Annotated in this window: 65 protein-coding genes (1 of these 65 only partly in view); 48 read left to right on the forward strand and 17 right to left on the reverse strand. The window is 38.1% G+C overall.

Annotation, left to right across the window (positions count from 1 at the left end; translation table 11 throughout):
• Nucleotides 1-153: 153 nt before the first annotated feature.
• Nucleotides 154-1,830 carry an ABC transporter ATP-binding protein gene (locus tag VB740_RS20375; RefSeq protein ID WP_323201734.1) on the forward strand — a complete coding sequence of 559 codons (1,677 nt, stop codon included), beginning with the start codon at nt 154-156 and terminating at the stop codon, nt 1,828-1,830.
• Between the two features lie 84 nt (nt 1,831-1,914).
• Here VB740_RS20375 and VB740_RS20380 read toward each other — a convergent pair whose 3' ends face one another.
• The gene (locus VB740_RS20380) at nt 1,915-2,856 is read right to left on the reverse strand and encodes a hypothetical protein (protein ID WP_323201735.1); all 942 of its coding nucleotides are present in this window, start codon (nt 2,854-2,856) and stop codon (nt 1,915-1,917) included.
• A 710-nt stretch (nt 2,857-3,566) separates the two neighbouring features.
• Here VB740_RS20380 and VB740_RS20385 point away from each other — a divergent pair.
• The 3 genes from VB740_RS20385 (at nt 3,567) to VB740_RS20395 (ending at nt 5,930) form a co-directional block, all read left to right on the forward strand.
• The gene (locus VB740_RS20385) at nt 3,567-5,396 is read left to right on the forward strand and encodes an FAD-dependent oxidoreductase (protein WP_323201736.1); all 1,830 of its coding nucleotides are present in this window, start codon (nt 3,567-3,569) and stop codon (nt 5,394-5,396) included.
• A gap of 107 nt (nt 5,397-5,503) precedes the next feature.
• Nucleotides 5,504-5,701 (forward strand): heterocyst-inhibiting protein PatX, encoded by a 198-nt coding sequence (patX, locus tag VB740_RS20390; protein WP_416290262.1) that lies wholly within the window; start codon nt 5,504-5,506, stop codon nt 5,699-5,701.
• A gap of 43 nt (nt 5,702-5,744) precedes the next feature.
• A complete protein-coding gene (locus VB740_RS20395) occupies nt 5,745-5,930 on the forward strand; it encodes a hypothetical protein (protein WP_323201738.1) in 186 nt (61 codons plus the stop codon).
• A gap of 578 nt (nt 5,931-6,508) precedes the next feature.
• On the opposite strand, the gene VB740_RS20400 is transcribed toward VB740_RS20395, so the two are convergent.
• A complete protein-coding gene (locus VB740_RS20400; RefSeq protein ID WP_323201739.1) occupies nt 6,509-7,567 on the reverse strand; it encodes a class I SAM-dependent methyltransferase in 1,059 nt (352 codons plus the stop codon).
• A gap of 291 nt (nt 7,568-7,858) precedes the next feature.
• On the opposite strand from VB740_RS20400, the gene VB740_RS20405 reads away from it, so the two are divergent.
• A complete protein-coding gene (locus tag VB740_RS20405) occupies nt 7,859-8,059 on the forward strand; it encodes a hypothetical protein (RefSeq protein ID WP_109008028.1) in 201 nt (66 codons plus the stop codon).
• 119 nt (nt 8,060-8,178) lie between these two features.
• Here the strand turns inward: VB740_RS20405 and glnA are convergent, their stop codons facing one another.
• Nucleotides 8,179-9,600: a type I glutamate--ammonia ligase gene (gene glnA, locus VB740_RS20410; protein ID WP_323201740.1), complete on the reverse strand. Its 1,422-nt coding sequence runs from the start codon at nt 9,598-9,600 to the stop codon at nt 8,179-8,181.
• A 358-nt stretch (nt 9,601-9,958) separates the two neighbouring features.
• Between glnA and apcB the strand changes: the two genes are divergently transcribed.
• Both apcB and VB740_RS20420 read left to right on the forward strand, forming a co-directional pair.
• Nucleotides 9,959-10,468: an allophycocyanin subunit beta gene (gene apcB, locus VB740_RS20415; RefSeq protein ID WP_323201741.1), complete on the forward strand. Its 510-nt coding sequence runs from the start codon at nt 9,959-9,961 to the stop codon at nt 10,466-10,468.
• A 16-nt stretch (nt 10,469-10,484) separates the two neighbouring features.
• Complete coding sequence (locus VB740_RS20420; protein WP_323201742.1) at nt 10,485-10,625, forward strand: hypothetical protein; 141 nt, start codon at nt 10,485-10,487, stop codon at nt 10,623-10,625.
• Here VB740_RS20420 and VB740_RS20425 read toward each other — a convergent pair.
• Nucleotides 10,620-10,988, reverse strand: a complete 369-nt coding sequence (locus VB740_RS20425; protein ID WP_323201743.1) for a clan AA aspartic protease — start codon at nt 10,986-10,988, stop codon at nt 10,620-10,622. The genes VB740_RS20420 and VB740_RS20425 overlap by 6 nt on opposite strands.
• Nucleotides 10,985-11,260, reverse strand: coding sequence for a hypothetical protein (locus VB740_RS20430; protein WP_229488609.1), 276 nt, complete (start codon nt 11,258-11,260; stop codon nt 10,985-10,987). Before VB740_RS20430 ends, VB740_RS20425 begins: the two co-directional genes overlap by 4 nt.
• A gap of 190 nt (nt 11,261-11,450) precedes the next feature.
• Between VB740_RS20430 and VB740_RS20435 the strand changes: the two genes are divergently transcribed.
• Both VB740_RS20435 and VB740_RS20440 read left to right on the forward strand, forming a co-directional pair.
• Nucleotides 11,451-11,612 (forward strand): hypothetical protein, encoded by a 162-nt coding sequence (locus tag VB740_RS20435; protein ID WP_323201744.1) that lies wholly within the window; start codon nt 11,451-11,453, stop codon nt 11,610-11,612.
• Nucleotides 11,613-12,431, forward strand: coding sequence for a TlyA family RNA methyltransferase (locus VB740_RS20440; protein ID WP_323201745.1), 819 nt, complete (start codon nt 11,613-11,615; stop codon nt 12,429-12,431). It abuts the gene before it with no gap.
• Here the strand turns inward: VB740_RS20440 and VB740_RS20445 are convergent.
• A complete protein-coding gene (locus VB740_RS20445; RefSeq protein ID WP_323201746.1) occupies nt 12,428-12,688 on the reverse strand; it encodes a Calvin cycle protein CP12 in 261 nt (86 codons plus the stop codon). The genes VB740_RS20440 and VB740_RS20445 overlap by 4 nt on opposite strands.
• Before the next feature lie 368 nt (nt 12,689-13,056).
• Entirely contained in the window at nt 13,057-14,448 is a 1,392-nt protein-coding gene (locus VB740_RS20450; protein WP_323201747.1) for a GTP-binding protein, read from the reverse strand.
• 264 nt (nt 14,449-14,712) lie between these two features.
• Between VB740_RS20450 and VB740_RS20455 the strand changes: the two genes are divergently transcribed.
• Together VB740_RS20455 and VB740_RS20460 are read left to right on the forward strand one after the other, a co-directional pair.
• Nucleotides 14,713-14,898 (forward strand): hypothetical protein, encoded by a 186-nt coding sequence (locus VB740_RS20455; protein WP_323201748.1) that lies wholly within the window; start codon nt 14,713-14,715, stop codon nt 14,896-14,898.
• A 48-nt stretch (nt 14,899-14,946) separates the two neighbouring features.
• The gene (locus tag VB740_RS20460; RefSeq protein ID WP_323201749.1) at nt 14,947-15,564 is read left to right on the forward strand and encodes a hypothetical protein; all 618 of its coding nucleotides are present in this window, start codon (nt 14,947-14,949) and stop codon (nt 15,562-15,564) included.
• Nucleotides 15,565-15,950: 386 nt separating this feature from the next.
• Here the strand turns inward: VB740_RS20460 and VB740_RS20465 are convergent, their stop codons facing one another.
• A complete protein-coding gene (locus tag VB740_RS20465) occupies nt 15,951-16,472 on the reverse strand; it encodes a hypothetical protein (protein WP_323201750.1) in 522 nt (173 codons plus the stop codon).
• 914 nt (nt 16,473-17,386) lie between these two features.
• On the opposite strand from VB740_RS20465, the gene VB740_RS20470 reads away from it, so the two are divergent.
• Both VB740_RS20470 and VB740_RS20475 read left to right on the forward strand, forming a co-directional pair.
• Complete coding sequence (locus VB740_RS20470; RefSeq protein ID WP_323201751.1) at nt 17,387-17,572, forward strand: hypothetical protein; 186 nt, start codon at nt 17,387-17,389, stop codon at nt 17,570-17,572.
• A 510-nt stretch (nt 17,573-18,082) separates the two neighbouring features.
• On the forward strand, nt 18,083-18,337 hold the full coding sequence (locus VB740_RS20475) for a hypothetical protein (protein WP_323201752.1): 255 nt from the start codon (nt 18,083-18,085) through the stop codon (nt 18,335-18,337).
• Nucleotides 18,338-19,025: 688 nt separating this feature from the next.
• Here VB740_RS20475 and VB740_RS20480 read toward each other — a convergent pair.
• The 3 genes from VB740_RS20480 to VB740_RS20490 form a co-directional block, all read right to left on the reverse strand.
• Nucleotides 19,026-20,648, reverse strand: a complete 1,623-nt coding sequence (locus VB740_RS20480; RefSeq protein ID WP_323201753.1) for a hypothetical protein — start codon at nt 20,646-20,648, stop codon at nt 19,026-19,028.
• A gap of 169 nt (nt 20,649-20,817) precedes the next feature.
• Nucleotides 20,818-21,573, reverse strand: coding sequence for a phage antirepressor KilAC domain-containing protein (locus tag VB740_RS20485; protein ID WP_323201754.1), 756 nt, complete (start codon nt 21,571-21,573; stop codon nt 20,818-20,820).
• Nucleotides 21,574-21,924: 351 nt separating this feature from the next.
• On the reverse strand, nt 21,925-22,158 hold the full coding sequence (locus tag VB740_RS20490; protein ID WP_323201755.1) for a hypothetical protein: 234 nt from the start codon (nt 22,156-22,158) through the stop codon (nt 21,925-21,927).
• Between the two features lie 624 nt (nt 22,159-22,782).
• Between VB740_RS20490 and VB740_RS20495 the strand changes: the two genes are divergently transcribed.
• The 30 genes from VB740_RS20495 to VB740_RS20640 all read left to right on the forward strand — a co-directional run bounded on the left by VB740_RS20495 (nt 22,783) and on the right by VB740_RS20640 (nt 48,637).
• Complete coding sequence (locus VB740_RS20495) at nt 22,783-22,938, forward strand: hypothetical protein (protein WP_323201756.1); 156 nt, start codon at nt 22,783-22,785, stop codon at nt 22,936-22,938.
• 63 nt (nt 22,939-23,001) lie between these two features.
• Entirely contained in the window at nt 23,002-23,211 is a 210-nt protein-coding gene (locus tag VB740_RS20500; RefSeq protein ID WP_323201757.1) for a hypothetical protein, read from the forward strand.
• Nucleotides 23,212-23,363: 152 nt separating this feature from the next.
• Nucleotides 23,364-24,458, forward strand: a complete 1,095-nt coding sequence (locus VB740_RS20505; RefSeq protein WP_323201758.1) for a hypothetical protein — start codon at nt 23,364-23,366, stop codon at nt 24,456-24,458.
• Nucleotides 24,459-25,107: 649 nt separating this feature from the next.
• Nucleotides 25,108-25,479, forward strand: a complete 372-nt coding sequence (locus VB740_RS20510; protein WP_323201759.1) for a hypothetical protein — start codon at nt 25,108-25,110, stop codon at nt 25,477-25,479.
• 59 nt (nt 25,480-25,538) lie between these two features.
• Nucleotides 25,539-26,039, forward strand: coding sequence for a hypothetical protein (locus VB740_RS20515; protein ID WP_323201760.1), 501 nt, complete (start codon nt 25,539-25,541; stop codon nt 26,037-26,039).
• Nucleotides 26,040-27,302, forward strand: a complete 1,263-nt coding sequence (locus tag VB740_RS20520) for a terminase large subunit domain-containing protein (protein ID WP_323201761.1) — start codon at nt 26,040-26,042, stop codon at nt 27,300-27,302.
• 7 nt (nt 27,303-27,309) lie between these two features.
• The gene (locus VB740_RS20525) at nt 27,310-28,803 is read left to right on the forward strand and encodes a hypothetical protein (protein ID WP_323201762.1); all 1,494 of its coding nucleotides are present in this window, start codon (nt 27,310-27,312) and stop codon (nt 28,801-28,803) included.
• A gap of 223 nt (nt 28,804-29,026) precedes the next feature.
• Nucleotides 29,027-29,596: a hypothetical protein gene (locus tag VB740_RS20530; protein ID WP_323201763.1), complete on the forward strand. Its 570-nt coding sequence runs from the start codon at nt 29,027-29,029 to the stop codon at nt 29,594-29,596.
• A gap of 32 nt (nt 29,597-29,628) precedes the next feature.
• A complete protein-coding gene (locus tag VB740_RS20535; protein ID WP_323201764.1) occupies nt 29,629-30,588 on the forward strand; it encodes a phage major capsid protein in 960 nt (319 codons plus the stop codon).
• Nucleotides 30,589-30,590: 2 nt separating this feature from the next.
• Entirely contained in the window at nt 30,591-30,941 is a 351-nt protein-coding gene (locus VB740_RS20540; protein ID WP_323201765.1) for a hypothetical protein, read from the forward strand.
• A 5-nt stretch (nt 30,942-30,946) separates the two neighbouring features.
• Complete coding sequence (locus tag VB740_RS20545; RefSeq protein WP_323201766.1) at nt 30,947-31,261, forward strand: HK97 gp10 family phage protein; 315 nt, start codon at nt 30,947-30,949, stop codon at nt 31,259-31,261.
• On the forward strand, nt 31,261-31,731 hold the full coding sequence (locus VB740_RS20550) for a hypothetical protein (protein WP_323201767.1): 471 nt from the start codon (nt 31,261-31,263) through the stop codon (nt 31,729-31,731). Before VB740_RS20545 ends, VB740_RS20550 begins: the two co-directional genes overlap by 1 nt.
• Complete coding sequence (locus VB740_RS20555) at nt 31,732-32,346, forward strand: hypothetical protein (protein ID WP_323201768.1); 615 nt, start codon at nt 31,732-31,734, stop codon at nt 32,344-32,346. It begins immediately after the preceding gene.
• A 9-nt stretch (nt 32,347-32,355) separates the two neighbouring features.
• Nucleotides 32,356-33,828, forward strand: a complete 1,473-nt coding sequence (locus VB740_RS20560; RefSeq protein ID WP_323201769.1) for a phage tail sheath subtilisin-like domain-containing protein — start codon at nt 32,356-32,358, stop codon at nt 33,826-33,828.
• Nucleotides 33,829-33,929: 101 nt separating this feature from the next.
• Nucleotides 33,930-34,436 carry a hypothetical protein gene (locus VB740_RS20565; RefSeq protein ID WP_323201770.1) on the forward strand — a complete coding sequence of 169 codons (507 nt, stop codon included), beginning with the start codon at nt 33,930-33,932 and terminating at the stop codon, nt 34,434-34,436.
• 25 nt (nt 34,437-34,461) lie between these two features.
• On the forward strand, nt 34,462-34,890 hold the full coding sequence (locus VB740_RS20570; RefSeq protein WP_323201771.1) for a hypothetical protein: 429 nt from the start codon (nt 34,462-34,464) through the stop codon (nt 34,888-34,890).
• Nucleotides 34,880-35,113 (forward strand): hypothetical protein, encoded by a 234-nt coding sequence (locus VB740_RS20575; RefSeq protein ID WP_323201772.1) that lies wholly within the window; start codon nt 34,880-34,882, stop codon nt 35,111-35,113. The genes VB740_RS20570 and VB740_RS20575 overlap by 11 nt, the downstream gene beginning before the upstream one ends.
• A 155-nt stretch (nt 35,114-35,268) precedes the next feature.
• Complete coding sequence (locus tag VB740_RS20580; RefSeq protein ID WP_323201773.1) at nt 35,269-37,179, forward strand: hypothetical protein; 1,911 nt, start codon at nt 35,269-35,271, stop codon at nt 37,177-37,179.
• Nucleotides 37,180-37,260: 81 nt separating this feature from the next.
• Nucleotides 37,261-38,058 carry a hypothetical protein gene (locus VB740_RS20585; RefSeq protein WP_323201774.1) on the forward strand — a complete coding sequence of 266 codons (798 nt, stop codon included), beginning with the start codon at nt 37,261-37,263 and terminating at the stop codon, nt 38,056-38,058.
• A complete protein-coding gene (locus VB740_RS20590; RefSeq protein ID WP_323201775.1) occupies nt 38,058-38,483 on the forward strand; it encodes a LysM peptidoglycan-binding domain-containing protein in 426 nt (141 codons plus the stop codon). The genes VB740_RS20585 and VB740_RS20590 overlap by 1 nt, the downstream gene beginning before the upstream one ends.
• Nucleotides 38,483-41,437, forward strand: coding sequence for a peptidoglycan DD-metalloendopeptidase family protein (locus VB740_RS20595; protein ID WP_323201776.1), 2,955 nt, complete (start codon nt 38,483-38,485; stop codon nt 41,435-41,437). The genes VB740_RS20590 and VB740_RS20595 overlap by 1 nt, the downstream gene beginning before the upstream one ends.
• Nucleotides 41,438-41,439: 2 nt before the next feature.
• Nucleotides 41,440-42,174: a hypothetical protein gene (locus VB740_RS20600; RefSeq protein ID WP_323201777.1), complete on the forward strand. Its 735-nt coding sequence runs from the start codon at nt 41,440-41,442 to the stop codon at nt 42,172-42,174.
• Nucleotides 42,175-42,219: 45 nt separating this feature from the next.
• A complete protein-coding gene (locus VB740_RS20605) occupies nt 42,220-42,552 on the forward strand; it encodes a hypothetical protein (RefSeq protein WP_323201778.1) in 333 nt (110 codons plus the stop codon).
• 3 nt (nt 42,553-42,555) lie between these two features.
• Complete coding sequence (locus VB740_RS20610) at nt 42,556-43,740, forward strand: baseplate J/gp47 family protein (RefSeq protein ID WP_323201779.1); 1,185 nt, start codon at nt 42,556-42,558, stop codon at nt 43,738-43,740.
• Nucleotides 43,740-44,297, forward strand: coding sequence for a phage tail protein (locus tag VB740_RS20615; RefSeq protein ID WP_323201780.1), 558 nt, complete (start codon nt 43,740-43,742; stop codon nt 44,295-44,297). The genes VB740_RS20610 and VB740_RS20615 overlap by 1 nt, the downstream gene beginning before the upstream one ends.
• Before the next feature lie 26 nt (nt 44,298-44,323).
• The gene (locus VB740_RS20620) at nt 44,324-45,658 is read left to right on the forward strand and encodes a hypothetical protein (RefSeq protein ID WP_323201781.1); all 1,335 of its coding nucleotides are present in this window, start codon (nt 44,324-44,326) and stop codon (nt 45,656-45,658) included.
• Between the two features lie 38 nt (nt 45,659-45,696).
• Entirely contained in the window at nt 45,697-46,890 is a 1,194-nt protein-coding gene (locus VB740_RS20625) for a tail fiber protein (RefSeq protein ID WP_323201782.1), read from the forward strand.
• A gap of 97 nt (nt 46,891-46,987) precedes the next feature.
• Nucleotides 46,988-47,656 carry a hypothetical protein gene (locus VB740_RS20630; protein ID WP_323201783.1) on the forward strand — a complete coding sequence of 223 codons (669 nt, stop codon included), beginning with the start codon at nt 46,988-46,990 and terminating at the stop codon, nt 47,654-47,656.
• Entirely contained in the window at nt 47,653-48,192 is a 540-nt protein-coding gene (locus VB740_RS20635) for a hypothetical protein (RefSeq protein ID WP_323201784.1), read from the forward strand. Before VB740_RS20630 ends, VB740_RS20635 begins: the two co-directional genes overlap by 4 nt.
• A gap of 67 nt (nt 48,193-48,259) precedes the next feature.
• Entirely contained in the window at nt 48,260-48,637 is a 378-nt protein-coding gene (locus tag VB740_RS20640; RefSeq protein ID WP_323201785.1) for a hypothetical protein, read from the forward strand.
• Nucleotides 48,638-48,718: 81 nt separating this feature from the next.
• On the opposite strand, the gene VB740_RS20645 is transcribed toward VB740_RS20640, so the two are convergent.
• Nucleotides 48,719-49,483: a hypothetical protein gene (locus VB740_RS20645; RefSeq protein WP_323201786.1), complete on the reverse strand. Its 765-nt coding sequence runs from the start codon at nt 49,481-49,483 to the stop codon at nt 48,719-48,721.
• Between the two features lie 198 nt (nt 49,484-49,681).
• On the opposite strand from VB740_RS20645, the gene VB740_RS20650 reads away from it, so the two are divergent.
• Complete coding sequence (locus VB740_RS20650) at nt 49,682-49,948, forward strand: hypothetical protein (RefSeq protein WP_323201787.1); 267 nt, start codon at nt 49,682-49,684, stop codon at nt 49,946-49,948.
• 288 nt (nt 49,949-50,236) lie between these two features.
• On the opposite strand, the gene VB740_RS20655 is transcribed toward VB740_RS20650, so the two are convergent.
• Nucleotides 50,237-51,667, reverse strand: coding sequence for a tyrosine-type recombinase/integrase (locus VB740_RS20655; protein ID WP_323201788.1), 1,431 nt, complete (start codon nt 51,665-51,667; stop codon nt 50,237-50,239).
• A gap of 73 nt (nt 51,668-51,740) precedes the next feature.
• Here VB740_RS20655 and VB740_RS20660 point away from each other — a divergent pair, with 73 nt between their 5' ends.
• Nucleotides 51,741-52,085 (forward strand): DUF1016 N-terminal domain-containing protein, encoded by a 345-nt coding sequence (locus tag VB740_RS20660; RefSeq protein ID WP_323201789.1) that lies wholly within the window; start codon nt 51,741-51,743, stop codon nt 52,083-52,085.
• A gap of 16 nt (nt 52,086-52,101) precedes the next feature.
• On the opposite strand, the gene VB740_RS20665 is transcribed toward VB740_RS20660, so the two are convergent.
• The 4 genes from VB740_RS20665 to VB740_RS20680 form a co-directional block, all read right to left on the reverse strand.
• On the reverse strand, nt 52,102-52,794 hold the full coding sequence (locus VB740_RS20665) for a prolyl oligopeptidase family serine peptidase (RefSeq protein ID WP_323201790.1): 693 nt from the start codon (nt 52,792-52,794) through the stop codon (nt 52,102-52,104).
• 22 nt (nt 52,795-52,816) lie between these two features.
• A complete protein-coding gene (locus tag VB740_RS20670) occupies nt 52,817-53,554 on the reverse strand; it encodes a hypothetical protein (protein ID WP_323201791.1) in 738 nt (245 codons plus the stop codon).
• A gap of 143 nt (nt 53,555-53,697) precedes the next feature.
• Entirely contained in the window at nt 53,698-54,033 is a 336-nt protein-coding gene (locus tag VB740_RS20675; RefSeq protein ID WP_323201792.1) for a hypothetical protein, read from the reverse strand.
• A gap of 130 nt (nt 54,034-54,163) precedes the next feature.
• Nucleotides 54,164-55,117: a metal ABC transporter substrate-binding protein gene (locus VB740_RS20680; RefSeq protein ID WP_323201799.1), complete on the reverse strand. Its 954-nt coding sequence runs from the start codon at nt 55,115-55,117 to the stop codon at nt 54,164-54,166.
• 206 nt (nt 55,118-55,323) lie between these two features.
• Between VB740_RS20680 and VB740_RS20685 the strand changes: the two genes are divergently transcribed.
• From VB740_RS20685 to VB740_RS20695, 3 genes are all read left to right on the forward strand, one after another.
• Entirely contained in the window at nt 55,324-56,094 is a 771-nt protein-coding gene (locus tag VB740_RS20685) for a metal ABC transporter ATP-binding protein (RefSeq protein WP_416290284.1), read from the forward strand.
• A 213-nt stretch (nt 56,095-56,307) separates the two neighbouring features.
• Nucleotides 56,308-57,159, forward strand: coding sequence for a metal ABC transporter permease (locus VB740_RS20690; protein WP_323201794.1), 852 nt, complete (start codon nt 56,308-56,310; stop codon nt 57,157-57,159).
• A 95-nt stretch (nt 57,160-57,254) separates the two neighbouring features.
• On the forward strand, nt 57,255-57,441 hold the start of the coding sequence (locus tag VB740_RS20695) for a DUF411 domain-containing protein (RefSeq protein ID WP_323201795.1). 431 nt of this gene lie beyond the right edge of the window; the window shows 187 of its 618 coding nt (coding positions 1-187); its start codon is at nt 57,255-57,257; its stop codon lies off the right edge, out of view.

Raw genomic sequence — 57,441 nt, forward strand, 5'->3', positions numbered from 1 at the left:
AGGCGGGCAAGATGCCCACCCCACAAGATTGGATAATTTATTTCTTGGAAGTCCCAATAAAGATGTTCATACAACGGAGGTTCACTACTAATCTGATAGACTATCTTAAATTTGAAATTATAAAAGCTGGTAGCTCAGGGCTGATAACTAATTATGAGTGAAGCCTTATTCTGTATCGAAAATCTGCGAGTTGCCTATCCTGCGCGGAGTGGAGAAGAAGCAACCTGGGCAGTTGATGATGTATCTTTCACCTTGCAACCAGGTGAAAGAATGGGATTGGTGGGAGAATCAGGTTGTGGTAAGTCAACTATAGGACGGGCAGTAATGCGTTTACTACCAGCCTCTAGTCGTATTGAAGGACGGGTGACATTTCAAGGACAGTCGGTGTTTGACTTGATGCCTAACCAATTGCAGAAATTTCGGGGAGAAACGATCGCCTTAATTTTTCAAGATCCCATGACACGCCTCGATCCGCTGATGACGATTGGTAAGCATTGTATCGAAACCCTTCAGGCGCACTCACCAGAATTATCAACGCGGGAAGCCAAAAAAAAAGCACTTGCTACCTTAGCAAAAGTAAATATTCCAGCTAGTCGCTGGAATCAATATCCTCATGAGTTTAGTGGTGGAATGCGCCAACGGGTAGCGATCGCTTTAGCTTTACTCCTCAACCCCAAGTTGATTGTTGCCGATGAACCCACCACCAGTTTAGATGTCACCGTCTCCGCGCAGATATTGCAAGAATTAACTCGCCTGTGCGGTGAAGAAAACATGGGATTGTTGCTGATTTCTCACGATTTAGCAATGGTGGCTGAGTATTGCGATCGCATTGGCGTTATGTACAACGGCAAAATGGTGGAAATGGGTTCTACAGAAACCGTATTTAGACACCCTCAGCATGAATATACGCGATCGCTCTTAAAAGCAGCTTTACATATTCAAGCAGTAAATGAAATAGGGAGTGGGGAATGGGGAGTGGGGAGTGGGGAAGAAAAGCAATTACCGATTGTTAATGATAAATCCCCAATTTTGAGTGTTACAGAACTCAAGCAACACTACACCATAGAACCTAACTTTATCGAACGACTGTTTAAGACACAAGCGCAGACAATTAAAGCCGTAGATGGTATAAACCTGGATATTTATCCCGGAGAAATTCTCGGCTTAGTCGGGGAATCAGGTTGTGGTAAGAGTACGCTATCACGAACAATTTTGCAACTAATTCGTCCCACGAGTGGCAAAGTTGAGTTTTTAGGACAAGATTTAACTAAACTGTCGCGTCAAGAAATTCGCTCCTCACGGCGACAAATCCAAATGGTTTTTCAAGATCCCCATGCTTGTCTCAATCCAGCGATGACAGTGGGACAAAGTATCGCTGATCCTTTATTTATCCACAATCTAGCCGATTCCGTTAAGGCAAAAGAACAGGTTTTGTGGATGCTAGAGAAAGTTGGGTTAACACCACCAAAAGTGTATTATGAACGTTATCCATCAGATTTGTCTGGGGGACAACAGCAAAGAGTTGCGATCGCTCGTGCTTTGATTACTCACCCTAAACTTTTAATCTGCGATGAACCAGTGAGTATGTTAGACGCTAGCGTGCAGTCGCAAGTGCTGGATTTGATGTTGCAATTAAAGGAAGAGTTTGAGTTAACTTATCTGTTCATTACGCATGATCTTTGGTTAGCTCGATTTTTGTGCGATCGTATTGCCGTGATGAATGGCGGTAAAATTGTCGAACTTGGACTTACAAAAACTATTTTTGCTAATCCTCAGCACCCTTATACCAAAACTTTACTAGCTGCTGCCCCTTTACTAGCACGCGCTTAAACAAAAAACTCCTAACTCTTGTACAGACGCGATTCATCGCGTCTCTAATTCCCCACTCTTGTACAGACGCGATGAATCGCGTCTCTAACTCTCTTCCCTTCCTTCAATTAATTTAGTTGGTTCTCCAGTCGAACCATATAGCTCAACGAATCTTTTAAACAGCAATGCAGTCTCGTGATTTGAGGCTCTACTTAAGTTGAATAAACGCCCTATGTTTTTATTAGCTAAAGCCCTGAGATAGGGCAAATCCTCAAATAGTGTCAAACAAGAAGCAAAGTGCAATATTATTTGTAATAATGGCTTTGGCCATTCTAGGTCACTATAAATATCTACAAAGAACTGATGCTCTGAGTCATTTAAGGGAAATGCATGAAATATAACAATTATCCTTTTCTGATTGTAGACTGGAATGCTCAGTTCAACAGTGTAGGGAGTATGTAATATTAAATCTACCTCTACAATCGGTTGTCGCCAAATTCTCAAAGGATTAGCTGGCGAGTCTAATATTGTTTGAAATTTGATTATTCCACCAGTCTTTGTAGGCTGAAAGTGGCTAATTTGGAAAATTTTCAGGTTATTAAGGCTAAAGTTATGAACTGTTTCTAAATGTTTTAAGTTCAATAGATGATAAATTTGGCAAATATAAGGAAACGGTAAAATATACTCCTGGCTAATCATGTGGAGCTTTTTTACTTGAAGCTTGTTAGCTTGAGTTCGAGCAAGATATTCTTGATATTGGCTGGGGACTAAATCATTACTGTTGAAGCTTTCCTCAGGCTTGAGATATAGCCAACTTATAAAAAAGAAAGAGGCTGTAAATAGCTGAAATATTTCTATGGGCGATAAGTAACCATCAGCAAATGCAGCTATACTTCTATCGGTTATTCCGAAAAGCCAAGATGGAATACCAAATAGCCAGATATTACTTTTGATTTGATCTATAAAAAGTGCTATTTCAACATTTGAGATATTACCACCTTGATTTGCACTTAATTTATCACTACTTTTCAAACAATTAGTAAACATACTATTTGGCTTTTACTTAGATACTAGTAGTCCATAGACTTTAGATTTATATTAAGTTTAAATACCAATGCATAGTCACAACCTCTGTCTTTAGCTGTATATACAAGTTGTATTTATTCATATCTACAAATCAGTTCTTATGAGTTTGGTTAAAAAATCGAGCCATTATTATATGTAATCCTAAATCCTATATGTAGCTAGCAAGAATGAAGTTATTTGTAAGTCTTGCTCTTAAAGGATTAGATACTGTATTCTTTGATGCATAAATTAAAAGTAACAACTCTGCTAAAATCTTTCTGCTAGCTGAGTACAGAAATTGAAATTATCTTAATTTTAAAAAAGCGGTATATAGATATTTAGATAAAACAGTTGCTTTCTGCTGACATGAGAAACTTATCTAAGTAGAACGACGTTAAAAATCAAACTATGTAAATACAATATTTATATCTACCGAGATAACTGAGATATGGTTACTTGTCTATCAAAAGAGTATTTCTAACTTGTCAGTAAGGCAAAATCCTGTTAAATTTCCCACCTACGGGCGTAGCACAAAAAATCGAATCAAGAATTATAATTTGTTGTTTGTTAGCGCTTTTACTACTTTCGTCTGAGAGGCTTTAATACTCAGTATCCGAAAAATAAAATAATTTATCTTGTTTGATGCCAAGCTATCTGGGGAGAATATGTCAAAACTCCAGTGAGGTTGAGCAATGATTAATCAGACATACACAGCTGATGTCTTAGTTGTCGGTGGGGGAACCGGAGGCACTGCGGCTGCTATCCAAGCGGCACGACGGGGAGCTAAAACGATTCTGGTGAGTGAATTTCCTTGGTTGGGAGGAATGTTAACTTCGGCTGGAGTATCTGCACCCGATGGCAACGAATTAGAAGCCTTTCAAACCGGGTTATGGGGTGCATTTTTGCAGGAATTGCGACAACGACAGCCAGGTGGATTAGATAACAGTTGGGTAAGCTTTTTTAGTTACGATCCTCGGATTGGGGCAGAGATTTTTGCAGATTGGGTGCAGGAATTGCCAAATTTGCACTGGATTTCTGGGCAAGTACCAATAGAGGTGCTCCGGCAGGGTGATTCTATTACTGGGGTGCGCTTTGCTGATTTTGCTGTCACAGCCAAGATTATTCTCGACGGCACAGAATTGGGAGATTTATTGGCTTTAGGTGAGATACCTTACCGTTGGGGCTGGGAATTGCAATCTGAGTGGGGAGAACCCAGCGCCCCAGTGTCTTTTAACTCTTTAACTGAAAGATATCCGGTGCAAGCGCCTACTTATGTAGTGATTATGCAAGACTTTGGTGCAACGAACGCCCCAGAGATTCCACCTGCGCCTAACTATAATCCATCCCAGTTTACAGGTGCTTGGGATGGCTATGGAGCAGAGACATTTTTAAATTATGGACGTTTGCCTGGTGGCCGATTCATGATGAATTGGCCAATCTGTGGCAATGACTACGGCGAAGGATTAGGGCGTTTGATAGAGTCAGATGTATCCAGAGGTGAATTCATCCAAGAATCTCGCTGGCACAGCCAAAATTTTGCCCATTTTATCCAAAATCAGCTTGGTCGTCGTTATGGTTTAGCAGAAAAAGTATTTCCTCACACCCCTACAGCTTTTGCACTGCATCCTTATTACCGGGAAAGCCGCCGCTTAGTGGGGCTAACTACTGTCCGAGAACAGGATATTTTGCCGATTTCTGGAGGGAGAGTAGCATCTATATTTAATGATGCGAGTGTTTGCGTACCACTTCCTGGAAGCAAGATACGCAAAGCGACGACGACAGGAGATGCAATCGCAGTTGGTAACTACGCCAATGACCATCATTATCCTGGCGTTCAATTCCCACTGCAACCTAAATCTATCCAATGGGGGGGGCGCTGGACTGGAACTCCTTTTACAATTCCGTACAATTCCTTAATTCCAGCCACAACAGATGGTTTCTTGGTTTGTGAAAAAAATATTTCTGTCTCCCACATTGCCAATGGAGCCACCAGATTACAACCCGTGGTTATGGGCATTGGTCAAGCAGCGGGCATGGCAGCAGCGATGTGTGTTGAATTAAACTGTCAACCGAGGGCTTTACCTGTTAGGGCGCTGCAAACGGCTTTATTGGAAGATAATCGCTCAAAAGTAGCAATTATTCCTTTATTTAATCTTCCACCCAATCATTCGGATTGGCTGCACTGGCAACTGTATTACTTAAATAACCCACAAGCCTATCCAGCTAGCGGTGATTGCCCTTGTCCATCGTGGAATGAGTCCCCTGACTCTACTTTTGGCAAGGCATTACTTCGGGAAAGTAACTGTTTCAAAGGCATTTTCCATCGTTTGGATCAACAGGAATACAGATTCACTGTCACAGCACCAGCCGCATATCAAGGGCAAAATTGGCAGCTTGTGACTTTGCGATCGCATATCAACGAGCAATTGAGCGCTTATCCTCACGAACAATTAATTACATTATGGGGTCATCAGAACCACTTTGGTAATTGGTTATTAGTCGAACATTTAAACGATGGATAAGAAGAGTTTATTTTCAGTAAAACACAATACTTTTTGATGAATTGTCCGGATATTAATCAAAAAGCTAAGTATCAGTGAAGTGGAGAGTTCCAAAATAGACATCTGCTATGCGTGCTGCCATTTCACTTTTAATTTCGAGTCTGGTGTTCGGCCCCTTAGCTTCTAACTGCCACGTAATGGTCAATCACTTATCCTATGGGCTGCTTTCCACGCCTGCTTCGGAACAGTGGCTCTCGGCGGCATCTGAACAAGCTTCAGATGATACGCCACGTCATCGCGGTAGTGGGCGCAGAGAAGTGACGTAAAAATCCGGAAATATCTATGTTGTGGTTTAACTACCCTAATGTAATGCCTTTTTTTCAAAAGAAACAAATTACCAGAAAATACAGTGTTGTGCTAACATCGGTTACACAGCTTTTCTGGCAGATATATATACAGTTGACACACGAAAATCTTCAGCGATCGCTTAGTATTTCAACTGCAAGCTTTGTATATATACTTGGTGCCAATCCTGGCGATCAAAACGCGAATTAAATTAATTGCCTTGATCAACAGCATCACCAACTTCTCAAAAGGTACACAACTGTTGCTCATGTCAAGTGAGAAACTTTGTGTCTCAATCCTCAACTGTTCTAGAAATAAATGTTACTTGGGCTATCAGTGAATCTAAAGTACATCTAATTCAGACATCTTGCTTGTTGAGGAAACAGTCTTAAGGCAACTCCACTTTATTCCCAAATAAGTTTTCTCATACATTGAGTAGTTGGCTATCTATATCAGGAAATAATTGATCTTCGCTCCGGCGTTTGTTTGGCGTCATTTGCCGAGGCATAAAATCTCTTTCGTTGCATCTGAGTTTATCTAGGGCATAGATTCGCACAAGTAGTATAGGTTTATTGCACTTGGCAGCGAATCTTAGTATTTTTGACCTACTCTTGCACCCTGCTTCCTTTTCCTCGCAGATGGCTCGCAATGAAATAAATATTAAGAAGGATCTGCTAGCTCCTCTTAGTCCTCTTAATTATTCTACACCCAAGGGCAGATGCAAAATTTCGCATTTGCCCTTTTTAGGTAAAGTTTATTTAAAGAAAAGGAAATGAGAAGGTTTTATCTCAAGCTGGCTTATGAGCAATGAAATACTTGCTCATAAAATGGACTTGCGTCTCAATATTCTCAAAGCCTGCTTTCTGTAAACGTTCTAGCAAGTTATCAGTGGTGTAATGCTTGTAATAGGGTTCATGGAAAGTTTCCGGGAAAGAATCCATCATATATTCCAACTCAGGTGAATCACTCAACTGAATTGAGTCACAGATAATAAAGACTCCTCCTGGTTTTGTTACCCGGAAGCATTGCTCAATGACTGTCTGACGTACAGCTGCTGGTAACTCATGGAAGAGAAAAACAGAAGTTACAGCATGAAAATAGTTATCTAGATAGGGTAACTCTTCAGCATTGGCTTGTAAAAGTTGCGGCAGTTCTCCTGGAATTTGGGATAGTAGTTCATTTGCTTTACGCAAATAAGCTGGTGACAAATCTGTGCCAAACAGAGATGCTTGAGGCAAGGCTGCCCGAATCAACTTTAGAGTCCGCCCAGTTCCACAAGCTACATCCAAAATACGGGCTTGCCGTGGTGTAACCAATTCAAAAGCTTTCACCCCTTGCTTGAGAGGAGCAAGAACCCGCCGCCGCATCGCATCAGCTGCCCCACCAAAAAGAATTTCTACTTGTAAGTCATATAAATTGGCTGACAAGTCACTCAAGTAGCCATTGCTTTGATGATGGAAGTTCTGGACGTAGTAGCTGGGATAACCATCTGTGTCAATTTCGGGTGAAAAATCTTGATAATTCTGTTGTTTAACCCGCTCCCAGATTTGAGGTAAATCTAGGCATATCAAGGGATAGTAGCGGAAAAAGTCATCCCAAGGGTTGTCAAACAATAAACTTTCTGGATAGACGCCTTTTTGGGTATCTTGCCAGTCTGTTTCCAGCAACTCATTCAATCTCTGTTGAAGTTTCAGTAAAACCTCATTCGGGATGGGTTTGGTCTTTTGTTCAAGTGTCGGATACACCAGGTTCCTCAACCGTGAACTTAATATTTTGTGAGCCAGACCAAAGTAATTTTTGCTCTGCTGAAAGGTTTGATAAGTCAGCTTAGTTAAACTCTCAGGCATAAAAATAGCTCAAGTTTTGATTACTTAATATGTAAACAATTGTAACGAAAAAATTATCTACTGTTGGAAAGGTAAAGGCTCTCAGGTGAGACAAATCTAAAGCCAGATGATTTTGGTCATCAAAGGTAGATTAGGGAGGATTTTTCGAGCTTTGGGGAAAAATACCTAATATTGTCAGCAAAGGCAAATATAAATTTTTGTAAATAGTAGCTTATGTTACAGAATCTTTGCTATATTGGTTTATAGAAAAACCAATAATTATATATTCACAAAATAGAGAGGACTATGGTTATGTCTATCGCAGATAAATCTCGTGCGTTAATGGTGCGTGAACATCAGCAAGTCAAGAATCGCCAACAATCAATGCTGATGCGGGCTGCACAAGAACTTGGTCTTCCTGAAGAAGCATCCCACTACTGGAACCCGATTCAAGGCAAGGTAGATGCTAACAGTCGGATGATTTATGGGCCCAGTCATGCCTCTATGAGCTAAGTTTGAAGAGTTTTAAGGTTGATTTTTTGAGTGAATATTTCAACCGACAACTTTGGAAAAAAAAGCCACCCTCTAGGGTGGCAAAACTTATATATTTAGATAGATACGGTACTTAAGAATTAAGCATCGTAGTAGAGGTAAAACTCGTAGGGATGAGGACGCAGCTGCAACTGCTTGGCTTCGTTAAGCTTGTAGTCAATCCAATTTTCGATAAAGTCTTCCGTGAATACGCCTGATTCTGTCAAGAAAGCGTGATCGTTTTCTAGTGCTTGCAATGCCAGTTCTAAAGAACTTGGAGTTGAGGGAACCTTTGCAAGCTCCTCTGGAGAAAGTTCATAGATATTCTTATCTAAGGGTTCACCAGGATGAATTTTGTTCTTGATGCCATCGATACCAGCACAAAGCATTGCAGCAAATGCTAAGTAGGGGTTAGATGTAGCATCTGGACAACGGAATTCCAAACGTTTAGCTTTGGGGTTCTTACCAGATAGAGGAATACGGATAGAAGCAGAACGGTTTCCTTCGGAGTAAGCCAAGTTAACAGGAGCTTCATAACCAGGTACTAAGCGCTTGTATGAGTTGGTGCTGGGGTTGGTAATTGCCAACAATGCTGGTGCGTGTTTGAGAAGGCCACCAATGTAGTACAACGCCATGTCGCTCAAACCAGCATACTTATCACCTGCAAACAGAGGTTGGCCGTCTCTCCAGATGGACTGGTGACAGTGCATTCCTGAACCGTTATCGCCAAAAATTGGTTTTGGCATGAAGGTGACAGTTTTGCCGTATTTCTTAGCAACGTTCTTGATGACATATTTGTAAGTCATCAACCAGTCAGCCGCTTCGATCAACTTACCAAAACGGAAACCTAGTTCGCACTGACCACCAGTAGCAACTTCGTGGTGATGCTTTTCAATGGGCACACCTAATTCTGCCATTGTCAACAGCATCTCTGTACGGATATCTTGGAAAGAATCCGTCGGTGCGACTGGGAAGTAACCTTCTTTGAAGCGTGGTTTGTAACCCAAGTTGGGTTTTTCATCTGTACCGGCTTTACCGGAATTCCAAGCACCTTCTTCGGAGTCTAAGAAGTAGTAGCCTTCGTTAGCATTTTGGGCAAACCTAGCACTATCAAAAATAAAGAACTCAGCTTCAGGGCCAAAGAAGGCTGTATCACCAATGCCACTAGAAACCAAGTAATCTATTGCTTTTTGGGCAATAACGCGTGGGCAACGGTTGTACGGTTCACCCGTGCGGGGGTCTTTAATACTACAAATTATACTTAGTGTTGGCACTTCCATGAATGGGTCGATCCAAGCAGTGTTGGGGTCGAGTACCATTGTCATGTCCGATTCGTTGATCGCTTTCCAACCCCGAATGCTGGAACCGTCAAAAGCTACGCCATCAGTGAATGCAGTCTCATCGATTTGGTTCTGGTACAGTGTGAGGTGCTGCCAAGTCCCTACTGTATCGATGAATTTGAGATCAATCAGTTGAATTTTTTCATCTTGAATTTTCTTCAAGAGTTCTTGGGGTGTCGTCATTGTTACTCCTTCTCTACCAATTTCCTAAAGTAAAACCAGAATCTTACATTGCATCCTAACCCTGCTGATCTCAATCAGACCGTGACACACCAGAAATATCTTAAATACTAGACATTAGCTGATTTTGTAGTTTGTGCTACAGATATCTGGATTATCAGGTTATATTAACCTTTCAGGGATCATCTGTACAAAACTGGAAAGTTCATCATATAGGGGTCAACTTTGGCATAGAATCCATAGATAGTGGATAAATTGTTTTTGTGCCGAATCTATTTTTAATAGCACAAAAATTTACTGGTGCATAAGTGCAGCCAAATAAATATCAAACCATAAATAGCAATGATTGGGAGAAGAAGGAATGCGCGATGCGGTAACAAGTTTAATTAAGAATTATGACTTAGCTGGTCGGTATTTTGACCGGAATGCGATCGATAGCCTAAAGTCTTACTTTGACAGTGGTACAGCACGAGTACAAGCGGCGGCGGCGATAAATTCTAATGCGGCTGCACTTGTCAAGCAAGCTGGTTTGAGGTTGTTTGAAGAACTGCCAGAATTGATTCGTCCTGGTGGAAATGCTTATACAACTCGTCGTTATGCAGCTTGTCTGCGCGATATGGACTACTATCTGCGCTACGCCACCTATGCGCTGGTTGCAGGAAATACAAATGTGTTGGATGAACGAGTGCTACAAGGGCTACGGGAAACTTACAATTCTCTAGGAGTGCCTATTGGTCCTACGGTTCGCGGTATCCAGATTCTCAAGGATCTAATTAAGGAGCAAGTAGCAGCAGCAGGTGTGGCTAATACTGCTTTTGTGGATGAACCTTTTGATCACATTACACGCGAGTTGAGCGAACAGGATATTTAGATTGTAAGTGGGCAAGGTGTCTGCCCCGATATATATAAATAGCGATCGCACTTTTGTCTGTGTTGGTAAAGAGCGATCGCTTTTTTGTGAACTCTACCAGGCATTGAAAAGGCTGTACAAAGCGATCACTCCTAATCGCTCATTATACTGCTCATAATTTCTCAAGTTTAACAACACCGCCTTCGATTGCCTCTACCGTTAATCTGTAACCTTCCATCAGTGACATACCGACAAGTGGATCTGACTCAGCTTCATCAATGGGAATGGTTAGTAATTGCTCATCCCAGACAACAATAGCTTCATACACATCAAACACACATTCACTACCATCTCCTAGAATTGCTCGTCCTCGCCTTTTCCAGGGTAGCTCTAATGCAGCAATGAAATCTGGCGGTAAGGATAACCAACCGTTAAAACCTGTATCAACAATGGCGCTTTGCTCATGTACTTTAGCGTCAGCACCACAAATACGTAGAACGATAGTTGGCTCGTAGTCAGCATTCACACTTCCAATAATCATTTTGTTTTGTGGATGCGCCCAGCCCCGAACCGACGGACATAGCGAGAGCCAACACGCACAAACCAGATTTGTGCATCTGGGTAGCGAGTTTCAAGACGCTTCGAGGCATTCATTTCATCAGTATCCATTTCCCAGCCACCTGTCTCGATGTCGATCGCTACAATCTTGCCATAATTATTTGCTTCGACTTGTGGGCGCACTTGAAAGTCATATATCTCATCACCGCGACGAGCAAATTCTTCTTTGCTGTAACGAGGTTGTCTTAATGGCATAATAAATATTCCGTAGTCTTAAACCACTGGTTAGGAAAGAAAAAGTCCTTTGGCGTCTATTTTAAACTTAACAGTTGAATTCGACTGGCTAAGGAATGCGATCGCTCATAGATTAAACGCATTAGCTTGTCTTATTTGAACTAGAAGCGGCATAAAGCGGAGGGTTATTATCTCACACCAGAAGAATTAATTGTTAGAAATCTTAGCAGAAGCCTATTTAAATGCCATTGATGAGGCTTGCTTAAAAGTAGAAGAAGGTCGTTATGAAGCCCATGAATTAGAAAAAATTGTGAACCGGGAAGAAATCATCAATCGTGCTTTGGCTTTAATCTTACCAGGAGAGTCTATTTAATTGGCTAAACAGCGACTCGACACACTATTAGTAGAGTTAAATTTATGTGCTTCTCGCGCTTTAGCACAACGGCTAATTCAGGCGGGGGAAGTTACTGTTAATCAGCAGTTAGTTGATAAAGCTGGGACTGAAGTTGATATTACTGCTCAAATAAATATTAAAGAGCGATCGCCTTTTGTTTCTAGAGGCGGTGAAAAGCTCTCCAAAGCTTTATCAGTATTTGCCATTCCGGTAGCGGAGCGTATTTGTTTAGATGGTGGGATTTCTACTGGTGGTTTTACTGATTGTCTTTTGCAAGCTGGAGCAAAACAAGTCTACGGAATTGATGTCGGTTACGGGCAAGTTGATTGGCGGTTGCGAAATGATTCGCGGGTGATTTTGCGGGAACGTACCAATTTACGGCAACTACGACCAGATGAGCTATATGGCGAAAATGACCCGATTCCTGATTTGGCGGTGGTCGATGTATCGTTTATTTCTTTAACAAAAATTCTGCCTGCTTTGTGGCAACTAACTCAAGCTAACCGAGAAGCTGTATTGTTAGTCAAGCCACAGTTTGAAGTCGGCAGATCCCGTGTGGGTAAAAAAGGTGTTGTGCGCGATCCAAACGACCAAGCTGATGCCATTTTTCAGGTGCTGCAAGCAGCCCACGAATTAGGATGGAAATACAAAGGCTTAACTTGGTCGCCGATCACTGGCCCTGCTGGGAATATCGAATATCTTTTGTGGTTGGGAATGGAAAGTGAAACGCCACCACTTGATTTAGAAGCAATCAAGCAAATAACGCAATCAGCAATAACTGATTTACGGAAGAATTAAAGGTCGTAGATTAAACATTCTACGGAATCTGGATGGCGATCGCAGTAATTATCCAAAGAGGTTTTCTTTGATTTTGCTTGCTGTTGATCAGCTTTTTCAGCTTGTAATTCTTCCACAATGTCCCAGGCTACGGCACAACCAGCAGAATCACTGCCATTTAGCTCACAAGTTGTACGCGCTTCAGTAATGGCTTCAGTAATAGCTTCTTCAAGATTTGTTGCCCCAGCAGTTTCAAATGAGTTTAGAGTAGTTGTCATGATACTTTTACCTTTAATTGACAGAGTATAGATATTAACTGTGAGCTTTCAATGACCCCAGGAAGCTCACCCTCTTAGTTGGAGCAACAAGACAGGCCTTGCTCACATTTCCAGTTTAGATAGGCTTCCCATAAGAGGTGGTGGTAAACACCGTCATCTTTTTAGGTAATTTGAGTGGGAATTGCCCTCTTGTCATCTTTGATTTAAAAAGCTAGGGAAATTCCACTAGTTGGAGTCACTAGTAGAGGTGGTTATGTTTTCAGTCTTGCATTCTAAATTCGGAATGTCAGTCAATTGTCAGAAGAGTTTGATAGAAGTTGATAAACACTTATAAACAGCAACAAAAGGGAAACAATTGTTATTTATTCTCAATATTTAATGCCTAACTCTTGTCGCAAGCGATACAGAATTGTATTCTGGTCAACTTGAGAAAGAATTTCTTGAATCACGCTGCTAGCGCCTAACTGTCCCCAAGTGCAGCCTTTTTCGAGATACACCTGAGCGGCTTTGCCAACGGAGTATGCACCATAACCAGCAATACCAGCTTGAGCGATCGCACTGCCAGCAAAGGCAGTAATATTGCTGGGATTGTCACCACTGGTTATCACGGCAGTAGTTTTACTTACACCCAAAAGCAAACTGCTACCTAATTCTCCCAGTAGCAAACCACCAGAACTAAATAAAATCGTTTTTAAAATTTTCCCGGCTTCGTAGCTAGTCATCGGCAAACCATACAATCTAGCTAGGGCGCGAATTAAAGCCAAATCCGCAACAGTTCCCCCAAGAATATCTAAGAAGGCGATGGGATTGAGCATTACTGCCAAAGCTTTGTATTTGGTAAATTGCCAAATGATATCTTCAGCTTCTTGTTCGCGTAAGTCGATGGTTTTTTGAGCGATCGCGGCTTCTGCATCTCGTGCTTGGATCAGTGCATTTAAAGCCAGAAGCGATCGCCCTTCCCGATTGAGAATATTCAGAATTGTCTCCTTTAGTTCGTCTACTTGCGGTGGCGGTGTCTCCCATTCATAACTAACACGCCCATCAGACCACTCAACCCGCACTTCCATTGGTGCTGGTTCCGCCGCCACCATGACAATTTCATCAGGTAGTAGAGGTTTTGCTTGAGGAGCCACTGCGGTCTTGGGGTTTCCCCAAGTGGAGCATGTGGCGTGATGCCCTGTACCGAGTTGTTGCAAATTTTGGTAAATTGCTCCCTGGTCTGTATCTGGGTAAAGGTCTATTTTGTTAAATACTAAAATCAGGGGTTTTTGGGCTTGACGCAATTCCAGCAGTGCTTGATACTCAGTGCGCGTGATATCACCAGACACGATAAACAAAATTAAATCAGCCTGATGCACTACTTCTCGGGCCATATCCGCCCGTGATTCACCCTCAATTTCATCTAATCCGGGGGTATCAATTAACTCCACTAACACCTTACCCCCTGGCTGCCAACGGACGGAACGGGGCCATTGAGTGACACCGTTTAGGGGCCCAGTTTGCAGAATCTTCTCTCCCAATAAGGCATTTAAAACTGCCGATTTACCGCGACTCACCAAACCAAAAGCGGCAATTCTAATGACGTTAGAATCCAGCTTGTTGAGTGTGGAGTTCAAAGCTTCCAATTCTGGTTTCAACAAACCTGCCAATTCCGGGTTGGATGAAAGCTGCCCTGACTTACGAAGATATCCATACCAAGACAGCGCTTGTCTGAGACTAGCGCGGGCACGATTTAAATGGGTTTCTTGCAGATTTCGCACGAAGTTAGGTTGATTCAAGGTTGGACAAACAACAGGCTACATATCCATTTTGATCTAATTCCATCAGATGCTCAAAACATGCTCAAACTGATAAAGGAATAAAGGGGTACTCACAGCAGTCCCTTCTTAAGCATAAGACCTGTAAAGGAGCAAATGTACCTCCTTTAGTTTAGAGACCCTTTCCCAGGCTTACTGAAAGGTCTGTCACCTTATATAGCGTTAAGTAATTGAACTTGATTACACAAATATAAACAAGGAGTCATTATGGAAGTCAACCTTCATGCTTTAATAAAATATTTGACCTTACTTTGTGAACTAAAAGATGGAGATGAAATATTTATTGATGGTTATGTTATCAAGCGAGAGGGTAATAAAATCTGGCAACATATCTTTGATTATTATCCAGAAGGTTATGAGGAAGAAGATGTAGAAGGTAAAGAGGAAACTTAGAGGCTAACCATTATTAGATAGACATCATAAAACTTATCGTAAAAAATAGTGTTAGAACAATTAAGTTTTCTAATTAAAAGATATAACCTTCAATGGATTTTATTTGAAGGTGAAATGAAGTTTGTAGTTTGTAAGCTCTGTGAAGCTAAAGGAGTCGATTCAAAAGACTTTGCTAAAAATTATATACAAAATAGGAAATGTTATCTCCCTGGTAAATTTGAAATAATCAATGGAAATAGATTGAAAGTTTTTAAGTACGCCTTTAATATTCAGTATGGGGATAGCCTTTATAAAGCTAGAAGATTATGGATAACTGATTCTTTTGGTGCCTGTAGCTATATGCTGCTAAATACCTGTCTAGAGCCTACAGGTATGAGATTTAAAGAAACTGATATTGAAAAGGAATATCAGTTTTATTTTGGAGGTGACAGACAAATTAAATTAGATTCAGGCAAAGTAGATATTCTTGTTGGTGATGAAGTAGTTGAGGTTAAAAGAGAGACTATAGATTGCAATTCTGTTGGGCAGCTACTACGCTATCTTAAAAGTAGTGGCAAGATCAGGGGTCGATTGGTGGCTCCTGCTATTCATCCAGATGCATTAGGTCTAATTCTGTTTATAAATCAGCTAGGATTTGAAATTAAATACACAAAAGTAATTATTTAGGCTACCAAAAAAGGTTAATTTATTAGGGCTAAGTCTAGTTCTATTTTAATTTTGGTCTGGTACTAAAATACCAGATCCAGTTAACCTACTCTGCAATCTCCTTCATGAGCTATAAAGCTAACAGCTTATAACATACACTCAAACTTAAAAACAGCCCCTAAAAAGCTTTCTAAGGGCTGCTAATAAGATACTTCAAGGCTTAATTAAATACCTAAGCGTTGAAGTTTATTTATAAAACTAACCTCACCTTACCGTACCATAACAGAACCAACCTAATCTCAACTTAACGTACCATATATATTGTTTTACTCCAGATTGAAGGAGTTTACAAACAGTGTATATACTGAAGACTTAAGGGGTTTGAAGCACCCTCAAATAAAACTTGTTTAAAGAATATCTATTAAGCTAGCTATTTCAATCATCTCATCTATTTTATTCTTGACTCCATCAGTACCAATTAACACTTCAAATAGTGTTTGCTCTACTTCTATTAACCCTTTCTTAGTCTTAATCCTTAACTTTACCGAGTAAGACAAGTCATGTTCTTCACCATGCTGTTGCCAAATAACTCTCATATTAGGCTGATTAGGAACCACTTCAAAACTTTCGCTATTACTGAAAAGTTTTTTAGCCTTTGATTTATAAATATTAATACTGTTATAACCTCTACCCCCAACTCCTTCAGGATTATTTACTAAACAATCAAACATTTGAAATGTCCCATTATCTACTAAATCTATAGAACCGTCTCCTCTCGCCATTGATCTGTAGTTACTTGGAATAGATATTTTTATCCCCATGCTATTTAAAGTTACTATCTTTTTCTTATTAGAAGGATCTTCTTGAGGAAAAGTGCAATTAACTTCTCCTGCTTGAGCGACTATTGGGTAGGCTACTATGCCAACCATGATCACAGGTAACAGAAACTTAATGAGTCTCATTTTTATCACTATTTGGATCTCTATACTTAGATTGCCCAAATACTAGGTGGCTATATCAGTTACCTGGAAATCTAACCAAAATTAGAGTAAAAATAATTAGCCTGTTAACTTGCCACCATTGTAAGGAATACGTGCCAACGGAAATAGTAGGGTTAAATTATCTGGTTCTGCTAATTTTAAGAGGTTCTGAAAAACCAGTACCAGAGCTATATATACTCTGAAGCAGTCTTAGTCTAAACTAATGCGAACATACCTACAATCCAGTAAGGGTATACTGTTGACCTTTGTAGAGGAGGCTGAAGAGGTAAGGGAATTGATCTGGAGAGTAGGGTAAAGAATGCTGAAGTTTAGGTAGTGTAAGAAGTCTACTCAAGTTGTCTTAACGTTAAGATAAATATTGCTAAGGGGACGTACTATTAGCATCCTTACCATTAATAACCTTAATGGTTAGGGTGTTAAGTAAATCAAAATAGGAAACTGGGGTTAAGTTATCTGACCCTGTGATTCCCTATAGGTTTGGGATAGGTGGTAACTATTCAAAATACCTAATCAGTCTCCTACTGTAGTTATCTCCCTTATGGTTTCTCCTGTAGTTGTCTTCTCTCTTCTCTCCTATATATGTAAGAGCCGCCCAAAGTTCACTAGGTATAAATACTACTAAGTTGAGCCTCCTTTGTTAGCGATCGCATCCTAAGATGACTTCACTACAGCGTACTACAAGATAGTTAACTACTGTACTTAGCTTGTAAGGTAGGCTGGGTAAGGAAACTGATTAAAATTAATTTATAAATATCCTATATTTTATCACTTTTTATACTAAAAACCCTTGACAGTATACTACAAATATGTTACAATTGTAGTATAAATAAAAAGTAAATAAGATGACTGATAAGCAAGTACAAGAAAGACTAGAACAAATTAGACTACAACTTTTAAAACTACAAAATGAAATGATTGAAGGTGGTTATGGTGAGGAGAGTATAGGCGTTGAGTGCCTCACAGATATAATGGATGAGGTTGGTGATACTATTTGTTTCTTTGGTGTAGAAGATAATATAGCAGCCTAATATACCCACCTCTTAAACTGATAGTTAACCCAAACCCCTACGACACCTGCAAAGGTCACTCTAGGGGTTTTGTAGTATGTGGGTATATTTAATAAGGATTCTGTCTCAGGTGCCTCTACTACGATCGCTAGAGGGTAGGCTGCTTAGTATGTAGATTCCATAGCACTGAAGATTACTGTGCCTGTGTTGACTATAACCTACGGCGTTATAGGGGAATAAGGATTCTGCGCCATTTAGGTTTTCTACTGGTAGCGATCGCCCTACAGATTCCTTAATGGTAAACTTTACCAATTTACCTTAGTGCTTTCCTACTGAAGATTACTAACCTAAGTTTTACTGGTACTGGGCTACTTATGGTGAAGATTACTATAATTAGTTTACTACTTGGGTGCGATCGCTTGAAGTAGTAATATTACTTGTAATTATATTTCAGTATTTCTTCTATGATGAGGTAGCTATTATATATAGTAACTTGAGATAGAAGTTCTGAAATATTTTCAAGTAGGTGATATGAGTAATAAAAATAAATTAGGTAGTCAAGTAGCTGGAGGGATTGTTGTAGTATTATTTATGATGGGCTTTAAATCCTGTACTCATCAAATAGTTTATAATCCAGCTCCTCAGTATACTAATACAGCTCCTCAATATACTAATTCTTCTAGAAATGAAGAACCTCCTAATAGTTTATTTGAAAATCCTAGTAGGTCTCCAGAACCCCAACAAGAATCAGGTGCTGATGATTATACTACTCACTTCCCTAATTAATTATTAGAAGTAATGATTCTATTAGGTTGCTGGGTATTGGGACTGAAACCAAGTCTGCTGATTTAGATTTCTTAGGGTGCGATCGCTTAGTGTGGATGGGTTGAGTCTGAACCCTTTAAGTAAATACACCCTTATATTCCTGAGCTAATCACTCTTAATATGCGATTAGTCTATATACAAACTTTATGAATATACCTAATAGTTTCTTAAGAGTGACATCAAAAAGTAAATTAGGACTTCTATTTGTATACTTAGTTCTATCTGGAATCTTATCAGGTTGCTGGGCAGGAGTGACTTGCCCTGGATATGGTCAAACAATATCTAAAAGTTGTGCTGATAAAAATGGATTAACTTGTAGAAGTGTTAGTTTTGCAGTTGCCTTAAGAGAACCATGTGAATAGAAAGTAGCAGTAAATCAGGACTGAAACTAAGGTAATTTAGAAGTTAAAACGAAGCAATTTTAGAGGCTGTAAAGTATGCCCAGTATAGGTTATAGCTTTTTACCATAATCACCTATACATACCTTACTTCCTATACCTTACTTCTCTACTCTAGTTATCTACTTTCCCTTTCTACTTACCTTCTTTTCCTCTGTTACCTTTGCTTAAGAAAATTGAAAAAAAGGGCGGGTGAAACTTTATCCACCAACCCTTTAATTCCCCGTAGGGGTGTTAGGTCATCTACAGCTTTAGAAATAAGCTAGTAGTTCCTCTACTTCTAATTCTCCTGAACTATCTTCTCTCTCTATAAGTTCTGCTATCAAATCCATACCTTCAAGAGCTTTCTCCTCTAGGATGGCTCCTTCTAACCCTGACATAGTAGCAGCCTTGTCAATTGCCGCTTGGGGTATCACACCAAGGGTTACTACGCCATCATGCTCATTACTTATAACCTGAAAGTTATATTCTATACTTGCTAAGGTTAAGTTATGAATAAAGCAGGATTCTTGACCTTGGAGAACAAAAGCAGAAACCATAGCTTTTACTTTCCATAATGGGTAGTTCTTTTCTAGGTCAGTTATACATAGATTTTTACCTGTAGTATTTTTAACATAACGTTTGCCATCCTTAGCTAAGTAACCTACTTTAATTACCCAGGTGTTTAGTAACCAGTTATGCCACTTATCAATTTCTACTTTTAAAGGAGCTACAGCTTCATTAAACTTAATGATGTATTCTAAAGCTAATGCAATATCTCCTTCAGCTTCCTCAAATAAAGAATCTATTATTGCGTTAGGCTTCTTCTTAGGTTCCCCTTCTACTGTACCTTCTAAATCCTTCAACTTACCTTTAGTGTGATCGTTAGCACTTGATACATAAGCACCAAACATTAAGGCACAGAGGCATTTCTTCCAGCAATCTACACTGATACCAATTTGAGCTGCGTAGTCCTTTTTAGCATTAGGATTTTCTTTATAGTTTTCTAACCAATCGGTATTTAATTTAGCTAAATCAAACTGTTGTATTAATCCGCTAACTTGAGAAGCTTTCAAATCGTAGTTTCTTAAATCTTCTATTCCCATATAAGCAGCAGCCTTCATTCTTCTACTAGCAGATTGTAAACCTCCTAAGATGTGGCTAACCCTTCCACTCATTTGAATTCTATAAGCAGGACTATAGCACCATATCTCTTCACTTATTTTAACAGGAGACTGGTTGAGGATAGCTTTAAAGCAGTGGTCATCATTAATAAGCCTAGCTCTAGCTTTCTTATGCTCTTTAGAATATTGCCCATATTCTTCAGCAGCTTTATTTTCTTCTCTGGTTAACTCATCTAAATGTACAATGATAGCTTTCATATTGAAGAAACCTTGAGCTATCAAGTCAAGTGCACTGGTGATTAATACAGGTTCCTCATTTCTATTCTCATCATACTTTTGGTTAGTTAACTTACCCTCAGATTTTCTACCAGTAAATAAATTATACTTAGTACTGTTAATAATTTCTTCTGGAGATAGTTTAGATAACTCTAGGAAGCTGTCAACTATACAATCAGTAACCTTAAACTCTCTGGATAAACCATTCTCATGTGAGTAGTCAGTTACCTCAATTAACCCTAACTCTTGTAAAGCCTTCCAGCTTGCTTTCTGAATCTTCTTTTTAATGAGGGTTGAGGATACTGGAATCCACTCAATCTTCTTGATGTTGATAATAACGCTAACTAAGATATGGCAGAATAAAGTTCTGGTATCATCATTAACATCACCCAGAAGATTATTAACAAAATCTAATTGAGATTTAATAACTCTATAACTTGAGATTATATAACCCTTACAAACTGGAACTGATTTCTTTACTTTAGTAGCTGTCATAATTTTAAATTAAAATATTAAAGTTAAATATAAATTTCTTTCTTATACCTACCATTATAGTCGATTGTGCTACAAACGGCCACAGTAAAACTACATTAATTAGGCATTAGTAGATAATAAAAAAGAGGACTTATTTAAAGTCCTCTTGAATTAGATTATTTAGTTAGTGTTAAGCAGCCTTTGAGGGAACTGTGTACCCGTTATCCTTTAGAAGTCTGATAAGGAAACTCAACCCCTTCTGTGTCACCTTACAGGTAGTTTTCAAACCTGCATGAGTATCTACCTCTACCACTTCAAACTGACCCTGAGAAACATATTTCTGATAAGGTAGGTTGGACATTTGAAGTACGCCCTTATCTCTTAAAAGGTTCATTAAGTTATTGCGTCCTAAACCAGGGCTATTAATAATCTTTGCTGCATCACTCATGGAAAGAAGTTTATCACTAGCAACCACCACATCATAAATATCAGCTTTAGGTTTTAGTTCAGCTACCTTACTCTCAGCGATCGCAGCTAATGCCCTAGCTTCTCTAATAGCTGCTGCTGACTGTTCTAGTAGGTAAAGGATATCAGTAGGTTCCTTAGGAGCAAGTTTAATAGCTTTGAGTTCTCTCTCACATTCAAGAAAGTATTTTCTAACTTCTTTTCCCATAGAAGTGTTAGCCATCATTGCAAAGTTCTTTAAGCAATCTGCGGTTAAATAGATTTCTTCAGTAGGTCTACCCCCTGAGAGGTTTTCAACACTATTGTTGAAAACTAAATAGTCTAAGTTCTCTTCAAAGTTGGTCAGTAATGTTCTCTTAGCACTTGCTTTAGTGGAGTAGTCTAACCACTGCCAAGCATCATCAAAGGAAACTGAGAATTCTTTATCTGATTGAACTGTAGCTTTGATTTGAGATTGGATTGAAATATTTAAAGTTGTCATAATTTTAAGATTGGTTTATTAAAAATTTATTAGTTAATTTGAAAGTAGTGGGTGGGGCTTAGGTGCCCCTTAAAAGTTAAACAATACCTTTAGACTTATAGTAGTGAAGCAATGCTCGTCTAATTACATCTGCCCTGCTTAGTAACTCATCCTGTGCCTCAGAATCTACCAGGTTACAAAGTTGAAGAGGGATTCTAACTGCAATGTGCTTATCGTTTGCCATAATGTTATAAAAGTGTTTTAAATATAGTTTAGGAAGGGTTTGTTTTCTCTCCCCTTATACTATCCATTATAACAAAATGTATTATAGATGGCCACTAAAAAGTGGTATTAAATGAGCAGTTACAGCAATTAATTTAACTTTTTAAATTCAGAGTATTGTGATTCTATTGCAGATAATATTAACCTGGCTATTCCCATAGCTCCCCTATCTAATTTTTCTGTATCAGTAGTCAATTCAGTGATATGTCTGGTTACAGCAGTCACTATGAGGGCAGAGAGAGAGGTATTATTATCCTCAGCTACCTGTTGCCATTGTTCCTTAATAGAAGGATTGATTCTAATGGTGATATTTGTGTCTTTCATTAATTTGTATTAGCAAAGTTATAACGTCCTCTACTAATACAAACTGTCCCAACTATTTATTTTAAGGATTTAAAACGAAGCAATTTTAGAAGCTGTAACCTATACTGGGTATACTTTCCAGAGTATTTGAATAATCACCTATACTATCTATACCTTCTATACCTATCTTCTCTCTTCTAGTTACCTACTTTTCCTTTCTCCTTACCTTACTTTTCCTCTGTTACCTTTGCCTAAGAAAATTGAAAAAAAAACCTTAACTCTGCCGCCCCAACTTCTCATTACTTATTAATCAGCAGTGAGGAATCTACTATTTAGTTTTCCTGATTAATGAGGAAAACCTCACGCTCCACAATAAAGTGGATCGTCAGATTACTTAATAGATAAATCTAAAATGTGCAGGTAATTCCTAATCCCTTTTATGCGCCACAGGCTGCTAAGTTAACACAGTTCCAGTAACCCTCAGCTTCAGTTACCTGCCACTTAGTTACCTACACCAACCTAATACTATAGCAGCCAGATTAAGGCACCCTAATGGCTCATATAGAGTAGGTAATTAACTGCCTACATTTTAACAGTAGCCTCAAGTTAATATTAGAAGATAGTTAAACAACGGGATTTAAAATTATGTCTATCAAATTAGCCAACTTATTCAGATTCTTCACAGGTGAACCTAAGATTGTAAGTTGTGATTATTCCTGTGATATACAACCAGATGGTACTGTTATCAGAAGCGTCACCTACTACTATGAAAAGTCTGATGAAGTGTTGTACCACAAATAATTAACAACCAAGGTTACTGCCCTTCAGGAGCCTTTCACAATACATTAATAAAGGAATATTAAAATGATTGCTATTATAACTTTGATTATTTTTACTTTGATTTCATTTGCTTTTGGTTTAGGAATTGTAGTTGGCAAACTATTCTTTCAGTTACCTAAATCAGTAGATTCAGCTACATTCACACAAGAGATGGCAGAAGCTATAGCAGGTGAGATAGTTGATAGTTATGATGACTTTGCAAAAGACTTCTTTCACTTCCCTGATAATAACTAACGTCAATTAAATTTAATTCAGCTAACAACCTCCTACCAGAAATAGGGGGCTTTTAATATGCCTACAATTAGTCTACGTATCTTAGGTATAGTATTTGTATAAGGTTGAGAAAACACCTTAAATGTTAATACTTAAAATACTAAATTAAAAATATGATTATTTCAACTCAAGAACTCAAAGCAAGTATTCTAGAAAGAAACCCTAAAGCTGATACTACTATTGTTGATGAGCTATGTTTCTTAGTTAGAAAGTATGATTTAAAATGGATTCCTAATACCAAGTTTAATAATGGGGCTTACTTTATAATGAGTCAAGTATCTGAAGCAAAAGGATTAAGCTCAGATAACTATAAAGATAACTGGTCCACTGGGCGTTTTAAAAACGCTCAGTCAGATCCCTTATCTGGTAAGGATTTGAAACTTGTAGGAGATGAGTTAATAAATCTTAAAGTCTGCTATGAACAGCGTTGGGGGAAAAAGTTAGGCAGAGCAGGTTCTATTTTAGTTGGAGATTGGAAGAGAACCTATGCTTATTTAGTACAAGGAAGTACACAAGCCGCTAAAGATTTTCAGTCACTAGGTTCATCAGCAATTGAAACTTCAGTTAAGAAAGAGATTGAAGAATCCACTCATACTATTGAACCAGACCTACAGAAACAGCTTATTGAACTTACTGCCTACTCAAATGTTGGTCTCAAGTTTGAGGTTGCTATACTTGATTCATTTAATCCTGGAAGTCACAGAAGATGGGATTTTGTAGAGCGTTTACCTAAGGTAGTTAAAGTTTATGAACTCAAAGCTCGTACACTTTCAGAACAAGATGTAAAAGCTACTTTAGTTGATAAGAAATATATTGAGTTAGCTCTTGAAAAGTACCCTAACAAATCAATTGAATTTATCTTTACCTCACCAAAAGGAATTAATTGGGAAGCTAAGAATTACATTGAGGAGGTCAATGACAACGCTAAGAAATTGTATCCTAATGCAAAGGTCAAAGTAAGTTTTATTGACCTACAGAGCATCACAGAGAGGGTGATAAACAACATTGTAGATAACTCACCAATTGAATCTCACTTCTGGTTACTGAAGAAATTAAGAGAAGAGTTTACCGCTACAGTAAGTTCAAGAACGATTACTAAATTGAATAGTTCAATTGCTGAAGCTTACCAAACTGGAAGATTAATTAAGAAAGCTAAAGTAGATAGTAACGCTACCTCCCCTAAATTAAAGAGTGCTCAAGCAGCATAAATAAAATAGTTAATTAATATTAAACCTCCTCTAACCCAGGAGGTTTTTTAATGTCAATATATCTAGTTTAACGATTCTTATTTGATATGAGTCGTCAAATTTAAGCGGGTAATTTCTAATACCCCTAATGGCCCCGCAGGGGGTAGTAAACACAGCTTTGCACACCTTATACTATCACCCTTCAAGTACTATTTAAAGTATAGAACACAATACAAATTACATTAATGAGTACTGCAATTTCAAGAGCTTACAAACTATTTTTAAAAGGTTATTCCCTAAGATCGCTAGCTAAGATATTCAAGATTCCTAAGTCAACATTAAGTTACAAATTCAGAAAGGCTTATGGTACAGATTACTCAGAACAAAGGAATCACTGGGGCATCTTACAAGTAATCCAAGAGTACCAAAATGATAAAAGTTTATCAGTTAAAGACAGGCAACAGATTAAGGATTGGGTGAGCACTAACTTCAATCAAATTATTGAATCTGAGAGAGCTAATCTAAGTAAACCTTTGTACACAAACAGAAAGCTTCAACAACTAACTGAGTTGGAGTGCTCCTACAAAAAAGGTGATTGGCGGAAGTTATTTGAAGGCACACTAATCTCAACTTATTAATATTAATTCTACTAATAAATAAAGGATAAATTATGACTACTCAACTTACAAGCTATATTGATTTCAACTCTTTAGAAGAATGCTTAGATTTATATTTCCAAAATGAGTTTGATAATATTGACCAATACTTACCACGCCTCTACAAAGATGCTTCTGAGATGAAACCAGGTAACAGCTTATTTGGTCAGCTTGACTCTGATGAACTTGAGAGAGCTATCTGGAGCTTAGATAAAATTCACAGAGCTTCCCTGGAATACCACTCCTTAGAGAGTGAGAAAGCTTTACTAATCCTAAGAAATGAGTACTTCCATGATAAGCAGCAAGGTAGCTTTGATTCCTGGATTGGTACAACATACCTAGAGGCATTGGAACTACTCTCCTACGAGGTTCTAGGGATGATTTAGGACAGATTCAAATAATAGATATATAAAATTACTGGGTGCTTTATAAGGCACCTTTTTTTATGACAAATAAAGCATTCATGCTGACACAAGTTCAGCGTGATTTTTTAATATTATTACTAAGTATTCAACCTCATCTAAGTCAACCTCAGATGACTGCCTTATTTGAGGATAAGTTTCAAATAAAGCTAACAGCACAGCAATTAAAAACATTAATCAAAAATAGTAGACAGAAAGTTGAGGAACTTCAGAAAAGTGAAGCATTAACTTTGGAGTTAGCTATCAAAGTTGGGTTAGTAAATTTACATTCTAAAATCAGCAGAACCCTTGAGTTACAAAATATTGTAAGGATGTGTGTAGATGGGTATGAATATCAAACTCAAAGTAGTAGGGGAGAAGTAGTAACTCTTACAAAGCGGGAACCAAAAACAGCAGTTGATGCTATCCGTTCATTAAGAGAAGAATGGGCAGAGAGGATTGAACCTACATCTTCTTACACAATTATTGTTAAAGACTCAGAACCTGAACAAGAAGAATCCTTGGCTGGAGATGAGGATTTGTAAATGAGTTTTGAAATTACATTACATAGCAAACAAAAGGAGATATTTGTAGACCCAAATAGATTTAGGCTGCTGGTTTGCGGTAGACGTTTTGGTAAAAGTCATTTACTGAGAACTCAACTTATAGTTAGTGCCTTAACCTATAACCAACCAATTGACCCTAACTTTCCTCCAACAATTGCTCTAATAATGCCAACTCTAAAGCAGTGTAAGGCAGTACATTGGAAAGCTCTTGTAGGGATGTTAAAGGACGCTCCTTTTGTAAAGAATATCAACCATTCAGATTATAGAATAACTTTTAAAGGTTCCAAACCAGACATAATTTTACGAGGGACAAATGATGATGCTGGGGATGGGTTAAGAGGACTTAAATTTTATTTTGTAGGGGCAGATGAATTTCAGGATATTAAACCTGATGTTTGGGAAAAAGTAGTTTTTCCAGCATTAGGTGATACTCCAGGTTCAACAGCTACATTATGTGCTACTCCCAAAGGAAAGAATCATCCACTATTTAAATTCTATTTAGAGATAAAAGATTTAGCGGAGTGGAGTTATTACCACTTCACCACTAAGGATAATCCTCACTTCCCTCTAAAACAACTTAGGCAAGCTAAGGCTCAGATGCCTGAGAAATCATATAAACAAGAGTATCAAGCTAGCTTTGAAAACTTCTCAGGTCAGTTGTTTGACCAGCTATCTGAAAAACATTATATAAAAGATATCCCTAACAACCTCTCATATTATGTTGGGTCAGATTGGGGCGATCGCAACCCATGTGTTGTGGTAATTGGATTAAGCGCAGATAGAACTAAATTTTACATAATTGACTTCTGGTTAAATAAGTCTGGAGAGACTATACCAGAAGAAGTTTTCCTAAGAGAGATGGCTAGACTTTGTACTAAATATAATGTGTATCGAGCCTATTTGCCAGATGACAGAGGCGGCAGTGTTAAGTCAGCAAGAATATTAGGTAAACGTGAGAATGTGCCTGGCATGGAGAGGGCTGTAGAGGTCAGTAGGACTAAGTTGGGACTGATGCCAAGTGTAGACATTATGAATAATTTATTCTACCAAGATAACCTTTTTATTAAAGCCAACTTAACTGAATTGATAACTCAATTTGAAGACTACCACAGGGCAACTGATGGTGAGGGTCAGTTAATAAATAAACCAGCAGACCATCAAGAAGATCACACCGTAGATAGTGCCCGTTATTGCATTGGTAGTTTATATAACACTCTTCAAAATAAACAACTTAGAAATTAAATAATATATGTACCCCAACCAATTACCTCTAGAATTCCTAGAGTCAAAGAATGCTGAGTATGTTGATATGTTACCCGCCTTAAATGAAATTGATTTATTAGTCTCAGGTGGCTACAAACTCAAGAATGCTTTCAGACATTTTTTACCACAACGCCCAGGTGAGGATAATGAAGTTTATGAAACTAGACTTAAGAAACATACCTACCTGAACATTCTTTCTACAAACATAAATGAGCAGGTTAGTAAGCTTGCTAACGCCCCTATGACAATTGAAGGGTTAAATAACAACCCTAAGTTTTGGCAATCCTTCAGGGAGGACACAGACCTAAGTGGACGTTCAGAAAAGAATCTAATTACCTTAATTTTTAGAGAACTTCTAAAGTTTAAAAAGATTTATGTTCATGTAGATAAAAATAAATCAGATGTAATACCTACTAATAAATTACAGGAAGAAGCACTAGGTTTACGACCCTATGTTGTAACTTACAGCCCTCTCCAAGTCACTAACTGGAGTGAGTCTAAAGGTAAACTCAACTGGTTAAAGATTAGACAGATATTAGAAGATAATTCTAACCCTATAGCTACCTCCAGAAAGGTTTGTACCTGGACAATTATTGACTCTAATTACATTGCTAAGTACTCAGCATTTGTAGAGCTTGATGGTAAAGGTAATATCATTAAAGTCAATACTGAGGTGATTAATGCTGACACCACTATTAGTTTATTAGCACCCCCTATAAAACATGGGTTTGATGCAGTACCAGTTCTCAAGATAGAGTTACCTGACCAACTTTGGGTTGCTGACCAAGCAGCTAGTAAAGCAGTTGAACATTTAAGAACAGATTGTTCAAAATATGATTTGCTGACGATGGCTTACTTCCAAAGAACATTCAAAAGAGTACAAACTCCTGATTCAGACTTTGAGCATAGTTACACAAATGATGAACCTATTCCAACAGGTTTGGCGCATGTGATCGAGTTAGAGAAATTTGAATGGTCTGAACCTCACGGTTACATGATTCAACACATGGCTGACTCTCTATTAGCTATAGAATCCCAGGTGAGAGATCTGGTAGCTAGTGGTGGAGTTTCATCTAGTAATGCTGCCTTAAGCCAATCTGGAGTCTCTAAGCAGATGGATTTTGTTAAGCAGGAGGCTATGTTGAAATCTTATGGGGAAATCATTATTGATGCTTACCAAGATTTGCTACAGTTAGTAGCTCAAGCCCAAGGTCTAGATGGTCGTGAAATCTCTGTCACAGGTTTAAATAGTTTTGAGAATGACACTTTAGATTCTGTATTAATGAGGATTGATTCTGTCAGCAAAATAAACTTAGAAAACCTGAAAGCTAATCTACCACCTTCTGCTTTGAAGGTAGTTTATGAACAGATGGTTTCAATGTTGACAGGTAATTTATCCGCCTCTCAGAAAGATATAGCTAACAAAGAGATAGATATATTACTAAGCTCAATTAAGACTTTGGACACTTCAATAGTATAGGAAGACTCAGCAATTGAGTTAATTATGTAGACCCTCAACCTCCTTAAGACATACCAGGTAATTTAATACTGGAGAGTTTTGGACTGAGGGTAAAGATTTCAATAGTGTTAACTTCCCTGTACATCAAAAGTTAACCATCCATTACCAACTGGGTAAGGTGTGAACCAGATAAGTTTTACCGACAACTTAAAAGACGGATACCTAAAATACAGGATTATTTAAAATGACAGAACAAGAAATTCAAGCCTTAATCGATGCTTCCTTAAATTCTTTTAAAACTGAAATCAGTACAGAATTTACCAAAGCTAATCAAGGACTTGCAGCATCAGTTACTAAGGAGATTAAGAAACTTCAAGTACCTCAACCTACTACCACAGAATCCACTGAATCTATCCAAGAGAAGCTAACCCTTAAGGCTTTAGAGCAGCAGTTAACAGACCTTAAGACACAACTAGCTAACAAAGATTTAGAAACCATTAGCGCCAAACGTAGCAGTGCAGTTTCCCAGGTAATTGCTAACAGTAAAGCATTAAGCCCTGCAACATTGCAGAAGGTATTCTTACTTGATCAGGCAGATAAAATCAAAGAAGAAAATGGTAAGTGGTATGTAGCTCAAGGTGATAGTGTTTCAACTTTAGATGATGCGTTGAATTCTTATTTGTCCTCAGAAGATGGAAAAGCATTCGTACCTGCTTCAGGAGTTCAAGGTTCAAGTGCTCAAGAAACAAAGGTAACTCCAGTTGACCCTAATCAAAAACTTAAAGCAGTAGATGCTTTATTTGAAAGTTTCTAATTAATTAATACAAATTAAAAATAATAAATTAAATGGCTAATATTATTTCTCCCGTTAATTCCTTGCAGTTGCTTGTACAGGAAGAAGTAGCTTCTTTGCAGTTGACTAACTACCCAATGGTTAACCGTTTAGCTAAGAAAGTTACAAGCCAACAATCTATCCGTTGGAATGCAAATGTTGGTGGAGCAGGTGCTACTGGTGAACTTACCACAGCTTCCGTTTCTACCTTCAGTGATGATGATTATATATCAGCTATCCTATCCATTGGTGGTGCTAGACTACGTAACTCTTTCCAACTACAACTTGAGGATATTGCACAAGCTAAATTAGCTGGTCGTGGTGTACTTCGTGATTTGTTTGCTGCTGACATTAATAGTGCTATCCGTACCATTATGGAAGCTTTAAGTGCCAAAGTTTACACAGGTACAGGTATTGCTGCTGATGGTGGAGTAATTGGTTTGGTAACGGCTGCTGCGGCTGCTGGAAGCTATGCAAACATTGACCCATCTACCTACAGTGCTTGGGCATCTTATGTAAATACTGCTGGCTCTAACCGCGCTTTGACTGCTGACTTGATGTATGCAACAGAAGTAGGAATTGCACGTAAGGGTGGAAACTACACAGCTATCTACTGCTCACCTGAAATTGCAGTTAAGTACAAAGGTCTGTTTGCTGCTCAACTTAGCATCACCAACCAATTGGCTCCTGGTCAAGCTGATATTTCTTACACAGGTTTGACTTTCAGTGGTCGTCCTTTGATTCAAGATATCTTTGCTCCTAGTAACACTCTGTACTTTATTGATGAGAATGAACTAGCTCTTTACAGCTTTGCTCAAGACAATAGCCAAAATCGTCAAGGTCTTCAATTTAGTATTGGTGAATTACCTTCTGATAATCCTGATGCACAGAAGTTTGTTGTAACCACCAAGCCCCAACTTCAACTGAAGAACCGCGCTAAGGGCGTTGCAGTATTGGAAAAAATCACGCAGTAATTATGACACAATTCACCACTTCTCAAATTGAAGAGTTTGAGAGAATCTTAGGATTCTTTGTATTTGATACCACAGTTAGAAACAGTCTAACTTCTCAGTTTCCTGACACTGTAGTAGACAGAGCTTTAACTATTCTTGATGAGTTGGTGAGTGTTGATAGTTTGTTAAAAGAATCCCTTGAGACTTCTTTTGTAAGAGAGTCAAGGGGTTCTAAATTATCATACAGCAGTCATGTAGCTCACCTGAAATCAGAAGGTACTAGATTATTGACTGAGTTGGGACAATTATTAGTGGTAGGAGTTAAGTACAACAAATACTCACCTAATAAACGTAATACTATAGCTTACTGGTAACTCTAATGTTCTCTTATAATATTAAAACAAATGGCCCTTTGTTTAAGCAGGGCAATGACGTAAAAGATTTAATACAAGAGGCATTAGAGGATACTGCTAGCTGGGGACAGAATAGATTAAAGGACAGAAGCCCTGTGAGAACAGGAGCATTAAAAGCAGGTTGGTATGTATCACTTACTAAGTCATCTATTAGAATTGATAACCCAGTTCCCTACACTAAATATGTAGAGAAAAAGGTTGAGATGGTTTATATGACCGCACCTGAGATGGAATCCCGGTTACTTGGAAATGTAAATAAAATAATTGGTAAATTAAAGTAATGAGTCTATATGAAAAATTAGCTCAGATAGAAGAGAAAATAAGTGAGGTGGAAATCAAGTTGGGGCTTCCCCAAAGAAGACACCTACTAGTAAGAACACATTCTTACAATTCTACTTCAAAAATAAGAGTTACTACAGATACTTTAATTTTACCAAGACCTTACATTAACCCAGTATCCCCAAGATATGCCAACCTTCAAGTTTCTATAGAGGGAGCTGATTCAATTTACATATCTCTAAATGATATTGAAGTTGAGATACCAAGAACTAAACTTAAAACATTATTCATCCCTAATGGAGATGATAGGACAGAATTCATAATTGACCCACCTGTAGATAGCTTTAATCAAATTATCTATTCTGACCCTACTACAAAAGCCCTGGCAGGTACTTCAATGTACAAATTGATATATCTATCAGAAAAGGAGCCAACTGTATGGAAGCTCATTTTAAGAAAGGATATGGATTAAATGAATATACAAATTGCCAGAGACTTAGTAGATGAGTTCCTAATAACTATTATTAAGATAGATGTCTTTGATTTAGATAAACCAAAGGAACTGTACAAGTATGCGGGAGATAATAGATTCCCCACTAATACAGCAGTAAGGTGGCCTGTACAAAATTTAATACATACCAAACAAAATTTAAATTCAGTTAAGACTACAGCTAGATTACCCTACGTATTAAGTTTCAGATTCCCTGGTCAAATGCCATACCATGAGCTACCTCTTAAGGCATTAGAGGGAATGATATCTCACATACATTTATATTCCTTACTATTACCCCCAGACCCACGTATAGAGTCATTTATCCCAGTAGATTTAGAAGATTCTGTAACTGTAGGAAGAGTAGAGGCTGCTAAGTCTGATTGGTTATGTCACCTAAACTTTGCTTTTGATATTAAATTTACTACTACCACAGCTCCAGATATCTCAGGTTTACAAAGTCCTGATTATTTTCAATTTAATAATCCTCCTACTTTACAGGAAATTAAGATTAGAACCTATAGAGCTAAACCTGATTTTACTGTTGAGGAAGTTGATACCTATATTGAAGATTCAGAAGTAATTATTCAAAAATAAATATAAAATATGACCGCATTATTTAGTTCATTTAATGCTCCTGGAGTTAGGATTCAAGAATCCACACAGGGGTTTAGAACGCTGGCTATTGCTAGTTTTCAATCAGTTTATATGATAGGCTCCTCCGCTAGTGGAGATTATTTAGTACCTACTCAAGTCACCAGCTTAGAAGATTTCACAAATCAATTTGGTGCTTCTCCTTCTGAAGCTTCAGTTAAATTATTCTTCAGAAATGATCGCAGAGGAATCCTTTATTTTGTAAGAACACCTATTTCTATTGAACGTAGTGTAGTTGTTTCTACTGCTGCTAACGCTACCTACACAGTAACAATTGCTGGGACAGTAGTAAGTTATGTAAGCGCTGGTTCAGAAACTCCAGAAGCTATTGCTAGTGGTATATTGGCTGCTATTAACTTTTCAGCAGTTGCTGACATAGTAACAGCTTCCGCTAGTGCATTTACTGACACTATTACAGTTAGACTAGATGACCCTCTTTCTGCTGATATAACTTTTACAGTTGGTACAAACTTAGCAGTAACTGTTACCACTCCTACTACCCCTGCTTCTCAAGATTACATCTACGCAATTGAGAATTCTTTTGATTCAGAAGACGATTATGGACAAGGTTTCATTCTTGCCCCCCAAGCTTTCCAATTATTAACTTCAGGTGTAGATCGTTTAGCAGTCGCTAATGCACTACATGCTTTGGCTTCTGACGCTTCTTATGACTGGATAGCCTTGATTGATGCTGGTACTGGACTAACACCTACGCAAGCTCAAGCTGAAGGTATCTTAGTTGTAGCACCTCAAGGTCACGCTAGCTACTACTATCCCTACCTCAAAGATTTAGAGGGTGGAATTGTACCTCCTAGTGCTGCTGTAGCTGGTGTTGCTACCCGTAGATTCAAAGCTGAGGGTTTACAACAACCTGCTGCTGGAGCTAAGTTTCCTGTACTTGGCGTAACTGATGTAGTTACTAAAGTCAACACTCAACAACAAGAAGTACTTAATCCTTTAGGTATCAATATTATCAGAAACCTACGCAACAAGGGTGTTGTGATTTGGGCTATGAGAACACGCTCCAATAGCACCTTCTACTCCTTTATGCCTGTACGTGTAATCATGAGTGTTTTGAATGGCACTCTACGTAGAGGGTTTGATAATGAAGTCTTCACAAGTATTGATGGCTTAGGTATTTTGTTAAGTGATATTGCTGCATCTGCACGTTCAGTTTGTAGTAGATTCTGGAGAGCTAAATTGTTATTTGGTGCTTCTGAAGCTGAGGCTTTTGAAGTCAAATGTGACTTTGAAAATAACACCAAAGAAGATTTGGGATTAGGTAATGTTTTGCTAGAAGTGTACGCAATTCCTGCCCCTGCAATGGAACGGTTACTTATCTCTAGTGTCAGAGTAGCTATTGGTACTTTACCACTAGGTCAAACTAACCTAGAAGCTCAATTGCTTCCACCTACTCAAGCTTAAGATAACTTTAGTAATCAAAGATAATTTCAGTTAGAGTTTAATTACTTTGACTGAAATTTATGCTGCATATATTTAAAAATATTTAATAAAAATAATAAATTATGGCTATCGCTTTAAACAATATTAATCCTATCAGTAACTCTGATTATGTTATCAAAGTAACTGAAATTCCTGGAGCTTATTGGACTGAGTTTTCTGGTATTAAAGCTGCTTACTCTCGTGCTGAATACAATGATGGTTTGTCTCAACTTACCCGCACTGCTTCAGGTGGTAATAAGAAGTATGAAACCGTTACTATCTCCAAGCCTTATGACCCTGACAAAGATTCAGTAGTAGACCAATTTATCACTGATTATGAGGGTGGAGAATTCTTCAACCTTAACCTAACTCCAGTGCGCTTTGCTAAGGGCAACACAGCAGGTAGAAGTGAGATTGCTGCTACTGCTAACAAAGGTTGGAGTCTATCAGGTTGTCGCCTTCTCAACTGGTCTTGTGCTGAGGGTGTTGACACTGCTGATGGATCTAAAACCCTTATGTACAAACTTGAGTTTAGCGTAGAACAAGCTACCCCTACAGGTTCATCTAGAACTGCTTCTAACAACATTTAATAGTTAATAAATAATACAAAGTATCATGAAGAAAAGAGTAATTGAAGAAGTAAAAGAATTAGCACCCCAGGAAGATACCACAATAGAAGCTGAAGTACTTCAATCTGAAACAGTAGAAGAATCCTCTGAGTTCAAAGCAGAGTATGACGCTGATGCTGGGATTGTTAGTTTTGAGCTTACTGATGGTACTCCTGTTGTTATGAAGTCACCAAAGACCCGTCAGTTTTTATTGTTAGAAAGTTTTATGAGTACTGCTGAACCAGAGTACAGAACTAATTCTTTTATAGCTCTAAAACTAGCGGCACTTTGTATTACTAAATATGGGAAGAATCCTAGCATCTCTTTTGATAATTTAGCAGATAACCTTGAGTTTGAAGATATGGAGAGGTTGGCAGCAGGCTTGGCCTTTTTTCAAGATAAGCTTGAATCTCTATCAAAATCAGTTGTACATTAGTATTCAAGAACAACCTGCTTTTACTATTAAAAGTCTACTTCAAAACTTAATACAGGCATGTGGAGGTAAATTAACTTCTGCATACCTGTCTTTTGTAGATATGGATATTAGTGAAACTTTGTACCATCTCTATTTATTAATTGATATTAAGACTGAAGAAAAGAATAAAAATAGTGAATCTAAATTACAAGGTTGGGGATTCTCAGAAGATGATTTTGAGTAATATAAATTATGAAATAAATGGCTAATAATAATAGCGTCACTCTGACCCTCCGTGCTGATGGTAGTCAGGCTAGCGCAGTAATAAGGGGTTTATCCAACCAAGTAGATAGAGACCTCTCAGGCTCATTAGGAAGGGCTACATTAGGAGCCAACCTAATGACTGGAGCTATCAGTGCGGGTCTACAAGGGTTGAGTTCCCTTGTTAGTGGTATAAGTAGTAAGCTATCTGGGGCGATGAATATTCAGCAGCAAAATATTGCCACTGCTGGTACATTAATGAAGATAATAGGTTTTTCTTTTAAGGAATCCTCTGATTTTATTGATGATTTTGCTACTAATATGAGCAAGGTAGCCGCAGTTTTACCTGGGGCCACATCTGATTATGTGAGTTTAGGTAAAGGTATTATGGACAACCTAGTACCTGCGTTTAAAGAATTAAACGGTTCATTTGATAAAGCTGGGTATACTGAAGCACTTAACTCAATCACAAGAGATGCTGGATTCCTTGGGGCTGCTAACCAAGTTGATACTGCTGGTACTTCCAGAGGTGTTAGTAACTTTCTAGGAGGAGTCTCTACAAAGCGGCTTCAAGGTCTTGAATTCTTTAGAGCAAATCCTTCTTTAATACCTCTTATGGAAGCTGAGGCTAAAAAGATAGGAGTGAATATTGAGAAGGCTACAGCTAAACAAAGAGTAAAGATACTCTCTGCTGCTTTAAAGACACCACAGGAAGTAATTGATGCTTCTGTTGAAAGTGTGTCAGGATTAGTGGAAAGTCTTAAGTCATCAGTCTTTGACCCTCAAACAGGAGTATTTGGATTACTAAGAAATTTAAAACCTGAAAAGAAAGGTGGACCTACTGCCCTAAAATCTATAAATGAACTTTTAAAATCTTTAATAGGCGAAGGGGGCCTAGTTGAACAAACCTCCAAAGCTTTAGCTGGTTTAGGTATTGTTTTAGGTGACCCTATGGTAAAACTTAAAACTGCTGCTGATAAATTTAATAATACTATTAAATCCTTAACAGATATTTTTAGTCAGTTTAATAATAGAAACCCTGGCCAAACTTTAGATGATGCCAAGGAAACTTTAATAGCTGATTTACAATTCTTCTTTGGTAATCTTTTTAAATTTGATGGGTTAGGTTCCAGTTTAGCTGGCATAACTAATAACTTTATAAACTTTTTAAATGAAGTAAATTGGACTGAACTATTTCAGTATTTAGGTGAAAGACTAGCAGTAGCAGTTAATGAATTAGCTGACTTTATTATCAAATTAGATTATGGGAAGACCCTTGATGTAATACTTAAAATGATAGGTGGTTTATTCATGGGATTAGCTAGATTCCTAGTTAAAATTAATTGGGGTAAAGTTATAGTAGCTTTAGGCGTATTAATTGGTGGAGCTTTACTAGCCTCAACTGCCGCGGCGTTATTAGCCCCAGTAGCAGGTATCATAGCTGCTGTAGCTGGAATAGGTTTAATAATAATTGCAGCACTAGAAGCCTTTGGTTTTAACTGGGATGAAATGTGGGGTGGGTTAACTGGAGTATGGAACTCTATCACTTCTACTGTTACCGGATTCTTTAATGCCATTGATAACTTCTTTAAAGATATTCAGAAAAAGTTTGATGAGTGGAAACCTGAATCAAAAGAAGGTCAAGTTGCTAAAACAGTAATTGGTGAAATAGGGGAAGCAAATAATCCACTTAAAGGTGGTTACTTTGGATACTTATGGAGAAAGCTTACTGGTGGTGGAGATAAAGTTCCTGGTGCCTATAATGGACTAAATAATTCATCATTAATGTCTGCCGCTAATAGAGAGTTATCTAAAGCTCCTGCTGGGGCTGGTTTAGTAATGGCTAATTCATCTGAGACAATCCTTAATTCCTCTCAACAGGCTAGGATAATGTCAGCAATGAATTCTAAGCCTGGGGTTAATATTGGCTCTATCATTATTCAAACTGCTGCCACTAATGCTCAAGACATTGCTAGAGATGTTGTAGCTTGTATTGAAAAAGAGTTACAAAGCTTTGGACAAAACTATGTAGCAGCTCCCGTTGTTTAACTACTATAAATTTACCCTTACTTTATCTCATTAAATTTGAGGTTAGTAAGGGTTATTTTTTTTAATTATTATTTATAAAATATGTCAAATCCTGCTGTAATATCTGGATTAAACGCTGGTAAGAAAGTTGAAAACATTTATGCCACTTTAACAGATAAAGAAGGGAAACCTTTATTTACTTTCCTATTTAATCCAGAAGCTAAAAGATTTTCTAGAAGTGCTAATTATACTGAAGCACCTACTGCATTAACATCTACTCCCTCTCAACAATATAAGTACACTACAGGGTTGACACTCCAATTGTCTAACCTTCTAATGCAATCTTATGCTGAAGGTAAAACTTGTAAGTTACTTTTACAAAGACTACAAGGACTAATGGTAGCTGACCCTGCTAACTCTAAACTTACTCCTTCACTTGTTTATTTTACTTGGGGTTCTGATAAGTTTGGTCCAGCAGTTATTACTACATTAGATTGGACTGAATCATCTTGGTTGAATGGTGAAGTAGCTGCTGCTAGAGTCAACTTTACTTTACTAGAAGTACCATCAATTAAATTAGAATCCACACCCACTGTAAAAGACCTAGAAGCTGCCACTATTAAAACTGTGGTACTTACACCTAGACAAGTAAGTGAGTCCTCTGTTGCGGCTACCAAGTGGCTTAAAGCTAACGTTAAAAAGTTACCTGAAAAGATTGCTGCTTTAGTAAAAGTTAATAAGTATAAACTATCAACTGATAGTCAAGGTAATGTAACTATCTTTAGTAATAAAGGTGAAAACTTAGGAATTGTGGGTAATTATAAAAATGGTAAATTTACTTCTACCTTAAGTTCTATAACTACTGGTGTTCAAAACTTACTTAATATATTTAATAAATAATGAGTACTCAACCAATTGTATTTTCAAGTGGTGACACTTTAACTAGTGTTGCTCACAAAATATTAGGGGAATCTTCAGGCTGGAGAGAGCTAGCTGATATTAATGACTTGGACATTTTCTCATTAATAGAAGTGGGGCAAACCTTAACAGTACCTACTAAAGATGCGGCTGAAAGACGTATTAAGAATATTGCAGTTGAGAATATTAACTCAGTTAATTCTAGAGTCCAATCAATTGTAAATAGTAGAGAAGTGAAAACTATTACTAAATTACTAGGAGTAGATAATACCCAACTATTAAAAGACTTAGACTTATCATCTTTAGCTGAAAAACTTAGTGCTCCTACTAAAGCAGAAAGGTTAAAGAAAGTCTTGAACTTTGAAACTGATGTTCCCATATACCGCCTAGTTTCGTGGGTGTTCTAATGCCAGAAGAAATTAATATATTTAATATAAATAATACTAACCCCTACAGAGACCTACTATCTCCCTTTGTACGTATTACTGTAGGGGCAATAGGTAATGTTGGGTCTGAAGTATTCACTACAGGAGACGGTAAATTAACTAGTGCCTCTGTAACTCTATCTGAGGGGAAAGCTCAATCAAATTGTAGGTTCACTATTTATGATCCTCAGAAAAGGTTAACAGATAAGTTCTTTAGTTATATAGAATCTGTAGGTGGTTTAGACCCAATTGAGGCTCCTGAGAAAACAACAGAAGAAGATACTGAAGATAATGAAACTGTAGAAGGTTCCCCTATTAATGAAGGAGAAGCTACTTCTGGGAAAGTAATCTTTGAAAATGTAGTAGCTAGTACTTACGGCTGGGGTTCTGTTTATGATGGTGGGGATACTGGAGCTTATGGTGACAAGATAGATTTTGAAGCTCTAACTGCTGCTATGTATCATCCTTCAGGTAAGAACTTCTACAAGTATGCCAAGATGAAGGTTACTGAAATTAGCAGTGGTAGAAGTATTGTAGTTACTGTTAATGATACTGGCCCTTTTGCTATTGCCCCGAATGGTCAAGTAGTCAGACCTCTTGTACCTCATCCTACTAGGAAGATAGACCTAACTAGAGGAGCTTGGAAGAAGTTAACTAACAATGCTCCACAAGGTTTAACTAATGTCAAAATTGAATGGTTAGAAGCAGGGACTACTACAGCAGCTATTTCTCCAAAAGATAAATCTGAAAGTAAATCTCAGGCTACTGATAATACCAAAAAGAGTACTATAGCTAACGCTAAAATAGGGGATTGGCCTACTGCAAAAGTAGCAGCTACTAAGTCTATTATTGTATTCCCAGGACACCTTGCTGATACCCCTAGTGGTGGGGGAACATCAGGTTCAGGTGACACCAACTCAGTTTTATATAAAGGTGAACAAAGGGTTAGGGAATTTGTAGCTAATGATATTTCAACAACCTTATTTATAAAAGAGTTGCAGAAAGCTGGATACAATGTTATCACTGCACCATCTACTCCTGTTGGTAGGGGAGCTTCTGTTAGGACTGCTTATTACGAAGCTGTTAAAGTACTCAAAGAAGCTAACTCAGCTTATGCCTTAGAACTTCATTTTGATGCCCCTCCTAATGGCAGACCAGGCGTTATACCAGGCGGTAAGTATTACCCAACTGGAGCATCACTTAATGTAATGGATGTTTCCTTAGCTAAAGAGTTTGGTAGCTTTTCCTTTAACCATAGTAAATCTTTAGGTGGGCCAGCTAGAGGTATTACATTATTAGAATTAGATGCATTGGGAAGTACATTAACTGGATTAATAAATACTGCTATTGCTTCAAATAACTTTGCTCCACTTGAAAGTGCTTTATTACCCTACGCTCAGAGGGCAGTGAAGGCATTTAATAATGTCACAGATGGCATTCTATCTCAAACTAATGAGGCTATTGATACTGTCAATAATAGCAAGGGTGCCCAACAAGAAAAGATAGTAGAATCAAAAACATTAGCTGGTGCTCAGATAACTATTGAACTTGGTTATAATGGTAAAACTTTAGCCGCCTCTAGTTTTATTCATACAGGACTAAGCTACTCTCTATTTGCCCCTGACACTTTAGAATTTAGTGGTACTTCTGCTGGCTGGGTTCTCACTCAGAGAATTAAAAATAATACCTACACTAATTTAACTTTTAAAAAGATTGCTACTAAAGTTGCCTCAGCTTATGGTCTGAAATTGGATATGCCAATAGACGGCCCCAAGTATGAATACTTCCCTCAAAGAGGACAATCAGATTATGAGATGTTACTCATTGAGGCAAGGAGAATTGGTCTGAGAATGTACGTTAGAGGTAATGTACTTCACATCAAACCAAGGGCAAATATATTAGCTAACAAAGATACCTTTGTTCTAACCTATGGTGAGAATTTAGGTATTAACTTTAGTTGCGATCACACTGCTCAAAAAGATACCAAAGGTGGGGCTAGATCAAGCGACCCAGGTGAGTCTACTGCAACAGGTGTACGTAAGTTTGAAGTTAACCCTGACACAGGTAAATTAGAACAAAAGGTTAAAGAGAATATTGAAGCTACAGGTGGAGATTCTGGAGATGTATCAACTACAGGTTCATCTACTCCTACACCTACCCCTAAGACTGATGGCACCACTAATAAAGAGGATGCTGATAGAAAGGCTGGTGAAAATAGAATCAAGGGTATAGGAGCTAAATGTGACTTCCCTACTACTCCTGAAGCTCTCAGTCTTGACCCTGATACCTTATTAAGAACTGCGGGAATATCAACTTTCTTAGATAGAACTTGGGTTATAGATAGTGTTAATCATTCCTATAATTTGGGTGACTTTTCTACTAGCTTGGAATTCTATAGTCCACTTAAGAATAAGAATTCTAGTGCTGAGACTACCTCAAGTAATAGTGGAACTTCTACTAGCTCAAATACCAGTAATGCTACTGCTTCATCAAATGGTTTTATCATTCCCAGTAAGGGAACTTATACCTCCCCATTTGGACCTAGAGGTGGTAGAAATCATAATGGTATTGATATAGCTAATACATTAGGAACTCCTGTTTATGCTTCTGCTGCTGGGGTAGTAAGTATTGGAGCTTCTACATGTCAATTCTCTACATCAGGGAATAATACTATTGATAGAAGTTGTGGGGGTGGATTTGGTAATTACATAACCATTACCCATGCTGACGGTTATCAGACTATATACGCCCATCTAAGTGTAATAAGTGTAGTAAATGGTTCCCAGGTAAGCCAAGGTCAATTGATAGGTAAGACGGGTAATTCCGGTGGCAGCAACGGAAATCATCTTCATTGGGAAGTGGTTAAGAATGGCACAAAAATCAATCCAGGTAAAGTTGTAAAACTACCATCTATATTAAGTTCAATAGGTTTATAAATATGGTTAATTTAATTGAATTATTACATAATAGTCAACGAGCCAACCAGATAGCGTTAGATTCCCAAGGGCGCTCACCTTATGGAACACTTGGGGTTGTAGTAAAAAATGAAGACCCTGATAAAAAACGTAGGGTAAAAGTAGCTCTAGCTTCCTCACCTCAACTTGAATCTGATTGGTTAAGAAGATTATCTACTACACCTTTTGTTGATGAACCCTTACCTCTGATTGGGCAAACTGTGTTAGTTCTCTGGGCAGATGGACTTGAAACTAATGGTTACTATCTATCAGTTGGTAACTTAACAAATCCTCCTAGAGATAAAGATGATATTGTCAAAGATTATTCATCTGAAATCCCTGGCAATAAATCTGTTTTAGTTAATGGTAATGATGACCTAACTGTAAAAGGTGAAGTATCTGTTACCTCAGAGAAGAGTGTCACTACCAAAGCTGATTTAGATTGTAAAGTTGAAGTCAAAAGAAACTTCATTGCTCAAGCTTTACAGGCTATTACTTTAAGTGCTGCTCAGTATATCTTACTTTCAGCAGGTAATTGGTTCTTTAAGTTATATAGCAATGGAACAAGTGAGATGGGAGGGAGTGTACTTACAGTGGACTGCGCTGGCCTTGGAATTTCATTTGTAAATGTAGGCACTATGTCTATAAATAGTAAATCCGTGGCAGTTGTAGGTGCCATAGACTCGGATGGGGAACCCTTGGTGACACGCGGCTGGTAGTTAACTACCCTCAATTTAATTAATATTATTGGACGTAAATAAATAATGAAAGGCATAACCTTCCCTCTCTCACTGAGCAAGGGTAATCTTGCTGTGGCTACTGATGCAGAACTATATAGAGGTCACATTCTCTCATGGTTAAAAACTGAAAACTTTGAGAGAGTTATGAGACCTGAGTATGGACTCAAAGACTACCTATTTGAAAGTATACAAGATATCTCATTTATTGCCTCAAGTATTAAGTCAGGTTTAGAAACTTACATCCCTGAAGTTACTTTTGAAGTAGAAGGAAACATTAATGATTTAGGTGAATCTGAAATCAATGTTTACTGGACATATGATGATTCAGACCCAGCACAATTAAGATTTATTTTATAAATTATGGCAGATACAATTCCGTTAGACAGTGTGATAATTGACGAGAGATCAGAAGAAACAATACTAGAACAAGCCAGAGTTAGAGTATTCAATGAATCAGGTAGTCAACTAAATGACTTCAGTGAAAACTCCCCCGTAGCTGCCCTTCTACAAGGTCAATGTTTTGCTGCTGCTGAATTACTCTACTATGTTAATAAACTACCCTTAGCGCTTGTTATAGACTTCTTAAAAGTGACAGGTGTTGAGAGAAACCTTGGCACTAAAGCAAAGGTGACATTAACATTTACTATAGCTGCTCCTCAATCAGTTCCTTTCAATATCCCCCAAGGATTTGAAGTAGTAGATGACTCAGGTACTTATAGTTTTCTAACTGATAATATATTACAAATTCCTGCCGGATTAACTTCAGGTTCAGTTACTGCTACTGCTGAAGAGGTTGGTAGTGTTTATAATACTCCTGCTTATTCTATTACAAATATTACTCAACCTTTAGCCTTTTTGGCAGGTGTAACTAATACCCAATCTGCTAGTGGTGGTACAGATTTAGAAGAAGTTGCTGATACTATTACCAGGGCACTTAATCAAATTAGACTTAGAAACTTAGTTTCTGCTGATGATTATGAACAGGCTGCTGAAGCTCTATTAGGTAATGGCTCACTTGCTAAAGCAATAGGGTTACTTGGTAGAGACAAAGTTACAAGAGAACTTGGAGCAGTTCATTTATTCCTCCTAAACGCAAGTGGTGAGCCAGCTAATGATGCTCAACTTTCTTATGTTAAATCTGAGCTATCTAATAATTTACAACTAGGTACATCACTATATACTTCACCTATAGAGTTAATTCCTATTAGTGCAGAACTAACAGGTAGATTAGTTACAGGTGTAAATCCTGAAGAAGCATTTGACATTTTATGGGAAGCTTTTCAAGATTATCTTAACCCTAACATTTATCCATTAGATCAAGATTTACTTCTTTATGAAGTAGGTTTTGCTTTAAGGACTACTGGGGTAATTAAAGAAGCTGGATACTTGACTTTAAATGGTAGTCCCTCAAATATCCCTGTACCTAATGCCTATACTATTCCTTCTGCTTATAGTTTATTTATGCAGCTAGTTGATGAAAATGGTGTTGTTTATGAAGCTCTGCGGGGTGGCGGAGAAAGTCCTGAATTCTCTGGTTTTGTATAATGACTCAAACAAAAATTGCTTGGGATTCAGGTAAACCAATTTGGGAAAGATTACCTGAATGCTACAAAGAAAATGATATTGCTCTATGGTTGACAGCTTACTTTGACTCACTACTAGTTGACACTAAATCAAAGATTGATGACCTCCCTAGACAGCTTAATCCCTTAGAGTGTGATGAAGTTTGGTTAGATGTTCTTGCACCTCTCTGTGGCTTTACAGAAGTGTATTGGGATAAAACTTGGCCCACTTCAGCCAAGAGATTATTAATATATAACTCCTACATTAATATATGGCCAGGTAAAGGCACTAAAGAAGTATTAAGTCTGGTACTAAACTGCTTTGACATCCAACATTTAATAACTTCTAGGGGTGACTTTATTTTAGGAACCTCCACCACAGGAGATGCATTAGGAACTAGTGCTTGGGAATATATAATCTACCTGCCTACTATTTATAGGAATAGTAGTCAATTTAGATTAACTCAAAGACTTAACACCCTATATGGCCCCTGCTGGTGTAGCACTGAAATTATATTTAATGACAGCTATTTTTCTTAAAAACTTTATTAATTAAATTTAAATAAATGAGCCAAATCGTAGGAACACTGCTTGACTCTGCGGGGAATCCTCTTACAGGTAAACTTGTTGTAGTATTAGCAGGAAACTTAATTGATGACACCACTACCCCAGACACTATTTATCTCCCTCAATCTTATACCTTTGACATAGTAGATGGGGACCTTGATATAGATTTACAAGAATCTGAAACTTCAAGGATTACTTATAACTTTCAATTCTTTAAAACTGATACAGAGGGTGAAATAATTGAACCTGCATTAATTAAATTTGATGCTTTGGTTCCTAATGTTAGCCCAGTTCAATTTGCGGCACTAACCCCCACTGGACTTGTAAATGATGTAATTGATACTGGCTCTTTACGAGTTGCTAGAATTATCTCAACTACCCCAGCGCTTGCTCAATCAATTGGCGGTCCTTTTCCTAGAGGCACGTATGATCCTTCTACTACTTATAAATTTAGAGATTTAGTTTCCTATTTAAATAGAACTTACATCTCACAAGATTTAAACCCTATTACAGGAGTAGCTCCAACTGTTACTACTAGTTGGATGAATATACCTGTAGAGCCTGATGGATCACTAATTTTAGCTGATGCTACCCCTTATGGTGTTGCTTGGAATGCTTCAGGTAAATCTGCTTCTCAAGATGCTGTTTATGATGAAGTTGAAACTGTAAAAACTAATGTTGCTTTAAAGGAAAATTTAGTTTCTCCTATCTTTTCAGGTGATGTAATTGTACCAAATCAAACTTTAGGTGATGCTTACACAAAAGCAGCTAATACTAATTTTGTAGCAGCAGGTTTAGCAGATAATGTTGCTACTACAAACGCTGCTTTAGCTTTAAAAGCTCCTTTAGTTAGCCCAACTTTTACAGGTACCCCATTAGTACCCACAGCTCCAGTTTCTACTAACACAACCCAAGCAGCCAGCACAGCTTTTGTCAAATCAAGTGTTGCTACTTTTACTACTAATTTAGCTTCAGCCACTATTCAAGGTAACAATGTCGATGTTAATACTTTATCCATAACCTGTGCGTTAGGAAGTAACACCTACAGATTTGCGGTGGTTAAAGCAAGGGTGAGTACAAGTGGTTTTAGTAAATCATTAGCAATCTTAACAACCAGTTTAAGAAATAATGCTGGCACTCAGATTGAATCGAGTATTAGCGGAATAAATAATGTGTCTTACTTAGACAATAGTACTACTTTTATTACTGCTATACACCCTAATACTTTCACAGGTAATTATAATTTTTCATTATGGCTAAATGTAAATGCTGCTACCAATACAGATGTTTATACCATAACTAATTTAAGTATTGAAGTATTATTTTTTGCTTAATTATTGCAATCACTATAAATAATTATTAATTAAAATATATGGTTAGACGTGTATATCAAAACGGTGATATTTTTAGCGCTGAAGATGCTAATGCTATTGCTTATCCCTTAGTTGATGGGGCTGACTTTATTGGTCACGGCCCCAAGGTTTTAGATACCTATTTAGATGATACCCCAGGTCAAATTAAATCAAACTTTTATAGTTTCTATGACCGCCTAAAAGTTAGTCACCAATCAGGTTTAACTTTTAGTTATTTAGGTGGAGCAGTCTTACTAGCTGACGGTTCAGAAGTTAGTATTAGCCCTGGTACTATCAACCTTCCTGATAATGTCACTAGATATCTTTTTGTAGGAAGTGATGGTACTGTTCAAGCTGCATCCAGTTTACCTAATATCAGTTTTCCACTAGCTAAAGTAACCACTGCTGCTGGCACACTTTCTGGTAATGTAATTGACCTAAGAGATAAGGTAATTGATAGAGTCGCCCCTGCTGATATCCCTGTTACTCAATTAATTCCTCCTGGGGCAATAACAGGTTTTGGTGGGACAGTAGCTCCTTCAGGTTGGTTATTCTGTGATGGGGCTACCTATAATACTTCTACTTATCCCGCCTTATTTGAGGCAATAGGGTACATCTATGGTGGAAGTGGGGCAACATTCAAAGTGCCAGATTCCAGGGGTAGAGTGACCTTAGGAGTAGGTGCAGGTACAGGTTTAACTACTAGAACTCTTGGACAAAATGGAGGGTTAGAGACTGTTACTTTAAACCTAGCTCAAATACCTTCTCACACTCATGGAATCAATGACCCAGGTCATAATCACTCAGTTAATGAAGCTGCCCACTCTCACGTAATAGCTGACCCAGGACATACTCATGGTGTAGCTGACCCAGGACATGCTCACTCTATTTATGCCAACACCACAGATGGTAACAGTGACCAAAGAGATCAAACAGATGGTTTCCTTAGTAAAGTAAATGTTGCGGTAACTGGTGAGGATGTTGGTTCTAAAGGTTACATAACCACAAACTTAAATGGTACTCAGTTAATTAGTATTACTGGTTCAAATATTGGTATCTATGCTGCGGGTACTGGTATTGGAATTGGTGGTAATAAAACTAATGTTAGCTTGAATGCTGCTGCTTCAGGTATTAGCATTAATGCCCAAGGTGGTAATGGGGCACATGAAAATATGCAACCTTGGCTAGCTCTTAATAAAATTATTAAATTTTAAAAGAATTGAGTTCATTTTAGTTCAGTAAGGTGAACTCAAGAAATACTAACTCTGCCTTTCTTGGGTTAAATAATAACAATTAAAAATAATATAAAAAATGACGACAATTGCTTTAACTAATGGTGAGTATGCTGATTTAATAATCGCTGCTGACACCAATATTGGAGGTATGTATCCTCTACCTAATGGACAATACGCTCAAGCAGTAGTACCAGTGGATGCTGATGGAAATGTAATTGTTAGTGGTGAAGGTGGTGGTAGTGGTTCAGGGTTCACTTACGACCAACAGACCACACCAAGTTCCCCTACTCGTGGACAAACTTGGAGAGAAAGAGATAGTAATAATGACATTGTAGAAGATTGGTTTTGGAATGGTACTTACTGGCTGAGTATTCAAATTCATTCACATTTTGTTGAAGTAGCTAGCTCTAACTTTACTCCTTTTCCCGCGCTCAATAGCGAACAGATATTAGCATTAAAAGTCAGTATTGTGGCAACGAGCGGGAACATGGGAGATAATGATGCCAGTAACTTCACTACTTACACTTTTAGAAGCAAAAATAATGCTGCTTTTTCAGAAACAGTATTAGCTACTTTAACTTCTCAAGCCCTACTTAATGGTCAAAATTTACTTTTATCTGCTGATATAAATCAAGTTTTGTCCAACACAAATATTTCTTCACTTGTTTTTAGATATGCTGCGACAGGCTCTCCTTCAGAACCAATTCAAGGTAATGCTACTTTTTGGTTTAGGTTGATAAAATGATAAAACTTTCTTACAATTCACAAGGTAAAGTTTCTGCAATTCACATTAAAATTGATGGTTACTTTGCTCAAATACCATACAATCCCACCACTCAATCAATCGACTGGGAATCAATTGCTTACGAACCCACACGACAATCAATCCAATCAGCTTGGGATGATTGGATTACTGATAATGAAATAGACTTAGCTGTTGAGTTAGCTGATCGTCCTGATTTAGCTCCTACCCAACCAAAATCTATTCCAGACTGGGGTGCATGTATAAGAGGGTTACTGTTAGATGTTCCTTACAATACAATGATTGCTAATTGTACTAATCCTATTGCTAAGGTTAGAGTTGAGCTAGCTTTTTCAATAGCGTTATCTGGCAATCTGATGGACGTAAATTTACTAGCTAATTACTGGAATTTAACTTTATCTCAAACACCAGTAGAATTTAAACCAAGCCCAATAAATGTACAAGGTTGGATAACTTTAGCTAATGACGCTAGCTTACCAGTAACCTTTGATGTTATAGGTCAAATGATTTTAATTTAAATAATCTACTCAGCCTCCTTAATTGGGGGCTTCTTTTTTTTATATAAATATAGCAAATATCAATAATATGCCTGAACAAACTGATAAAGTTCAAATCCCTAAACAAGTTAATTATATTAATGTATCCCCTGATACCCAATCTAAAATAGTTGACCAAATACTAACCCAGAGCGCTGGCGTGGGCTTAGGGATGCTGCTGACTATACTAGGCTTAGTTTTACTAGCCAGATGGATGGGAGTAAATAACCTTATACTTACATGGATTAAAAAACTAGAAGGGGATGCTGAATCTTTCAGATCACTTGCAAATTCTGTGCAAAGTATGTCTATGGACTCCAAAACTTATCATAATACCTATGTAAACGATCACACCAAAATTATTGAGGAAGTTCGAGAAGTTAGAGAAATCACTAGAGAAATCTTATACAAAGTTGATAAACAATAAGTTGAATTTATTGGTTAGGGTGGGGAATAAAAAAGAGAAGGTTTGTGAATAACCTTCCCTGTTTAAATTATTTAATTTTCTTTAGGCAGCTTTTAGCGAGGTAGTAGAGAGATAATTAGTTTCTATTTCCCTAGCCTGTAGTAGTTGAAGATTGAAGGCTGCTTCTACAGCTTTCATGGGTTCACAATCTCTACCATCTATGAGCCTTGTCGCTAGATTCTCACAGCACTCTAAATCCCTTAGATCAGTGAGAGATAGGAAATCTCTGGGATTAGCTGCGCCCAAGATTGCTTTCAGCTTTTTAGCATTGTGGTTGAATAGTAGTTTATAAAGTTTATCTGTGGCGTTCTTGTAGAGCCATTGACCCTTAGAAGTCTTGCTCAGGTTATGTCTGGTTATGTAATCAGAAATAGCCTCTGTTAGAGACCTCCTAGTGATTATAGTTGAAGCTCTCAATTGTTGATGCTTCTTATCAGCAGATGTATATCCGGTGATTCCTTGAATGTAAACCCTAATTCCTATAGCTGAGGTAGCAACCAAGTATTTGATAGCTTCTGAATTCCCTTGCATAGCATAGTGGGCTATTACAGCAGCACAAACTAAATCTTTAATAACCTTGGGGTTGTTTTGAGATGAGCTGTGCAACAGGGTTAAATCCTTACCTACAAAGGCTTGTAAGCATTCTGAAGGGGCTGAATGCAACAGTGATTCAATTAGTCTAGATATACTACTTTTATTAACACCACACACCCTAGCTAATCCACTAACACTCATACCACTTTCACCTGTGGATTTATCAGTATAGAACTCAATATTATCTTGGGTTTCCTTAATTAGATTAGACATAAAAATTATAATTAATAAGTTTATTTATACTATAATCATAGCAAATTAAATTATTAATTGGGATTAAATGAAGGCATTAATTAGGTAATTTATACATTTGAACTTTACCTATGGTGATCTAAACTTCCCATTATTACATGATAGGTTTTTTATAAATTAGGGAATTATAAGCTAAGGATAACCCAATGGTAATTTAAAATGAAATTCAATCAATTAATCTTAGCTTTAATAGTATTCTGCTCAGTAATACCTCCCGCAATAGCCCAAGGCTCCTTGCCCTCATTAGAAGACGGGATGAGGCGAGATAGGATTAGGCAGCAGCAAAGTTTAGATGCTCAATCTCAATATAACTCTTCTCAATCACAAGCACCTCTCTCAGCAGGAGATATATTTGGGGGTATTTTGGTGGCATCAGTCATAGTAGGGCCAGCAATCTTTTTTGCATATAAATTTAAGTTATTATAATAACTTAAATAGGTAATTTGTAAATAAATATAAATTACCTATAAAGAAATTCAATAGCTCATAACTTAAGCATTCTTAAATATTAAGAATAGTTCAATTTTTGCAAGTTAAATTTTCTGCCACATTGACAGCTTAAATTTACCTAGATTCCCGCACTAATCCTAACCAGGAGGCAGAGTAAAAAATCTAAGCTAATTTACTTGACATTACTTCCCGCACACAATACTCTGCAGAGCCAGAATAAGGAAGTAGACCAAGGGATATCTACCAACCATACTCAGCAAATATTTAAGTGTCAATATTTACCTGGCTACCCCTATCCTGAAGGAGCTTGTTGATTACTTCTTGCTGCTGCCTCAATTGCTCCTTCAGTATGTCTATCTCTGATTGCTGTATTTGCTGAATATTGGCTGGTAACTCAGGGTTAATTTGCATAGCCCTATCATTTATGTCTTGGTAATGTTTCTGGCTTACCCTATCACCATGCCCACACCAAGCATTAACTATTTTCTCATCCCGCCCTAAATCAAATATTTGGTGGGTGATAAAAGTATGCCTAGTGTTGTAAGGTTTGAGGTATTTGGTAAGCTTGCCTTGCTTTAGTAGTAGTGGGATAATCCCTTTATTACCATTCGCCCCACTCCAGACTGCCTGAAAATTTGCATCTATTATTATCTTACCTGTCTTTGTTTTAAATACTATTTCATTAGGTTCACCTTGAGGTATGGATTTTAAAAGTTTCCACAGTTCCCCATCTTTAGGTAAAGGAAAACGTCTAATTACACTCTGATTTCCCTTTGCTGTTTTTGTAGGATAAAAACCTTTGGTTCTTCTGTCGTAAGTGCGCCTAATTAAAATTTCTTCATTGTCCCACCTTACATCTCCCCACATAAAAGCAATAGCTTCTCCTGTGCGTACCCCAGTAAGAAACTTAAACTTAATGAAGTTATGCCAGTGCATTGTGTGCTTAACACTCTCAAGGATAATTAGTACCTCATCCCATCTATAGGCTTTTGACCTATCTAAGATATCCTCATCACTTTCTGTTTCAACTTCATTTTGGGTTTTACCTTTAGCCCCCAGATGTTTGATTTCATCTGACATACCATCAAAGGGGTCATAATTTATTAGCTTACTTTTTATGGCAAGTCTATAAGCTTTTGATAGATGGCTGATTAACTTTTTAACACCAGGTAAGTTTCTATTTTCTACTAACCAGTTTCTAATTTTTACTGCATCCTCAGATTTTGTAGCTTCTAAGGCTGACTTAAGAAAATTGGTGAAAGTTTCTCTAAAAGCTTTGGAATAAGTTGTTTCCTTTAATCCTGGTTTTATAACCTCACAATACCTATCCCAAATTTCCATTAGAGATAACTCAGGTTTAGGAGGTAATTGGTCATCTGAGGTTACAGTGCTATTTGCCAACTTCAGATTTGACCTTAACCCATATTTCTTTAGAATCTCCTGGTAGTGTCCTAAGTTGAAGTTGCCTTGACCATCATCAAACTCACCTTCCTCAAGCTCTATTTGTAATTTACGTTGTAGTTTATTAGCTGTAGATTCCCACCCATTTTCTAGGGGAATGCCAGTGGCTAGCTTGATTTGGTTTTTGTTGCAGTAGTTTCTAGGGAAGCAAGCTTTTACTATCCCTGAATCAACCCTAACTGTTACTTGCCCCTTCTTTGCCCTACCTTTAACTGTTTTAAGGTTATTTACCATAATGCTCAAAAGATGCTCAAAAGAGCTAAGATTAGTTCTGAAGTGAACGCAATATAGGCATTATAGAGGTTAAATGGGTTTCTTGCAGATTTCGCACGAAGTTAGGTTGATTCAAGGTTGGACAAACAACAGGCTACATATCCATTTTGATCTAATTCCAAGACTGTTAGCCTGTTTTGCCAAATTAGGCAAGATATTCCGAATCGCCAACAGCAACAAGGTTGGGGCGCAAAAGTTATCAATCGTCTTGCAGAAAGCTTTTCCAGAGATGAAGGGCTTTTTGGTTTGCAACCTCAAGTATATGCGGGCATTTGCCGAAGCTTATCCAGAGCAGCAGTTAGTGCAACAGGCTGTTGCACTAATTCCTTGGGGCCATAGTGTTCGGATTTTGGATACTATTGTTAAAGACAAATTGTAAATATCGTTCAAAAGTTTTAACGCACAGCCTTTTGTCGCTGATGCTGTAAAAACCACTCATACAAATCTGGATTATTATATGTCTGCGTCCATGAGTCGTGAGCGGCTTCTGGGTAAACTGTAAATTTCACGTTCCCATCGCGGGCTTTGAGCGCGGAAACCATGATTTCAGACTCACTTAAGGGGACTACATTATCTTTGGCTCCGTGAAATGCCCACACAGGAAGATTTTGAAATTTACCTGCTGCTTGTGGATTACCACCACCACAGATAGGCGCGATCGCTGTAAATCGTTCTGGTTGTGCTGCTGCTAGATGCCATGTTCCATAACCACCCATGCTTAAGCCGGTCAGGTAAAGCCGATCTGGATCGACAGGATAGGATGCAATAACCTTATCTAGAAGGACACTCAATCGCTCTACATTCCAATATTCACCACGCGGACATTGGGGTGAAATGACAATAAAGGGAAAATCCGGGTGTTGTTCTACAATCTTGGCAATGCCGTGCCTTTTCACATCATCTAAGTTAGAACCTCTCTCACTCGCACCATGTAAAAACAGGATTGTTGGCAAAAGTGGGTGTTGTCTTTGGGTGCGTAGGCGTAGCCCGTCGTAGACATCGCCTTCGTCTAGACTTAGCTCATCTGGTAAAAATAGCAGGTAGTTGTAGCCGCTGATAGAAGTAACTTGTCGTTGTAGTGACGGCATAACACTAGAAAATTTTGTTAGTTCAACGTTTGCGAACAGCAATAGTATAACTTGGTCGCTGTGTTGCTTCTCGTTGAGTTTTAACTAACCGAAAGTCATTATCTATATATAGATGTTCTAGAAAAGAAGTAGCTAGGTAGGCTTTTTCAAATTTCTTGACAGTATTTCTGTCCATATCTTTTAATTTAAGTTCTTGCCGTAAGTCTATGTTTGCGGCTGCTTCCTTAAATTTAGATTCGACTGTTGTTGTAAACCATTCGTCTGCATCATCAATTGTCAATGGAATTTCTCTATTCTTCAATGCCTGGAATATTCCAACATTTCTAATATCCCACTGCTCATCTCGAATGGAATACTTTTGCAACACCATTAAGTCGCAAGCTGGTAGCCTTGATGCAAATTTTTGCCAAAAGCCAGACTGATGTCCTGGCGCATAACGGGCAATATTTGCATAGTAACCATCATTATGAAAAATTTGGTAAGACTGCTCGTGTATCCTACCAGGTAAAATATCTTGAAAAGGTATAGTAGACCATATTGGCATCCATACTCCCCTGATAATGGGCACTTGTTCTGCAACTTTGTTAAAAGGGTTACGTCGGCTCAACTCTGCAAAATATGGTGCTAATTCCTTTTTATAAAATTCTACTTTGGTCTTTAACGGCTCTACATGGCGACCTTTAACAAGCTCTAAAATTTGATTTTTAATTTCTGGCGTACTCCAATATGCCAACTCTTTGGTAGTTGTGACATTTGCCATTACAGTCCATCCTGGGAGAATTTCCAGATTTTGATTGCGTCATTAATTAATAGACTAACTCGATCAAAGAAGACAGATACGGGGACGCAAAGAAACAACTCTCTCTGTCCTTGTGTCCCCGTCCGTGTTTCTTCAATGAAGGGCTACCACCAAACTCGATTTCCATTTTCGTCAACTCGTGCTTCCCGAATTACGTCAGAAATCTCTTCAGCATCTTTAACGTGGTGGAGTGCTTTCTTTTCGCCGTCGGGTTCATCTACAACGAAGTAAGTCGGGACTGTGATCTTATCACCTGTAATATCGGGTACATCATCAACAGCTACTTGTTGAGCCTTTTCTTCAACAGATTGCGACTCATCAGCGATTTTATCTCCTGGATTCACTGTTAAGTTTCTTTCATTGACATTCGGTTCTTGGCGTAAATGTGTATCCTCACTTACTGGTTGATTAATTCGATTTTCTTGATTTTTATCAGTCATAGCTTTTTCAGGTATTAAAAAATGTAGCTTTACTAAATAACATTTTAGAAAATCGAGGATACAAAGAGTTCTTTCTCTGGAGAGACTTTAGTAAGAACACGTCTTAGGTTAGATATTTACTCTGATCAATTTACTTCTTTAGTTGAAATGGGGTATATTTGCCCCCCAATGCTTCGACAATTGTACGCGTATTCGCTTCCATCATTTTGATGTAAGAATCTCCTTGGCTTCCCTTAGCACCAATTGAATCAGAATATAGTTGATTTGATGCTAATTTTACCCCTGCTTCTTGAGCAACAGTTTTAATTAAAGCTGGGTTAATTGTAGTCTCAGCAAAAATTGCAGAAACACCTATTTTTTTAATTGACTCTACCAATCTTTGGACTGTTTGAGCGCTTGGTTGTTCTTCGGTACTAATGCCAATTAAAGTACCTGCGATCGCAATTCCATAAGCACGTCCATAATATTGGAATGCATCATGGGTTGTCACTAGTTGACGCCGAGGTTCAGGGATAGTTTGAATCTGTTGATTAATCCAACTATGCAATTGTTTTAATTCATTATTTAGTTGCGATGCCCTTTGAGTAAATTTTTCTCTGTCTTCAGGTGATAACTCAATCAAACCATCCCGAATCGCATTCGTCATTGCGATCGCATTTTCTGCACTACCCCAAACGTGTGGATCTGGCACAACTTCTCCTTTGCCTTTATCAAGCTGCAAAGATTTGACAGCTTCCCCTACAGCTAATTTTTGCGCCTTACCACCAGAAGCATTCATTAATTTAATCAGCCCCGGTTCTAGGTTGTAGCCGTTATACAAAATCAAGTCAGCTTCTTCTAAAACTCTGCTGTCTGCTGGTACTGGTTCGTAAACATGGGGATCAGTACCCGGTTTTAGGATTGCACTTAGTTGAATTTCGTTTCCTGCAACCTCTTGTGCCAAATCAGCAATGATCGTACTAGTTGCAACCACTCGCGGCTTATCTCCGTTGATAGTGTTGGAGTTAGAGTCTTTCTGGGTACAACTGAATAAAGCCAAAGGCAAAAGTATCCCCAAAAGCCGGAAAATCATTTTTCCCTTCATCCTGCTGATTATTGCTTTGCCGTAAGGATTACTGCCGTCTATCTCTAGTATTAGTTTCATTTATCTTGGATATTACATCTAATTATAGATTTTTTCATATTTCTCTCATTTTTATAGTAAGCTCAAGAAATAAATATTTAAACCCGATTATGATAAACCTCTCTTTTCCGGCAAAATATCGCGTATCCCAGACAAAAATAGAGGAAATGCCTGCAAAAACTATCAAAGCTCTTGATATGAGTTCTACAGCAGCAATTAGCATTGCTCATCTAGGGGTACATTACCGAACACAAGAAGCTTTAAGGGACGTTAACTGTATCATCAAACCGGGAAAACTGACGGGTATTTTTGGCCCCAACGGTGCTGGCAAAAGTACGCTGATGAAAGCAATGTTAGGCTTGGTTCCCGCAAGTAGTGGTACGGTGCTATGCCAAGGCAAACCCTTGATGCAACAATTAGATAAAGTTGCTTATGTACCACAACGTAGCCAAATTGACTGGACTTACCCTGCCACAGTCTGGGATGTAGTCATGATGGGACGGGTAAAGAAAACGGGTTGGTTGCGTAGCTTCTCGACAGTTAGTCGCCAAGTAGCAAAAAATGCCATAGAAAGAGTTGGGATGAGCGAATATTGCGATCGCCCCATTGGACAATTATCAGGAGGACAACAACAACGAGTATTTTTAGCCCGTGCTTTAACACAGCAAGCAGAAATCTTCTGCTTTGATGAACCTCTAGTAGGCATTGATCAAAAAACTCAGTCAGTGGTTTTTGAAGTCTTTCATGAACTCGCCGCCGATAATAAAATAGTGCTAGTAGTTAACCACGACTTAGGCGAATCAATCACCCACTTTGATGATTTAATATTACTAAATCGTGAATTAATCGCCACAGGTTCACGGCAACAAGTACTTACACAAGAGAATCTACAACTTGCTTATGGTGGTAAAGTAATGTACTTTTCTGATGCTGCATAAAACCAATTCGCAATTCGCAATTCGCAATTCGCAATGGGCTACGCCCCGCTCCGCTAACGCAATTAATTCAGCCCGACACTAAGGGTGGGGTTTTTACCTGCCTTGGGAAACAAGGATTTTTTCGCCCACCAGGGGCGAGGTTTTAAACCTAACTTTTTCCAATAAAATATCATTGGTAGCGAATGACAAATGACAAATGACAAATGACAAAATATGTTACAAGTATTAATTGAACCGTTGCAATACGGCTTTATGCAGCGATCGCTCGTGATTGCGATTTTAGTTGGTATGTTGTGTGCAGTTGTAGGTAGCTACTTGATGGTGCAACGACTAGCATTGCTGGGTGACGCTATCAGTCACTCAGTTTTGCCCGGACTAGCGATCGCTTTTATGGTAGGAGCAAATATATATGTTGGGGCATTTATTGCCGGAGTGATCAGTACAATGGCGATCGCCTGGATTAGAGTGCGATCGCCTATCAAAGAAGATGCGGCAATGGGCATAGTTTTTTCGGCATTTTTTGCCCTTGGTATCACCTTAATTACTGTTATTCAAAAAGATAACAAAATCGATCTAAACCACTTCCTTTTCGGTAACATTCTTGGTGTTACCATTGATGAAGTGCGGGATACTGCTATTATTGCCACTATTGTTTTAATAGTTGTTGTTTTATTATATAAAGAACTTTTATTTTACACCTTTGATCCTTTAGGCGCTCAAGCCGCAGGTTTGCCCGTCAATCGGCTGAACTTTGGACTTATGGTGCTAATAGCTTTAACAATAGTCGCCAGCATGAAAGCTGTCGGTGTCATTTTAGTTTTATCACTTTTGATTACACCGGGAGCCACCGCTTATTTATTAGTCAAACGTCTTAACTATGTAATGATTTTGGGTGCGGGAATTGGCATAGTTTCTAGTATTAGCGGTATGTACCTCAGCTACTTTTATAACTTGCCCTCTGGCCCTGCGATCGTTTTAGTAGTATCAGGATTGTTTATTTCGGCATTGTTATTCAGTCCTAGATACGGGATTTTTACCTTGAGTAGCAGAAAGCTTACGCCATAATCAAAGAACCTTCTGCCGACGCTCGCGGACTCGCTAACGCTGCGCTATCCTGCCTTCTGCCTTCTTCAAGCAATGTATTACTTAGGAAGTCTCAAATGTCGCACAAACAATTTATTTATTACTGCCAAAAATGCTTCCCTTCCATCTTGGTACATGCTGCTGTACGTGTAGTGGTAATCATTTGTCTAACAGTAGGAGTGTTGGGCATTTTGGGAAGCACTGCTCCTACGAGTAATGCTCAAGCTGTTTTTCCTGGTTCTATTGCAGCTAATGCTCAACTGC

Source organism: Nostoc sp. UHCC 0251 (assembly GCF_034932245.1).
Classification (GTDB): domain Bacteria; phylum Cyanobacteriota; class Cyanobacteriia; order Cyanobacteriales; family Nostocaceae; genus Nostoc.

Coding starts and splice junctions, on each gene's coding strand:
- VB740_RS20510 (WP_323201759.1), top strand. CDS start 25,108: ATGACTACTCAACTTACAAGCTATATTGATTTCAACTCTTTAGAAGAA.
- VB740_RS20535 (WP_323201764.1), top strand. CDS start 29,629: ATGGCTAATATTATTTCTCCCGTTAATTCCTTGCAGTTGCTTGTACAG.
- apcB (WP_323201741.1), top strand. CDS start 9,959: ATGCGCGATGCGGTAACAAGTTTAATTAAGAATTATGACTTAGCTGGT.
- VB740_RS20500 (WP_323201757.1), top strand. CDS start 23,002: ATGATTGCTATTATAACTTTGATTATTTTTACTTTGATTTCATTTGCT.
- VB740_RS20655 (WP_323201788.1), bottom strand. CDS start 51,667: ATGGTAAATAACCTTAAAACAGTTAAAGGTAGGGCAAAGAAGGGGCAA.
- VB740_RS20545 (WP_323201766.1), top strand. CDS start 30,947: ATGTTCTCTTATAATATTAAAACAAATGGCCCTTTGTTTAAGCAGGGC.
- VB740_RS20430 (WP_229488609.1), bottom strand. CDS start 11,260: ATGCCATTAAGACAACCTCGTTACAGCAAAGAAGAATTTGCTCGTCGC.
- VB740_RS20615 (WP_323201780.1), top strand. CDS start 43,740: ATGACTCAAACAAAAATTGCTTGGGATTCAGGTAAACCAATTTGGGAA.
- VB740_RS20490 (WP_323201755.1), bottom strand. CDS start 22,158: ATGAAAGACACAAATATCACCATTAGAATCAATCCTTCTATTAAGGAA.
- VB740_RS20455 (WP_323201748.1), top strand. CDS start 14,713: ATGGAAGTCAACCTTCATGCTTTAATAAAATATTTGACCTTACTTTGT.
- VB740_RS20570 (WP_323201771.1), top strand. CDS start 34,462: ATGAAGAAAAGAGTAATTGAAGAAGTAAAAGAATTAGCACCCCAGGAA.
- VB740_RS20685 (WP_416290284.1), top strand. CDS start 55,324: ATGCCTGCAAAAACTATCAAAGCTCTTGATATGAGTTCTACAGCAGCA.
- VB740_RS20635 (WP_323201784.1), top strand. CDS start 47,653: ATGATAAAACTTTCTTACAATTCACAAGGTAAAGTTTCTGCAATTCAC.
- VB740_RS20525 (WP_323201762.1), top strand. CDS start 27,310: ATGTACCCCAACCAATTACCTCTAGAATTCCTAGAGTCAAAGAATGCT.
- VB740_RS20605 (WP_323201778.1), top strand. CDS start 42,220: ATGAAAGGCATAACCTTCCCTCTCTCACTGAGCAAGGGTAATCTTGCT.
- VB740_RS20610 (WP_323201779.1), top strand. CDS start 42,556: ATGGCAGATACAATTCCGTTAGACAGTGTGATAATTGACGAGAGATCA.
- VB740_RS20650 (WP_323201787.1), top strand. CDS start 49,682: ATGAAATTCAATCAATTAATCTTAGCTTTAATAGTATTCTGCTCAGTA.
- VB740_RS20560 (WP_323201769.1), top strand. CDS start 32,356: ATGACCGCATTATTTAGTTCATTTAATGCTCCTGGAGTTAGGATTCAA.
- VB740_RS20485 (WP_323201754.1), bottom strand. CDS start 21,573: ATGACAACTTTAAATATTTCAATCCAATCTCAAATCAAAGCTACAGTT.
- glnA (WP_323201740.1), bottom strand. CDS start 9,600: ATGACGACACCCCAAGAACTCTTGAAGAAAATTCAAGATGAAAAAATT.
- VB740_RS20585 (WP_323201774.1), top strand. CDS start 37,261: ATGTCAAATCCTGCTGTAATATCTGGATTAAACGCTGGTAAGAAAGTT.
- VB740_RS20640 (WP_323201785.1), top strand. CDS start 48,260: ATGCCTGAACAAACTGATAAAGTTCAAATCCCTAAACAAGTTAATTAT.
- VB740_RS20590 (WP_323201775.1), top strand. CDS start 38,058: ATGAGTACTCAACCAATTGTATTTTCAAGTGGTGACACTTTAACTAGT.
- VB740_RS20645 (WP_323201786.1), bottom strand. CDS start 49,483: ATGTCTAATCTAATTAAGGAAACCCAAGATAATATTGAGTTCTATACT.
- VB740_RS20505 (WP_323201758.1), top strand. CDS start 23,364: ATGATTATTTCAACTCAAGAACTCAAAGCAAGTATTCTAGAAAGAAAC.
- VB740_RS20600 (WP_323201777.1), top strand. CDS start 41,440: ATGGTTAATTTAATTGAATTATTACATAATAGTCAACGAGCCAACCAG.
- VB740_RS20540 (WP_323201765.1), top strand. CDS start 30,591: ATGACACAATTCACCACTTCTCAAATTGAAGAGTTTGAGAGAATCTTA.
- VB740_RS20405 (WP_109008028.1), top strand. CDS start 7,859: ATGTCTATCGCAGATAAATCTCGTGCGTTAATGGTGCGTGAACATCAG.
- VB740_RS20660 (WP_323201789.1), top strand. CDS start 51,741: ATGGGTTTCTTGCAGATTTCGCACGAAGTTAGGTTGATTCAAGGTTGG.
- VB740_RS20670 (WP_323201791.1), bottom strand. CDS start 53,554: ATGGCAAATGTCACAACTACCAAAGAGTTGGCATATTGGAGTACGCCA.
- VB740_RS20375 (WP_323201734.1), top strand. CDS start 154: ATGAGTGAAGCCTTATTCTGTATCGAAAATCTGCGAGTTGCCTATCCT.
- VB740_RS20680 (WP_323201799.1), bottom strand. CDS start 55,117: ATGAAGGGAAAAATGATTTTCCGGCTTTTGGGGATACTTTTGCCTTTG.
- VB740_RS20400 (WP_323201739.1), bottom strand. CDS start 7,567: ATGCCTGAGAGTTTAACTAAGCTGACTTATCAAACCTTTCAGCAGAGC.
- VB740_RS20470 (WP_323201751.1), top strand. CDS start 17,387: ATGACTGATAAGCAAGTACAAGAAAGACTAGAACAAATTAGACTACAA.
- VB740_RS20380 (WP_323201735.1), bottom strand. CDS start 2,856: ATGTTTACTAATTGTTTGAAAAGTAGTGATAAATTAAGTGCAAATCAA.
- VB740_RS20515 (WP_323201760.1), top strand. CDS start 25,539: ATGACAAATAAAGCATTCATGCTGACACAAGTTCAGCGTGATTTTTTA.
- VB740_RS20690 (WP_323201794.1), top strand. CDS start 56,308: ATGTTACAAGTATTAATTGAACCGTTGCAATACGGCTTTATGCAGCGA.
- VB740_RS20595 (WP_323201776.1), top strand. CDS start 38,483: ATGCCAGAAGAAATTAATATATTTAATATAAATAATACTAACCCCTAC.
- VB740_RS20555 (WP_323201768.1), top strand. CDS start 31,732: ATGAATATACAAATTGCCAGAGACTTAGTAGATGAGTTCCTAATAACT.
- VB740_RS20550 (WP_323201767.1), top strand. CDS start 31,261: ATGAGTCTATATGAAAAATTAGCTCAGATAGAAGAGAAAATAAGTGAG.
- VB740_RS20580 (WP_323201773.1), top strand. CDS start 35,269: ATGACTGGAGCTATCAGTGCGGGTCTACAAGGGTTGAGTTCCCTTGTT.
- VB740_RS20620 (WP_323201781.1), top strand. CDS start 44,324: ATGAGCCAAATCGTAGGAACACTGCTTGACTCTGCGGGGAATCCTCTT.
- patX (WP_416290262.1), top strand. CDS start 5,504: ATGCGTGCTGCCATTTCACTTTTAATTTCGAGTCTGGTGTTCGGCCCC.
- VB740_RS20475 (WP_323201752.1), top strand. CDS start 18,083: ATGAGTAATAAAAATAAATTAGGTAGTCAAGTAGCTGGAGGGATTGTT.
- VB740_RS20675 (WP_323201792.1), bottom strand. CDS start 54,033: ATGACTGATAAAAATCAAGAAAATCGAATTAATCAACCAGTAAGTGAG.
- VB740_RS20630 (WP_323201783.1), top strand. CDS start 46,988: ATGACGACAATTGCTTTAACTAATGGTGAGTATGCTGATTTAATAATC.
- VB740_RS20530 (WP_323201763.1), top strand. CDS start 29,027: ATGACAGAACAAGAAATTCAAGCCTTAATCGATGCTTCCTTAAATTCT.
- VB740_RS20465 (WP_323201750.1), bottom strand. CDS start 16,472: ATGGTTGGCATAGTAGCCTACCCAATAGTCGCTCAAGCAGGAGAAGTT.
- VB740_RS20495 (WP_323201756.1), top strand. CDS start 22,783: ATGTCTATCAAATTAGCCAACTTATTCAGATTCTTCACAGGTGAACCT.
- VB740_RS20665 (WP_323201790.1), bottom strand. CDS start 52,794: ATGCCGTCACTACAACGACAAGTTACTTCTATCAGCGGCTACAACTAC.
- VB740_RS20480 (WP_323201753.1), bottom strand. CDS start 20,648: ATGACAGCTACTAAAGTAAAGAAATCAGTTCCAGTTTGTAAGGGTTAT.
- VB740_RS20565 (WP_323201770.1), top strand. CDS start 33,930: ATGGCTATCGCTTTAAACAATATTAATCCTATCAGTAACTCTGATTAT.
- VB740_RS20520 (WP_323201761.1), top strand. CDS start 26,040: ATGAGTTTTGAAATTACATTACATAGCAAACAAAAGGAGATATTTGTA.
- VB740_RS20385 (WP_323201736.1), top strand. CDS start 3,567: ATGATTAATCAGACATACACAGCTGATGTCTTAGTTGTCGGTGGGGGA.
- VB740_RS20445 (WP_323201746.1), bottom strand. CDS start 12,688: ATGACAACTACTCTAAACTCATTTGAAACTGCTGGGGCAACAAATCTT.
- VB740_RS20395 (WP_323201738.1), top strand. CDS start 5,745: ATGCCTTTTTTTCAAAAGAAACAAATTACCAGAAAATACAGTGTTGTG.
- VB740_RS20625 (WP_323201782.1), top strand. CDS start 45,697: ATGGTTAGACGTGTATATCAAAACGGTGATATTTTTAGCGCTGAAGAT.
- VB740_RS20425 (WP_323201743.1), bottom strand. CDS start 10,988: ATGATTATTGGAAGTGTGAATGCTGACTACGAGCCAACTATCGTTCTA.